Annotated in this window: 52 protein-coding genes and 2 pseudogenes (1 of these 54 cut by a window edge); 35 read left to right on the forward strand and 19 right to left on the reverse strand. The window is 64.2% G+C overall.

Annotated elements, in window-relative coordinates; translation table 11 throughout:
• A pseudogene (locus Q8O96_RS26965) lies at window positions 1-414 on the reverse strand (hypothetical protein); the annotation flags it as partial.
• 271 nt (window positions 415-685) lie between these two features.
• Between Q8O96_RS26965 and Q8O96_RS26970 the strand changes: the two are divergent.
• Window positions 686-1,450 (forward strand): SDR family oxidoreductase, encoded by a 765-nt coding sequence (locus Q8O96_RS26970; protein ID WP_305949746.1) that lies wholly within the window; start codon window positions 686-688, stop codon window positions 1,448-1,450.
• A gap of 120 nt (window positions 1,451-1,570) precedes the next feature.
• Here Q8O96_RS26970 and Q8O96_RS26975 read toward each other — a convergent pair whose 3' ends face one another.
• The 6 genes from Q8O96_RS26975 to Q8O96_RS27000 form a co-directional block, all read right to left on the reverse strand.
• Complete coding sequence (locus Q8O96_RS26975) at window positions 1,571-2,344, reverse strand: enoyl-CoA hydratase (protein WP_102863560.1); 774 nt, start codon at window positions 2,342-2,344, stop codon at window positions 1,571-1,573.
• A gap of 20 nt (window positions 2,345-2,364) precedes the next feature.
• Window positions 2,365-3,492 (reverse strand): acyl-CoA dehydrogenase, encoded by a 1,128-nt coding sequence (locus Q8O96_RS26980; protein ID WP_102863559.1) that lies wholly within the window; start codon window positions 3,490-3,492, stop codon window positions 2,365-2,367.
• Window positions 3,493-3,504: 12 nt separating this feature from the next.
• Window positions 3,505-4,695: an acetyl-CoA C-acyltransferase gene (locus tag Q8O96_RS26985; protein WP_102879296.1), complete on the reverse strand. Its 1,191-nt coding sequence runs from the start codon at window positions 4,693-4,695 to the stop codon at window positions 3,505-3,507.
• Between the two features lie 12 nt (window positions 4,696-4,707).
• A complete protein-coding gene (locus tag Q8O96_RS26990) occupies window positions 4,708-5,469 on the reverse strand; it encodes an SDR family NAD(P)-dependent oxidoreductase (RefSeq protein WP_102863557.1) in 762 nt (253 codons plus the stop codon).
• Between the two features lie 14 nt (window positions 5,470-5,483).
• Window positions 5,484-7,148, reverse strand: coding sequence for an AMP-binding protein (locus tag Q8O96_RS26995; RefSeq protein WP_102879294.1), 1,665 nt, complete (start codon window positions 7,146-7,148; stop codon window positions 5,484-5,486).
• Window positions 7,149-7,461: 313 nt separating this feature from the next.
• Window positions 7,462-8,484 (reverse strand): AraC family transcriptional regulator, encoded by a 1,023-nt coding sequence (locus tag Q8O96_RS27000; RefSeq protein ID WP_102863555.1) that lies wholly within the window; start codon window positions 8,482-8,484, stop codon window positions 7,462-7,464.
• 389 nt (window positions 8,485-8,873) lie between these two features.
• Between Q8O96_RS27000 and Q8O96_RS27005 the strand changes: the two genes are divergently transcribed.
• From Q8O96_RS27005 to Q8O96_RS27035, 7 genes are all read left to right on the forward strand, one after another.
• Complete coding sequence (locus Q8O96_RS27005; protein WP_305949831.1) at window positions 8,874-10,145, forward strand: sugar ABC transporter substrate-binding protein; 1,272 nt, start codon at window positions 8,874-8,876, stop codon at window positions 10,143-10,145.
• Window positions 10,146-10,302: 157 nt separating this feature from the next.
• Window positions 10,303-11,229, forward strand: coding sequence for a carbohydrate ABC transporter permease (locus tag Q8O96_RS27010; RefSeq protein ID WP_305949747.1), 927 nt, complete (start codon window positions 10,303-10,305; stop codon window positions 11,227-11,229).
• A gap of 10 nt (window positions 11,230-11,239) precedes the next feature.
• Window positions 11,240-12,070, forward strand: coding sequence for a carbohydrate ABC transporter permease (locus Q8O96_RS27015; protein WP_305949748.1), 831 nt, complete (start codon window positions 11,240-11,242; stop codon window positions 12,068-12,070).
• 24 nt (window positions 12,071-12,094) lie between these two features.
• Window positions 12,095-13,198 (forward strand): ABC transporter ATP-binding protein, encoded by a 1,104-nt coding sequence (locus Q8O96_RS27020; protein WP_305949749.1) that lies wholly within the window; start codon window positions 12,095-12,097, stop codon window positions 13,196-13,198.
• A gap of 31 nt (window positions 13,199-13,229) precedes the next feature.
• Window positions 13,230-14,723 carry a mannitol dehydrogenase family protein gene (locus Q8O96_RS27025; protein WP_305949750.1) on the forward strand — a complete coding sequence of 498 codons (1,494 nt, stop codon included), beginning with the start codon at window positions 13,230-13,232 and terminating at the stop codon, window positions 14,721-14,723.
• Window positions 14,720-16,213: a xylulokinase gene (xylB, locus tag Q8O96_RS27030; protein WP_115580080.1), complete on the forward strand. Its 1,494-nt coding sequence runs from the start codon at window positions 14,720-14,722 to the stop codon at window positions 16,211-16,213. The genes Q8O96_RS27025 and xylB overlap by 4 nt, the downstream gene beginning before the upstream one ends.
• Window positions 16,214-16,226: 13 nt before the next feature.
• The gene (locus tag Q8O96_RS27035) at window positions 16,227-17,171 is read left to right on the forward strand and encodes a carbohydrate kinase (RefSeq protein WP_305949832.1); all 945 of its coding nucleotides are present in this window, start codon (window positions 16,227-16,229) and stop codon (window positions 17,169-17,171) included.
• Between the two features lie 117 nt (window positions 17,172-17,288).
• Here the strand turns inward: Q8O96_RS27035 and Q8O96_RS27040 are convergent, their stop codons facing one another.
• Complete coding sequence (locus Q8O96_RS27040; protein WP_305949751.1) at window positions 17,289-18,590, reverse strand: OprD family porin; 1,302 nt, start codon at window positions 18,588-18,590, stop codon at window positions 17,289-17,291.
• 647 nt (window positions 18,591-19,237) lie between these two features.
• On the opposite strand from Q8O96_RS27040, the gene Q8O96_RS27045 reads away from it, so the two are divergent.
• From Q8O96_RS27045 to Q8O96_RS27125, 17 genes are all read left to right on the forward strand, one after another.
• Window positions 19,238-20,590 carry a UDP-glucose/GDP-mannose dehydrogenase family protein gene (locus Q8O96_RS27045; RefSeq protein WP_180988575.1) on the forward strand — a complete coding sequence of 451 codons (1,353 nt, stop codon included), beginning with the start codon at window positions 19,238-19,240 and terminating at the stop codon, window positions 20,588-20,590.
• Window positions 20,587-21,606 carry an NAD-dependent epimerase gene (locus Q8O96_RS27050; RefSeq protein ID WP_305949752.1) on the forward strand — a complete coding sequence of 340 codons (1,020 nt, stop codon included), beginning with the start codon at window positions 20,587-20,589 and terminating at the stop codon, window positions 21,604-21,606. The genes Q8O96_RS27045 and Q8O96_RS27050 overlap by 4 nt, the downstream gene beginning before the upstream one ends.
• 57 nt (window positions 21,607-21,663) lie before the next feature.
• A complete protein-coding gene (locus tag Q8O96_RS27055; protein WP_102863545.1) occupies window positions 21,664-22,416 on the forward strand; it encodes a sugar transferase in 753 nt (250 codons plus the stop codon).
• Between the two features lies 1 nt (window position 22,417).
• Window positions 22,418-23,062: a CpsD/CapB family tyrosine-protein kinase gene (locus Q8O96_RS27060; protein WP_102863544.1), complete on the forward strand. Its 645-nt coding sequence runs from the start codon at window positions 22,418-22,420 to the stop codon at window positions 23,060-23,062.
• 22 nt (window positions 23,063-23,084) lie between these two features.
• Entirely contained in the window at window positions 23,085-24,104 is a 1,020-nt protein-coding gene (locus tag Q8O96_RS27065) for a polysaccharide biosynthesis/export family protein (RefSeq protein ID WP_305949753.1), read from the forward strand.
• 11 nt (window positions 24,105-24,115) lie between these two features.
• Window positions 24,116-25,708 (forward strand): lipopolysaccharide biosynthesis protein, encoded by a 1,593-nt coding sequence (locus Q8O96_RS27070; protein WP_115580082.1) that lies wholly within the window; start codon window positions 24,116-24,118, stop codon window positions 25,706-25,708.
• Complete coding sequence (locus tag Q8O96_RS27075; protein WP_115580083.1) at window positions 25,693-26,820, forward strand: glycosyltransferase family 4 protein; 1,128 nt, start codon at window positions 25,693-25,695, stop codon at window positions 26,818-26,820. Before Q8O96_RS27070 ends, Q8O96_RS27075 begins: the two co-directional genes overlap by 16 nt.
• The gene (locus Q8O96_RS27080) at window positions 26,817-28,178 is read left to right on the forward strand and encodes an O-antigen ligase (protein ID WP_305949754.1); all 1,362 of its coding nucleotides are present in this window, start codon (window positions 26,817-26,819) and stop codon (window positions 28,176-28,178) included. Before Q8O96_RS27075 ends, Q8O96_RS27080 begins: the two co-directional genes overlap by 4 nt.
• Before the next feature lie 27 nt (window positions 28,179-28,205).
• Window positions 28,206-29,171, forward strand: coding sequence for a glycosyltransferase family 2 protein (locus Q8O96_RS27085; protein ID WP_115580085.1), 966 nt, complete (start codon window positions 28,206-28,208; stop codon window positions 29,169-29,171).
• A complete protein-coding gene (locus Q8O96_RS27090) occupies window positions 29,164-30,300 on the forward strand; it encodes a glycosyltransferase (RefSeq protein WP_102863538.1) in 1,137 nt (378 codons plus the stop codon). Before Q8O96_RS27085 ends, Q8O96_RS27090 begins: the two co-directional genes overlap by 8 nt.
• 1 nt (window position 30,301) lies before the next feature.
• Entirely contained in the window at window positions 30,302-31,300 is a 999-nt protein-coding gene (locus Q8O96_RS27095) for a polysaccharide deacetylase family protein (RefSeq protein WP_305949755.1), read from the forward strand.
• Window positions 31,297-32,604, forward strand: a complete 1,308-nt coding sequence (locus Q8O96_RS27100; RefSeq protein WP_115580087.1) for a lipopolysaccharide biosynthesis protein — start codon at window positions 31,297-31,299, stop codon at window positions 32,602-32,604. The genes Q8O96_RS27095 and Q8O96_RS27100 overlap by 4 nt, the downstream gene beginning before the upstream one ends.
• The gene (locus tag Q8O96_RS27105) at window positions 32,604-34,529 is read left to right on the forward strand and encodes a hypothetical protein (protein ID WP_305949756.1); all 1,926 of its coding nucleotides are present in this window, start codon (window positions 32,604-32,606) and stop codon (window positions 34,527-34,529) included. Before Q8O96_RS27100 ends, Q8O96_RS27105 begins: the two co-directional genes overlap by 1 nt.
• Entirely contained in the window at window positions 34,526-35,230 is a 705-nt protein-coding gene (locus Q8O96_RS27110) for a GNAT family N-acetyltransferase (RefSeq protein WP_102863534.1), read from the forward strand. Before Q8O96_RS27105 ends, Q8O96_RS27110 begins: the two co-directional genes overlap by 4 nt.
• Window positions 35,227-36,351: a GNAT family N-acetyltransferase gene (locus tag Q8O96_RS27115; protein ID WP_115580088.1), complete on the forward strand. Its 1,125-nt coding sequence runs from the start codon at window positions 35,227-35,229 to the stop codon at window positions 36,349-36,351. The genes Q8O96_RS27110 and Q8O96_RS27115 overlap by 4 nt, the downstream gene beginning before the upstream one ends.
• Complete coding sequence (locus Q8O96_RS27120; RefSeq protein WP_305949757.1) at window positions 36,348-37,127, forward strand: ChbG/HpnK family deacetylase; 780 nt, start codon at window positions 36,348-36,350, stop codon at window positions 37,125-37,127. Before Q8O96_RS27115 ends, Q8O96_RS27120 begins: the two co-directional genes overlap by 4 nt.
• Window positions 37,128-37,342: 215 nt before the next feature.
• Window positions 37,343-37,606 (forward strand): DUF2790 domain-containing protein, encoded by a 264-nt coding sequence (locus tag Q8O96_RS27125; RefSeq protein ID WP_305949758.1) that lies wholly within the window; start codon window positions 37,343-37,345, stop codon window positions 37,604-37,606.
• Window positions 37,607-37,663: 57 nt separating this feature from the next.
• Here the strand turns inward: Q8O96_RS27125 and Q8O96_RS27130 are convergent, their stop codons facing one another.
• Window positions 37,664-37,930: a DUF1652 domain-containing protein gene (locus Q8O96_RS27130; protein ID WP_102863530.1), complete on the reverse strand. Its 267-nt coding sequence runs from the start codon at window positions 37,928-37,930 to the stop codon at window positions 37,664-37,666.
• Between the two features lie 339 nt (window positions 37,931-38,269).
• On the opposite strand from Q8O96_RS27130, the gene Q8O96_RS27135 reads away from it, so the two are divergent.
• Complete coding sequence (locus Q8O96_RS27135) at window positions 38,270-38,575, forward strand: NIPSNAP family protein (protein ID WP_305949759.1); 306 nt, start codon at window positions 38,270-38,272, stop codon at window positions 38,573-38,575.
• Between the two features lie 107 nt (window positions 38,576-38,682).
• Here the strand turns inward: Q8O96_RS27135 and ilvA are convergent.
• A pseudogene (gene ilvA / locus Q8O96_RS27140) lies at window positions 38,683-39,705 on the reverse strand (threonine ammonia-lyase, biosynthetic); the annotation flags it as partial.
• Window positions 39,706-40,006: 301 nt separating this feature from the next.
• Between ilvA and Q8O96_RS27145 the strand changes: the two are divergent.
• The gene (locus tag Q8O96_RS27145) at window positions 40,007-40,207 is read left to right on the forward strand and encodes a ParD-like family protein (RefSeq protein WP_102863527.1); all 201 of its coding nucleotides are present in this window, start codon (window positions 40,007-40,009) and stop codon (window positions 40,205-40,207) included.
• Entirely contained in the window at window positions 40,204-40,968 is a 765-nt protein-coding gene (gene map, locus Q8O96_RS27150; protein ID WP_102863526.1) for a type I methionyl aminopeptidase, read from the forward strand. The genes Q8O96_RS27145 and map overlap by 4 nt, the downstream gene beginning before the upstream one ends.
• A gap of 3 nt (window positions 40,969-40,971) precedes the next feature.
• Here the strand turns inward: map and Q8O96_RS27155 are convergent, their stop codons facing one another.
• Both Q8O96_RS27155 and Q8O96_RS27160 read right to left on the reverse strand, forming a co-directional pair.
• Window positions 40,972-41,913 carry a magnesium transporter CorA family protein gene (locus Q8O96_RS27155; protein WP_102863525.1) on the reverse strand — a complete coding sequence of 314 codons (942 nt, stop codon included), beginning with the start codon at window positions 41,911-41,913 and terminating at the stop codon, window positions 40,972-40,974.
• A 7-nt stretch (window positions 41,914-41,920) separates the two neighbouring features.
• A complete protein-coding gene (locus Q8O96_RS27160) occupies window positions 41,921-43,507 on the reverse strand; it encodes a RimK family protein (protein WP_102863524.1) in 1,587 nt (528 codons plus the stop codon).
• 93 nt (window positions 43,508-43,600) lie between these two features.
• Between Q8O96_RS27160 and rimI the strand changes: the two genes are divergently transcribed.
• A complete protein-coding gene (gene rimI, locus Q8O96_RS27165; protein ID WP_102863523.1) occupies window positions 43,601-44,704 on the forward strand; it encodes a ribosomal protein S18-alanine N-acetyltransferase in 1,104 nt (367 codons plus the stop codon).
• A 98-nt stretch (window positions 44,705-44,802) separates the two neighbouring features.
• Here rimI and Q8O96_RS27170 read toward each other — a convergent pair whose 3' ends face one another.
• The 3 genes from Q8O96_RS27170 to lpxO form a co-directional block, all read right to left on the reverse strand.
• The gene (locus tag Q8O96_RS27170) at window positions 44,803-45,954 is read right to left on the reverse strand and encodes a PQQ-dependent sugar dehydrogenase (protein WP_102863522.1); all 1,152 of its coding nucleotides are present in this window, start codon (window positions 45,952-45,954) and stop codon (window positions 44,803-44,805) included.
• Window positions 45,955-46,032: 78 nt separating this feature from the next.
• The gene (locus tag Q8O96_RS27175) at window positions 46,033-46,407 is read right to left on the reverse strand and encodes a hypothetical protein (protein WP_305949760.1); all 375 of its coding nucleotides are present in this window, start codon (window positions 46,405-46,407) and stop codon (window positions 46,033-46,035) included.
• A gap of 162 nt (window positions 46,408-46,569) precedes the next feature.
• Complete coding sequence (lpxO, locus tag Q8O96_RS27180) at window positions 46,570-47,469, reverse strand: lipid A hydroxylase LpxO (protein WP_102863520.1); 900 nt, start codon at window positions 47,467-47,469, stop codon at window positions 46,570-46,572.
• Between lpxO and Q8O96_RS27185 the strand changes: the two genes are divergently transcribed.
• The 4 genes from Q8O96_RS27185 (at window position 47,432) to Q8O96_RS27200 (ending at window position 51,890) form a co-directional block, all read left to right on the forward strand.
• Window positions 47,432-47,833, forward strand: coding sequence for a hypothetical protein (locus Q8O96_RS27185; RefSeq protein WP_162884042.1), 402 nt, complete (start codon window positions 47,432-47,434; stop codon window positions 47,831-47,833). The genes lpxO and Q8O96_RS27185 overlap by 38 nt on opposite strands.
• On the forward strand, window positions 47,830-48,564 hold the full coding sequence (locus Q8O96_RS27190; protein ID WP_305949761.1) for an alpha/beta fold hydrolase: 735 nt from the start codon (window positions 47,830-47,832) through the stop codon (window positions 48,562-48,564). Before Q8O96_RS27185 ends, Q8O96_RS27190 begins: the two co-directional genes overlap by 4 nt.
• A gap of 249 nt (window positions 48,565-48,813) precedes the next feature.
• Window positions 48,814-50,400 (forward strand): ABC-F family ATPase, encoded by a 1,587-nt coding sequence (locus Q8O96_RS27195; protein WP_102863518.1) that lies wholly within the window; start codon window positions 48,814-48,816, stop codon window positions 50,398-50,400.
• A gap of 302 nt (window positions 50,401-50,702) precedes the next feature.
• The gene (locus Q8O96_RS27200) at window positions 50,703-51,890 is read left to right on the forward strand and encodes an MFS transporter (RefSeq protein ID WP_060839364.1); all 1,188 of its coding nucleotides are present in this window, start codon (window positions 50,703-50,705) and stop codon (window positions 51,888-51,890) included.
• 1 nt (window position 51,891) lies between these two features.
• On the opposite strand, the gene Q8O96_RS27205 is transcribed toward Q8O96_RS27200, so the two are convergent.
• Both Q8O96_RS27205 and Q8O96_RS27210 read right to left on the reverse strand, forming a co-directional pair.
• Window positions 51,892-52,929 carry a dienelactone hydrolase gene (locus Q8O96_RS27205; RefSeq protein WP_102863517.1) on the reverse strand — a complete coding sequence of 346 codons (1,038 nt, stop codon included), beginning with the start codon at window positions 52,927-52,929 and terminating at the stop codon, window positions 51,892-51,894.
• A 264-nt stretch (window positions 52,930-53,193) separates the two neighbouring features.
• Window positions 53,194-53,805 (reverse strand): FMN-dependent NADH-azoreductase, encoded by a 612-nt coding sequence (locus Q8O96_RS27210; protein WP_102863516.1) that lies wholly within the window; start codon window positions 53,803-53,805, stop codon window positions 53,194-53,196.
• 130 nt (window positions 53,806-53,935) lie between these two features.
• Between Q8O96_RS27210 and Q8O96_RS27215 the strand changes: the two genes are divergently transcribed.
• Both Q8O96_RS27215 and Q8O96_RS27220 read left to right on the forward strand, forming a co-directional pair.
• A complete protein-coding gene (locus Q8O96_RS27215) occupies window positions 53,936-54,844 on the forward strand; it encodes a LysR substrate-binding domain-containing protein (protein ID WP_102863515.1) in 909 nt (302 codons plus the stop codon).
• An 11-nt stretch (window positions 54,845-54,855) separates the two neighbouring features.
• Window positions 54,856-55,200, forward strand: coding sequence for an MmcQ/YjbR family DNA-binding protein (locus Q8O96_RS27220; protein WP_305949833.1), 345 nt, complete (start codon window positions 54,856-54,858; stop codon window positions 55,198-55,200).
• On the opposite strand, the gene Q8O96_RS27225 is transcribed toward Q8O96_RS27220, so the two are convergent.
• Together Q8O96_RS27225 and Q8O96_RS27230 are read right to left on the reverse strand one after the other, a co-directional pair.
• Complete coding sequence (locus Q8O96_RS27225; RefSeq protein ID WP_115580092.1) at window positions 55,197-55,619, reverse strand: DUF1294 domain-containing protein; 423 nt, start codon at window positions 55,617-55,619, stop codon at window positions 55,197-55,199. The genes Q8O96_RS27220 and Q8O96_RS27225 overlap by 4 nt on opposite strands.
• On the reverse strand, window positions 55,616-56,299 hold the 3' portion of the coding sequence (locus Q8O96_RS27230) for an undecaprenyl-diphosphate phosphatase (protein WP_102863512.1). 147 nt of this gene lie beyond the right edge of the window; only the last 684 of its 831 coding nucleotides appear in the window; its start codon lies off the right edge, out of view; the stop codon is at window positions 55,616-55,618. Before Q8O96_RS27230 ends, Q8O96_RS27225 begins: the two co-directional genes overlap by 4 nt.

Genomic DNA, 56,299 nt, shown 5'->3' on the forward strand with positions numbered 1-56,299 from the left:
AGCGTCCTTGATAATGTGCCGCTCTTCCTCGCGAAAGCCCCAGTAGAACGGTATGACCACGCTGCGGGTGTCGGCGCCGTTGGCCGCCGCGGCGAACTTGCGCCGGTAGTACACCGCGTCGGGGTTGCGGGCCTTGCCGTCATCGTCCTCGGGCAGGCTGTAGCTGGCCGGACGCAGAAAGCCCGGGTTGCTCGCGCCATTGGGCAAGGTCGGCGACATGTCCAGGCGCTCGTTGAGCCCCTCGCACAGGCCGCGCTCGATGCGCTCGTAGCAACCGGCCAGATCGTTGACGCCGTGCACCACGATGGTCACGCAGGGCTTGGGCGGCGGCGCGATCAGGTGTACGTCGCCACCGCCCGGCATAGTGATTGCCTGGCCGGTGCAAATGGTCCTCATCCGAACGGCGTCATTCATTGTGCAGGTCCTCCTTGATGGCACTGATGCGGCGCAAAACAAAGCCGGCGCCGCACCATAACAAAGGACCAGGACGATAAATCTAGGAGTTCTCTGAAAGGCACTCGGACTCGGGGCGCCTGATTGTCACAGGTGCCGCCGAGGCAAAAAACATCGATTTGCCGGCGATCAGCGCGGTGCGTTGAAAAAGATATTCAACGCAAGATCCGGAGTTCCGCGCCGTTCGCCGCGGCCTAGGGTTGGCCCAACGCTCAGGCAAAGGAGGTCAATCATGAAACAACTGCAAGACAAAGTCGCGATTGTCACGGGGGCCACGTCGGGAATCGGTCAGGCTGCCGCCCTGCTGTTCGCCCAAGAGGGCGCGCGCCTGATAGTGACCGGCCGTCGGGGCGACGCCCTGGATGCGTTGGTGGCCCAGATCCAGCAAGCCGGTGGCGAGGCACTTGGGGTTGCCGGTGACATTCGCAGCGAGGCACTGGCCGAGCGCCTTGTGGCGCTGGCGCTGGAGCGTTTCGGTGGCTTGGATATCGCGTTCAACAACGCCGGAATGACCGGTGAAACCCGGTCCGTCTCCGAGCTGACCCTGGACCAGTGGCAGGCCGTGCTCGACTGCAACTTGACCAGTGCCTTTCTTGGGGCCAAGTACCAGTTGCCGGCTCTGCGCAGCCGGGGCGCAGGGTCGATCATTTTCACTTCCAGCTTTGTCGGGCACCACGTCGGTTTTCCCGGCATGGCGGCGTATGCCGCGAGCAAGGCCGCGCTGATCGGCTTGACCCAGGTCATCGCGGCTGAAGAAGGCCCCCATGGCATTCGCGCCAACGCGCTACTGCCCGGAGGCACCGACACACCCATGGGCCGAGCAGCCACCGACACGCCTGAGAAACGCGCTTTTGTCGAAAACCTGCATGCCCTCAAGCGCCTCGCCCGTCCCGAGGAAATTGCCCGCGCGGCGCTGTTCCTCGCGTCGGACGCCGCCAGTTTCGTCAGCGGGACGGCGATGCTGGTTGAGGGGGGAGTCTCCATCAACCGCAGCTAGGGTCTGTTCCCGTTTGGTGACGAGCCACGTTGCTGGGCCAAACGGGAACAGACCCTAGGCGCTGCGGTTGAGGCTGCAGGGACGCTGGATGGACGCCGCGTCCTGCCAGGGGCGGTGCGGTTACTGATCCTTGAACTGCGGATCACGCTTGGCGATGAAGGCGGCCATGCCCTCTTTCTGGTCCTGGGTGGCGAACGCCGCGTGGAACACCCGGCGTTCGAAGCGCACACCTTCGGACAGGCTGACTTCGAAGGCGCGGTTCACGCTTTCCTTGATCATCATGCTCACCGGGATCGATTTTGCGGCAATCAGGGCGGCGACTTTCAGGGCTTCTTCCACCAGGTCGTCCGCTGGGACGATGCGCGCGACGATGCCGCAACGCTCGGCTTCCACGGCGTCGATAAAGCGTCCGGTCAGGCACATTTCCATGGCCTTGGCCTTGCCCACGGCGCGGGTCAGGCGCTGGGTGCCGCCCATGCCCGGCAGCACGCCGAGGTTGATTTCCGGCTGGCCGAACTTGGCGTTGTCACCGGCCAGGATGAAGTCGCACATCAAGGCCAGTTCGCAGCCGCCACCCAGGGCGAAGCCGTTGACCGCGGCGATGATCGGCTTGCGCCGGTTGGCCACGCGGTCGCTGTCGCTGAACAGGTCGTCGAGGTAGATCTGCGGGTAGGTGAGTTCGGCCATTTCCTTGATGTCGGCACCGGCGGCGAAGGCTTTCTTCGAGCCGGTGATGACGATGCAGCCGATCTGCGGGTCGGCTTCCAGGCGGTCCAGGGCCTGGTTCACCTCACCGACGATCTGCGCGTTGAGGGCGTTCAGCGCCTGGGGACGGTTGAGGGTGATCAGACCGACACGGTCCTTGATGTCCAACAAAATGGTTTCGTAGCTCATGAATCAGCTCCTGCTATAAGTCAGAGATTGCGCGAAATGACCATGCGCTGGATGTCGCTGGTGCCTTCGTAGATCTGGCAGATGCGCACGTCGCGGTAGATGCGCTCCAGCGGGAAGTCGCTCAAGTAGCCATAACCGCCCAGGGTTTGCAACGCCGCCGAACAGACCTTCTCGGCCATTTCCGAGGCGAACAGCTTGGCCATCGAGGCTTCCACCAGGGCCGGCTTGCCGCTGTCGCGCAGGGCGGCAGCGTAGTGCACCATTTGGCGCGCCACGGCGATCTGGGTGGCCATGTCCGCCAGGCGGAACGCCACGGCCTGGTGCTCGATGATCGGCTTGCCGAAGGTCTCGCGCTCACGGGCGTAGTCACGCGCCGCTTCGAACGCCGCCCGGGCCATGCCCACCGACTGCGAGGCAATGCCCACGCGCCCGCCTTCAAGGTTGGCCAGGGCGATCTTGTAGCCCTCGCCCTCCTCCCCCAGGCGGTTGGCCAGCGGCACCTTCACATCCTCGAAAAGGATCTGGCAGGTGTCGCTGGCGTGCTGGCCGAGCTTGTCCTCGATGCGCGCGACCTTATAGCCCGGCGCATCGGTGGGCACGATAAAGGCGCTGATGCCGCGCTTGCCGGCCGCCGGGTCGGTGACCGCGAACACGATCACCACCCCGGCGTTCTGCCCCGAGGTGATGAACTGCTTGCAGCCGTTGAGCACATAGTGATCGCCATCGCGACGAGCCCGAGTCTTCAGGCTGCTGGCATCGGAGCCGGCCTGGGGCTCGGTGAGGGCGAAGGCGCCGAGCATGGCGCCGCTGGCCAGGGGCTTGAGGAAACGCTCTTTCTGCTCGTCATTGCCGAACTTGAGGATCGGCACGCAGCCCACCGAGTTGTGCACGCTCATGATGGTGGAGCAGGCACCGTCACCGGCGGCGATTTCTTCCAGGGCCATGGCATAGGCCAGGTAGCCGGTGTCGCAGCCACCCCACTGTTCAGGCACCAGCATGCCGAAGAAGCCCAGCTCGGCCATTTCGGCGATGGCTTCCTTGGGAAAACGGTGCTCGCGATCCCACTCGGCGGCGAAAGGCTTGAGGCGTTCCTGGGCAAATTGCCGGGCGGCGTCGCTGATCTGCAGTTGTTCGTCATTGGGCAACATCGGGATTCCTCGTTACAGGCATTCAACGGCCATGGCCGTGGCTTCACCACCGCCGATGCAGATCGCGGCCACGCCACGCTTGAGGCCCTTCTGGCGCAGGGCCGACAGCAGGGTCACCAGAATCCGCGCGCCGGAAGCGCCGATGGGGTGGCCCAGGGCGCAGGCGCCGCCGTGGACGTTGACCTTGGCGTGGGGGATTTCCAGCTTGCTCATGGTCACCAGGCTGACCACAGCGAAGGCTTCGTTGATCTCGAACAGGTCCACGTCCTGCAAGGACCAGCCGGTCTTTTTCATCAATCGCTCGATGGCACCCACCGGCGCCACCGGGAACAACCCCGGGGTGTCGGCAAAGGCCGAGTGGCCATGGATCACCGCCAAGGGCTTGAGGCCGCGTTGCTCGGCTGCGGAACGACGCATCAGCACCAGGGCCGCGGCACCGTCGGAGATCGAACTGGAGTTGGCCGCGGTCACCGTGCCACCGTCGCGGAACGCCGGCTTCAGGGTGGCGATCTTGTCCAGCTTGGCCTTGGGCGGCTGCTCGTCATCGCTGATCAGCTTCGACTCTTTACCGATCATCACCTGCAGAGGAACGATCTCGTCCTTGAACAGACCGTCCTTGATCGCCTGCTGGGCGCGGGTCAGGGAAGCCACGGCAAACTCATCCTGGGCCTGACGGGTGAAACCGTTGGCCTCGGCGCAGTCTTCGGCGAAGGTGCCCATCAGGCGGCCCTTGTCGTAGGCGTCTTCCAGGCCATCGAGGAACATGTGGTCCAGGACCTTGCCGTGGCCCATGCGGTAGCCGCTGCGGGCACGGTCCAGCAGGTATGGGGCGTTGGACATGCTTTCCATGCCACCGGCGATCACCACCTCGGCGCTGCCGGCCAGCAGCATGTCGTGGGCCAGGATGGTGGCCTCCATGCCGGAACCGCACATCTTGTTCAGGGTGGTGCAACGGGTGCCCTTGTCCAGGCCCGCGCCCAGGGCGGCCTGGCGCGCCGGGGCCTGGCCGAGGCCGGCAGACAGCACGCAGCCGAACAGCACTTCTTCTACTGCGTCAGCCGCAATGCCGGCGCGCTGCACCGCGGCGCGGATGGCCTCGCTCCCCAGTTGCGGGGCGCTGAGGCCTTTGAGTTCACCCTGGAAACCGCCCATGGGGGTGCGGACGGCGCTGACAATGACAATCGGATCGTGGGCAATGGACATGAGAATTCCTCCTTACTTGGCGGCCATGCGCAAGGCACCGTCGAGACGGATCACCTCACCGTTGAGCATGCTGTTTTCAATGATATGCCGCACCAGCGCGGCGTACTCGGCGGGTTTGCCCAGGCGCGGCGGAAACGGCACGCCCGCGGCCAGACCGGCCCGTACTTCCTCGCTCATGCCGGCCATCATCGGGGTTTCGAAGATCCCCGGGGCGATGGTCATCACCCGGATGCCGAAGCGTGCCAGCTCACGGGCCACCGGCAGGGTCAGGCTGGCAATGGCACCCTTGGACGCCGCATAGGCGGCCTGGCCGATCTGCCCGTCGAAGGCGGCGATGGAGGCGGTGTTGATGATCACCCCGCGCTCGCCCTCGGCGTCGGCAGTGCTTTCGGCGATGGCCGCCGCGGCCAGGCGCAACAGGTTGAAACTGCCGATCAGGTTGACGTTGATCACCTGGCTGAAGCTGGCCAGAGCGTGGGGGCCATTCTTGCCGAGGATTTTCTCGCCCCGCACGATACCGGCGCAGTTGACCAGCCCGTTGAGCTTGCCAAAGGCCTTGACCGTGGCCTGCACCGCCGCTTCGGCCGCCGCTTCCTGGCTGATGTCCGCCACCACGCTCTGGCAGCCCAGTTGCTGGGCCTTGGCCGCCACGGCCTCGGCGTTGAGGTCCACCAGCATCACTTTTGCGCCGGCGGCGACGAGCATTTCAGCGCTGGCGGCACCGAGGCCGGACGCACCGCCACTGACGAGAAACACCTGGTTTGCAATGTCCATCATTCAAATCCTGTTCATGCGGTAGCTGTTGACGCCGCGGCCTCTTGAGCCTTGGCGATTTCCTGGTTGCGCAAGATAAAGCGCTGCAATTTGCCGCTGGGGGTTTTCGGCAAGTCGCTGACAAATTCGATTTCGCGGGGGTAGGAATGGGCCGCCAGGCGCTTGCGCACGTGCTGGCGCAACTCCTCGGCCAACTCCGGGGTGGCGCGGTACTGCTCGCTGAGCACCACAAAGGCTTTCACCAGCTCGGTGCGTTCGGGATCGGGCTTGCCTACCACCGCCGCTTCCACCACCGCCGGGTGTTCGATCAGGGCGCTTTCCACATCGAAAGGGCCCACCCGATAGCCGGAGGTGGTGATCACATCATCGCTGCGGCCGACAAAGCTAATGCTGCCGTCCTGGTTCAGCTCGACGGTGTCACCGCTGAGGTAGTAATCGCCGACAAAGGCCTTGGTCGGCACCCCGGCGTAACCGGCGAACCAGCACATCGGCGACTGTCTGCGGTCGATGGCCAGGATCCCCGGCTGACCGACACCCAGCTCCCGGTACTCTTCGTCCAGCACCACGATGCGGTGGCCCGGCGAGGCAAAGCCGGCGGCGCCGACATGCACCGGGTGGTCCAGGCCGTGGTGGTTGCACAGCACCATGCCCAGCTCGGTCTGGCCGTAGTGGTCGTGGATCACCACGTCCAGCTGCTCGGCGAACCAACGGATCACTTCCGGGTTCAGCGGCTCGCCGGCGCTGCTGACGATGCGCAGGCGGCCCTTGATCGACCGGGCGAACTGGTCGCCGCCGGCGATCAGCAGGCGGTAGGCCGTGGGCGAACCGGTGAGGTTGGTGATGCCGTACTTGTTGATCACCCGGCAGGTGCTTTCCAGGGTGAAGGGGCCGTCGTAGAAAGTGATCGGGTGGCCCAGGCCCAGGGGCCCGGTGACGCCGAAATAGATGCCATAGGCCCAGCCCGGGTCGGCGACGTTCCAGAAGGCGTCTTCCGGGCGCAGGTCCACGGCGTCGCGGGTGTAGGCCTGGAACGCGACAATGGCCTTGAGCGGCACTTCCAGGGCCTTGGACGGGCCGGTGGTGCCGGAAGTGAACATCAGCAGGAAGGGGTCTTCACCACTGAGCAGCACCGGTTCGCACTGGGCCGGGTACTGTTCCAGCTCGGCCCAGAAACTGAAATCGCCGCGCACGATGCCCTGGCCCTTGGCGCCTCCCACTGTGACGACAGTGGGGCAATCGGCGACCTCCAGGAGCTTGGGTCGGTTGACCCCGTCGGTGACCACCACCTTGGCCTGGGAACTGTTCAAGCGATGCTCGATGGCCTTGGGGCCAAAGGCAGTGAACAGCGGCTGGTACACCGCGCCGATACGCCAGGTGGCAAGCACCGTGATCAAGAGTTCGACATTGCGCGGCAACAGTCCGGCGACCTTGTCGCCCTTGCCGACCCCCTGGGCCAGGAGGAAATTGGCCAGGCGAGCGGCCTTGTCCTGCAGTTCAGTGAAGGTGTAGGTGGCGCTGCTGCCGTCCCGGCCTTCCCAGAACAGCGCGATACGACCGGGCAATGCATGCCGGTCACAGCATTCGACACAGGCATTGAGCGCCGACAGCGAGCCTGCAAGGGCGGCGTCGACGGTGTGCTGATAGTTGAACTCTTTGATAGCGGACAGGTAGTTGCGCATTGCCAGAATCCCTCGCTGTTCTTATTAGGATGGGAACCTCATGAAAACCGGGGAAATACTGGCGCCAGAGCCCTTGTGGAACAATGGTCAAAGCTATCAAGTTGCGTGACCGGTTTGGCCAAGCGCCCGCGCTGCCCCTGCGAGATGGCCGGATCTGTCGGAGCGGCGCATGGCTTGCGGGCCTCTTCGCCGGCAAGCCGGCTCCTACAGGGAACTGCACGGTGTATCTGACTGCTGTAGGAGCTGGCTTGCCAGCGAAGGCATCGGCCGGGGCGGCGCAGGGCTTGCGGCTCCTTTGTCGGCAAGCCGGTTCCTATGAGAGGTCCGGGTCGTTGAGGATCAGGCTGCGATAGTGCCCGGGGTTGGAACCGGACCATTTGCGAAACGCCTTGTAGAACGAGCTGGTGTCGGCAAACCCCAGGCGCCCGGCTATCTCGGCGAAACTCAGTTGCGGCTCTGCCAGCCAGACAATCGCCAGTTCCTTGCGCACGCTGTCCTTGAGGGCCTGGTAGCTCTGGCCCTCTTCCGCCAGGCGCCGGCGCAGGGTCGAGGCGGACATGCACAGGCTCTGGGCCAGGCTTTCACTCTCCGGCCACTGCTCCCCCGGCAATTGCCGCAGTTGCTGCTTGATGCGGCTGGCCAGGCTTTCGGGATCGCGGTATTTCACCAGGATATTGGCCGGGGCATGGGCCAGAAAGCGCTTGAGTTCCGCCTCGCTGCGCTTGATGGGCAGGTCCAGGCAGTCGGCGGCGATGATCATCCGCGTGCGCGGCCGGTCAAAGCGCAGGTTGTCGGAGAACATCACCCGGTAGTCGTCGCAGAAATCCGGCTGCGGGCAACGCAGTTCGATGGCCAGGATCGGAATCCGCCGACCCGCCAGCCAGCAGGCCACGCCGTGGACGATCATCCAGTAAGTGAAGTAGGTAAAGGCCCGCCGCGGCTCGTGTTCATCCTCCAACAGGACGATTTCCGCCAGGCTCTGCTGGTGCACCAGTTGCGCCGGCAGGCGCTCGAACATCAGCGACAGAAAGCCCAGCACCGAATCCAGCCCCATGGCCAGGGTCGGCTGGGCCATGGCCGAGCGACAGAGAAAGGCCAGGCTGCCGGACTTCAGCTTGCGCGGGTCCATACCGAAGAACTCGTCATCCAGACGCCGAGCCAGCAGGCGCCAGAGCCGCGCATAGGCACTGGCCGGGACCCGTGCCCGGCCCTGCTGCAAGCCCGCCGGATCGATGCCGACCTTGTGCAGCACTTCATCGGTGGCCGCGCCCGGAGCGCAGCTTTGCAGCAGCGCCTCACGCACCAGTTGCATGGAGATGGTGTCTTTTTCGGACATCGTGGCCAAGGGTTTCCTGGATCGGGGTTTAGGACGGCCATCTTAGGCAGTGATCGGAAAAATGCCAGTGGGCTTTGGGCTAAGAGTCGCCTCCCGCCCCCCCTTGAAACCGATACGGATTCGCGGGCTCCGTAGCGGCTTGAACCCGGGGCAAGCCCTGCAAATCGAGACCCGAGCCCTGGCAGCGCCAGCAAAGCAGTGCAAAAAAGTATCAACTCCAGTGTCATGGATGATTTGTCAGCGCCGCGTTTGAGGGCTGTAATCAGCCCACATTCTTCCTCTCTGGCGGAAGACATAACAACAATAACCGTCCTTCTGTCGTCAGCACTGGCGCAGAAGAGGAGTGACCGATGAAACCTTGCACCCAAGCCCTGCTCCTCAGCACCTGCATGACCCTCAGCAGCGTCACCTTCGGCGCCCAGACCCTGACCATCGCCACCGTCAACAACAGCGACATGATCCGCATGCAACGGCTGTCGAAAACCTTCGAGAGCCAGCACCCGGACATCCAGCTGAACTGGGTGGTGCTGGAAGAAAACGTCCTGCGCCAGCGCCTGACCACCGACATCGCCACCCAGGGCGGCCAGTTCGACGTGCTCACCATCGGCATGTACGAAGCCGCACTCTGGGGCGCCAAGGGCTGGCTGCAAGCGATGCAGGACCTGCCCGCCGCCTATGACCTGGACGATGTCTTCCCTTCGGTCCGTGAAGGGCTGTCGGTCAAGGGCACCCTCTACGCCCTGCCGTTCTATGCCGAAAGCTCCATGACCTACTACCGCACCGACCTGTTCCAGGCGGCCGGCCTGAGCATGCCGGAGCGGCCGACCTGGGAACAGATCGGCGCATTCGCCGCCAGGCTCAACAAGCCCGAACAGGAGCAATACGGCCTGTGCCTGCGGGGCAAGGCCGGCTGGGGCGAGAACATGGCCCTGATCACCACCCTGGCCAACAGCTACGGCGCACGCTGGTTCGATGAACAATGGCAGCCCGAGTTCAGCGGGCCAGAATGGAAGAACGCCCTGAGCTTCTATGTCGACAACATGAAGAAGTCCGGCCCGCCCGGGGCCTCCAGCAACGGTTTCAATGAAAACCTGGCGCTGTTCAACAGCGGCAAGTGCGCGATCTGGGTCGACGCCAGCGTCGCCGGCTCCTTTGTCATCGACCAGAGCCAGAGCAAGGTCGCCCAGCAGGTGGGCTTCACCTACGCGCCGCACCAGGTCACTGACAAGGGCAGCGCCTGGCTGTACTCCTGGTCCCTGGCGATCCCCGCCAGCTCCAAGGCCAAGGACGCCGCGAAGACCTTCACCACCTGGGCCACCTCCAAGGAATACGCAGCCCTGGTGGCCGAGAAGGACGGCATCGCCAACGTGCCGCCGGGCACCCGCGCCTCCACCTACAGCCAGGCCTACATGAGCGCCGCGCCGTTCGCCCGGATCACCCTGGAATCGCTGAAGGCGGTGGACCCGAGCAAACCGACCCTCAAGCCGGTGCCATACATCGGCATCCAGCTGGTGACCATTCCCGAGTTCCAGGCCATTGGTACCCAGGTCGGCAAGCTATTTTCCGCGGCGCTGATCGGCCAGACCACCGTGGACCAGGCCCTGGCAGCCGCGCAGCAGAGCACCGAACGGGAAATGAAGCGCGCCGGCTACCCGAAATAACCCGGCACGCCTTGTAGGAGCCGGCTGGCCGGCGAAGAGGCCCTTGAGTCTTGCGCAGTGTTCAAGGACGCCTTCGCTGGCAAGCCAGCTCCTACGCGCAACCCGGCCACGCCAGCGCAGTGTCGCGCCCCCTCATACCCAACTGGTTGTGATCCTCATGAATACCTCGACTGCCAAGCTCCATCTGCCAGCGCAGGCGGCCCCCCGCAAGCGTCGCCTGGCCAACCCCGGCTGGTTCCTGGTCAGCCCCTCGGTGGCGTTGTTGCTGCTGTGGATGATCGTGCCCCTGGGCATGACCCTGTACTTCTCGCTGATCCGCTACAACCTGCTGTACCCCGGTGAAAACCCGTTCGTGGGCCTGGAGAACTTCAGCTACTTCCTCAGCGACTCGGGCTTTGTGCCCGGGGCCACCAACACCCTGTTGCTGGTGGGCAGCGTGCTGCTGATCAGCGTGGTGCTCGGAGTGCTGATCAGTGCCCTGCTGGAGGCCAGCGAATTCCTCGGCCGGGGCATTGTCCGGGTCCTGCTGATCTCGCCGTTCTTCATCATGCCCACGGTGGGCGCGCTGATCTGGAAGAACCTGATTTTCCACCCGGTCTCGGGGATTCTGGCGGCGCTGTGGAAGCTGTTCGGCGCCCAGCCAGTGGACTGGCTGGCCCACTACCCGCTGCTGTCGATCATCATCATCGTCTCCTGGCAGTGGCTGCCGTTCGCCATCCTGATCCTGATGACCGCCATGCAGTCCCTGGACCAGGAACAGAAAGAGGCCGCGCGCCTGGACGGTGCCGGCCCCATCGCGATCTTCTGGCACCTGACCCTGCCCCACCTGGCGCGCCCCATCGCCGTGGTGGTGATGATCGAGACCATCTTCCTGCTCTCGGTGTTCGCCGAAATCTTCACCACCACCAACGGCGGCCCGGGCTACGCCTCGACCAACCTGGCCTACCTGATCTACAACCAGGCGCTGGTGCAGTTCGACGTGGGCATGGCTTCCGCCGGCGGCTTGATCGCCGTGGTCATCGCCAACATCGCCGCGATCATCCTGGTACGGATGATCGGCAAGAACCTGACTGACCAGAGCTGAGGTGCCCGCCATGACCCTGCAACAATCCCGACGCCTGCAAAGCCTGCTACTGGGCACCCTGGCCTGGGCCATCGCGATCCTGATCTTCTTCCCGATCTTCTGGATGGTGCTGACCAGCTTCAAGAGCGAAATCGACGCCTTCGCCACGCCGCCGCAGTTCATCTTCACGCCGACGCTTGAGAACTACCTGCACATCAACGAGCGCAGCAACTACCTGGCCTTTGCCTGGAACTCGGTGCTGATCTCCTTCAGCGCCACCGCCCTGTGCCTGCTGATCGCGGTGCCGGCGGCCTACTCCATGGCCTTCTACGAGACCCGCAACACCAAGCGCACCCTGCTGTGGATGCTCTCCACCAAGATGCTGCCGCCGGTGGGGGTGCTGATGCCCATCTACCTGCTGGCCAAGAGTTTCGGCCTGCTGGACACGCGCATCGCGCTGATCGTGATCTACACCCTGATCAACCTGCCGATCGTGGTGTGGATGGTTTACACCTACTTCAAGGACATCCCCCGGGACATCCTCGAAGCCGCGCGCCTGGACGGCGCGACCCTGGCCCAGGAAATGCTCCGGGTGCTGATGCCCATCGCCAAGGGCGGCCTGGCCTCCACCGCGCTGCTGTCGCTGATCCTGTGCTGGAACGAAGCCTTCTGGTCGCTGAACCTGACCTCCTCCAATGCCGCCCCGCTGACCGCGCTGATCGCCTCCTACTCCAGCCCCGAAGGGCTGTTCTGGGCCAAGCTCTCGGCGGTCTCGACCCTGGCCTGCGCGCCGATCCTGATCTTCGGCTGGATCAGCCAGAAGCAACTGGTGCGCGGCCTGTCCTTTGGCGCAGTGAAGTAACCCTCGAATTGTTGGAGACACCCCATGGCTCACCTGAAAATCAGCAACCTGCAAAAAGGCTTCGAAGGCTTCGAGATCATCAAGGGCATCGACCTTGAAGTGAACGACAAGGAATTCGTGGTCTTCGTCGGCCCCTCCGGCTGCGGCAAGTCCACCCTGCTGCGGCTGATCGCCGGGCTGGAGGAAGTCAGCAGCGGCAGCATCGAGCTGGACGGGCGCGACATCACCCAAGTCAGCCCGGCCAAGCGCGACCTGGCCATGGTGTTCCAGACCTACGCCCTGTACCCGCACATGAGCGTGCGCAAGAACATGTCCTTCGCCCTGGACCTGGCCGGGGTCGACAAGGCCCAGGTGCAACAGAAGGTCGACGAGGCGGCGCGCATTCTCGAACTGGGGCCGATGCTCGAACGCAAGCCCAAGCAACTGTCCGGCGGCCAGCGCCAGCGCGTGGCCATCGGCCGGGCCATCGTGCGCACCCCGAAGATCTTCCTGTTCGACGAACCCCTGTCCAACCTCGATGCCGCGCTGCGGGTGCAGATGCGCCTGGAGCTGGCACGCCTGCACCAGGAGCTGCAGGCCACCATGATCTACGTGACCCACGATCAGGTCGAAGCCATGACCCTGGCGGACAAGGTGGTGGTGCTCAACGGCGGCCGGGTGGAACAGGTGGGTTCGCCCCTGGAGCTGTATCACAACCCGGCCAACCTGTTTGTCGCAGGCTTTCTCGGCACACCGAAGATGGGCTTTCTCAAGGGCAGCGTCAGCCAGGTGGACGGCCAGGGGTGCGAGGTGCAACTGCAGGCCGGAGCGCGCCTGCGCCTGAGCCAAAGCCATCCGCAGCTCAAGGTCGGCAGTCCGGTGACCCTGGGCATTCGCCCCGAACACCTGGAGCTGGGCGAGCCCGGCCCCGGCAGCCTGCCAGTCACCAGCGACGTGGCCGAACGCCTGGGCAGCGACACCTTCTGCCATGTGCGCAGCACCTGCGGCGAGGCCCTGACCCTGCGCATCCGCGGTGATCTGGCCAGCCGCTGCGGCGAGCAACTGCACCTGCGCCTGGACCCCGAGCACTGCCACCTGTTCGATGCCCAAGGCGTCGCTGTTCCCCGTTCCCTGCGCGCCGCCGCCTGATGGCCGCCGCCCGATTACCGAGAGCCCTTGCATGAAACTCAATCGCTTCAACCTCAGCCAGCTCCCGCCCCAGGTGCAGGTGCCGGCCTACAGTGCCGCCGACACCCGCCAGGGCATCGTGCACATCGGCGTCGGCGGTTTTCACCGGGCGCACCAGGCCTATTACACCGACGCCCTGATGAACCGGGGCCTGGGCCTGGACTGGAGCATCTGCGGGGTCGGCCTGCGCGCCGAGGACCGCCGCGCCCGGGACGACCTGGCGGGCCAGGACTGCCTCTACACCCTGTTCGAACTGGGGGACGGCAACGACCACGAAGTGCGGGTGATCGGTTCCATCAGCCAGATGCTGCTGGCCGAAGACGACCCCCAGGCGCTGATCGACAAGCTGGCCAGCCCAGCGATCCGCATCGTCTCCCTGACCATCACCGAGGGCGGTTACTGCATCGATGACAGCAGCGGCGAGTTCATGCTCCACCTGCCGCAGATCCAGCACGACCTGGCCCACCCCCAGCAGCCACGCACGGTGTTCGGCTTCCTCTGTGCCGCCCTGGCCAAGCGTCGCGCCGCGGGCATTGCCGCCTTCACCCTGATGTCCTGCGATAACCTGCCCCACAACGGCGCCGTGACCCGCAAGGCACTGCTGGCGTTTGCCGCCCGGCGCGACGCCGACCTGCACGACTGGATCGCCAGCCAGGTGAGCTTCCCCAATGCCATGGTGGACCGCATCACCCCCATGACCAGCACCGCCCACCGCCTGCAACTGCACGACCAGCACGGTATCGACGATGCCTGGCCGGTGGTGTGCGAGCCCTTTGTGCAATGGGTCCTGGAAGACCAGTTCGTCAACGGCCGCCCGGCCTGGGAACAGGTGGGCGTGCAGTTCACCGACGATGTCACGCCCTACGAAGAGATGAAGATCAAACTGCTCAACGGCAGCCACCTGGCCCTGACCTACCTGGGTTTTCTCAAGGGCTACCGCTTCGTCCACGAAACCATGAACGACCCGCTGTTCGTCGCCTACATGCGCGCCTACATGGACCTGGACGTGACCCCGCAACTGGCGCCAGTGCCGGGCATCGACCTGGCGGCCTACAAGGACACGCTGGTCCAGCGCTTTTCCAACCAGGCCATCGCCGACCAGCTGGAGCGGGTGTGCAGCGACGGCTCGTCGAAATTTCCCAAGTTCACCGTGCCCACCCTCAACCGCCTGATCGCCGATGGCCGCGATACCGAGCGGGCGGCCCTGGTGGTGGCCGCCTGGGCCCTGTACCTGCGGGGCGTGGACGAAAACGGCGTGCGCTACACGATTGCCGATCCTCGGGCTGAGTTCTGCCAGGCCCTGGTGGCGGACGACACCCTGCTGACCCAGCGCCTGCTGGGAGTGGAGGAAATCTTCGGCCCGGCGATCCCCAGGTCCGCCGAGTTCGTCGACGCCTTTGAGCGCTGCTTCAACAGCCTGCGCGAGCATGGCGTCAGCCGGACCCTGGAACGCCTGCTGGCCAAACCAGCGCGGAGCGCAGGATGAGCACAGCCGCGCTGTACCTGGGTCTCGATTGTGGCACCCAGGGCACCAAGGCCCTGATCCTCGACAGCCACAGCGGCGCCGTCCTGGGCCTGGGCGCCGCCCCCCACAGCCTGATCAGCGGCGCCAACGGCCGACGCGAGCAAGACCCCGGGCAATGGCTGCAAGCCTGCATCAGCGCCACCCACCAGGCGTTGCAGGCGGCCGGGGTCGATGGCCGGGACATTCTTGGCCTTGCGGTCTCCGGCCAGCAGCACGGCCTGGTGCTGCTGGATGACCAAGGCCAGGTGCTGCGTCCGGCAAAACTGTGGTGCGACACCGAAACCGTGGCCGAGAACCAGCGCCTGCTGGATCACCTGGGGGGCGAGCAAGGGTCTCTTGAGCGCCTGGGTATCGCCCTCGCGCCGGGGTACACCCTGTCGAAGCTGCTGTGGACCCGGGAACAGCACCCCGCCCTGTTCCAGCGCATCGCCCATATCCTGCTGCCCCACGATTACCTCAACTTCTGGCTGACCGGGCGCTGCTGCAGCGAGTACGGCGACGCCTCCGGCACCGGTTACTTCAATGTCCGCCGGCGTGACTGGGACCGGGCCCTGTTGGCCCACATCGACCCCGAGGGCCGCCTGGAGCGTGCCTTGCCGGAACTGATCCAGGCCCAGCAGCCGGTGGGGCCGATACTGCCGCAGATGGCCGGGCTCCTGGGCATCAACCCCCAGGCCCTGGTGGCCAGCGGCGGTGGCGACAACATGCTCGGGGCCATCGGCACCGGCAATATCGAGCCGGGCATCATCACCCTGAGCCTGGGCTCTTCCGGCACCCTGTATGCCTATGCCGAGCAGCCACTGGTCAGCCACGCGTCGGTGGCGTCCTTCTGCTCGTCCAGCGGTGGCTGGCTGCCGCTGATCTGCACCATGAACCTGACCAACGCCACCACCCTGGTGCGCCAACTGCTGGAGCTGGACCTGGACAGCTTCAACCGCTTGGCGGGCCAGGCGCCGATCGGCGCCGAGGGCTTGTGCCTGCTGCCGTTCTTCAATGGCGAGCGGGTCCCCGCCCTACCCCAGGCCCGTGGCAGCCTGCTGGGCATGACCCTGGACAACCTGACCCAGGCCAACCTGTGCCGCGCGGTGCTGGAGGGCACCACCTTCGGCCTGCGCTACGGCCTCGACCTGTTGCGGGCCAATGGCTTGCAAAGCCAGAGCATCCGCCTGATCGGCGGCGGCTCGAAAAGTCCGCTATGGCGGCAGATGGTCGCCGATATCATGCACACCCCGGTGATCTGCACCCGCGAAGCCGAAGCCGCCGCCCTGGGTGCGGCGATCCAGGCGGCCTGGTGCCATGGACGGCAGACGGACCCGGCCTTTAGCCTGGCGCAACTCTGTAAACGCTGCGTGAGCCTCGACCTCGACAGCCAGACCTGGCCCCAGGCCGAACAGGTGAAGGCCTACGAGCCGGCGTATGCGCGCTATCAACAGCATCTGGCAACCCTTTGAAGAGCGAATGACTATGTATCTGGTGTGTGGCGAAGCGCTGTTTGATTGTTTCAGCGTCGATGACGCAAGTACCCAAGCCAATAAAGTGCAGTTCCAGGCCATTGCCGGGGGCTCGCCCTTCAATGTGGCGCTGGGCCTGCGCCGAATGGGCATTGACGTGGCCCTGCTGGCCGGGCTGTCGCGGGATTACCTGGGCCAACGCCTGCGACGGGTACTGCAGGACGAAGGGGTCAACACCCGGTACCTGCAGGAGTTCGACGCCCCCACCACCCTGGCCATGGTGGCGGTCGGCGCCGACGGCTCGCCCCACTACAGCTTCCGTGGCGAAGGCTGTGCCGATCGCCAGCTTCTGCAGGAACACCTGCCGGAGCTGGACCCGAGCGTGCGCGGCTTGCATATCGGCTCGTTTTCCCTGGTGGTGCAGCCGATTGCCGACACCCTGCTGGCCCTGGTGCACCGTGAGCGGGGGCGACGCCTGATCAGTCTCGATCCCAATGTGCGACTCAACCCGCAGCCGGATATCCAGCTGTGGCGCCAGCGTATCGGTGAACTGGTGCAGCATGCTGACCTGATCAAGGTCAGCGACGAGGACCTGGCCCAGTTGTATCCCGGACAGGCGCCCGAGGAACTGATCCAGGGCTGGCTGCAAGAGCATGCGCAGTTGGTGTTCCTGACCCGTGGCAGCCAGGGCGCCACAGTATTCAGTGCACGGTATGGCAACTGGTCGGTGGCCTCGCCCCAGGTGCAGGTGGCCGACACCGTGGGCGCCGGTGACACCTTCCAGGCGGCGTTGATCGCCTGGCTCACCGAACAGGGCCTGGACTCGCCTCAGGGCCTGGGGCAACTGACCCCTGCCCAGATCGACAGCCTGCTGCGATTTGCCGTCCAGGCCGCGGCGCTCACCTGCACCCGCACCGGCCCGGACCTGCCCTACCGCCATCAACTGCAACCGCTGTAGGAGCCGGCTTGCCGGCGAAGAGGCCCGTCAGCCTTGCGCCGATTCGGGCGACGCCTTCGCCGGCAAGCCAGCTCCTGCAACTTTCAGCGCCACCGTGGTGCTTTTCCTGGGCCTCGGTCAGAGCAACGAGAAGTTATAGCTGACGATCAGGCGGGTCTCGTCCATGTCACGGGCGATCTTCTGGTAGTTGCTGCGGTAAGTGGCGTTACGCAGGCGCAGGCTCACGTCCTTGAAGGTGCCGCTCTGCACCACGTATTTGAGCTCGCTGTCGCGTTCCCACTCGCGACCTTCACGCAGGCTGCCCGGCACCTTGATGTGGTCACCGCTGACGTAACGGGTCAGGAAGCTCAAGCCATTGAGGCCCAGCGCCTTGAAGTCGTAGTCGTAGCGCAGTTGCCAGGAACGTTCCTGGATCGCGGCGAAGTCGTTGACCTGCACGTAGTTCACCAGGTACGGGTTGCTGCCATCCAGGTAGGGCATCGAATTGTCGCCGTACATGCGCTGCCAGCCGGCGCTCAGGGTGTGACCGCTGAGGCTGTAGCCGAGCAAGGTGCTCAGGGCGCGGTTGTCGATGCCACCGGCGCGCTCGGCGCCGGTGTCGGCACTCTTGAGCAGGCGCAGGTCGCCCTTGAGCACGCCAGGGCCCAGCGGCTGGTTGGCCAACAGACCGACAAAATGCTGGCGGTAGATGTCTTCCAGCTCGGCGTAGTGGTACTGGCCGGTCAGGCGCTCATTGAACTGGTAGTCCACGCCATAGCTGTCGAAGTGGTCCGCGGTGGTGTTGCAGGCATAGCGCTTGTTCTTGCAGTGCACGCGAATGTCCTGGGCATCGGTGGAGTCCCGGGCGGTGTAACGGTTCAGGCGCGCAGCCGTCAGGGTCAGGCCCTTGGCCTCCTTGGACGTGAGCACGGCACCGTTGAACATCGTCGGCAGCAGGCGCCCGTCGTTGTACTTGAGCAATGGCAGGTCCGGCAGTTGCGCACCGTATTTGAATACGGTCTGGGACATTCGCACTTTGGCGGTCAAGCCCAGCTTGGCGTACTGGTCCGCAGAACCCCGTGGATTGTGTCCGCTGGACGGCAAGAGACCACTGTTGCTGCGGTCAGGGCTGGAATCCAGCTTGATACCCAACATGCCCAAGGCATCCAGGCCAACACCCACGGTGCCTTCGGTGTAGCCCGATTGCAGGTTGAGGATCAAACCCTGGGCCGATTCTTCACGCTTGGAAGCCCCCTGATCAGTGCGGGTGTGACCGTCGCGAAAGTCCCGATTGAAGTAGACCGTACGTGACTCCAGCTTGGCGCTGCTGTCCTCGAAAAAACCACCGGCCTGGGCCAGCGGGGCAAATCCTGCGCACAGGACGACAGCTCCGAGGCCCAGGAGCGGGCACGGATTGAGTAACGCAAAAGGGGGACGCATGAACGGGCTCCAGCAGAAAATCAGTGACGCGAGGTAAAGAAAGACCCAGGTGAAATCCATCCCGCGAATCAAAATCCGCAGGTTGAATTGATTGAATCAATGAAGGCCGGCAATAATGGCAGATGGCCCGCCCCGCCCCCAACCCGACTTTAGTCTGACTCCTCCAGTCGCTACGACTGCACTCACTGCCCATGTCGTCGAACAGCCATAACCAGCAGAAAAGCTGTCAATTTTGATAACTTTCAGCACGATAAGACCGGCCAAAAAACCTGACTAAATAATCAGAAAACCACCCGACCAAGACAGTGCAGTAGTCAATAGTGGCGAAAAAGCATCATATTTTTTACGTTTTTACCTACCGTTCGTCGGTTTTATTATTCTTTCTGAACAACTGATCAAGTATTTGACGCTTTCCATTATGACCATCATTAATCAATCTAACTTATTGTTTTAAAAGGATTTGTCATCAAAATCAGATTCGCTGAAAACGCCGGCGTCATTTATGCATCACTGCAAAACGTCAATTAAACGTCTCGGCCTTATGGTAGTGTCAAAAAAAGAGCGTGATAGCGGCCATGTGCCACACGCCTTTTCAGAAGGTGAGGCATGCCCTCACCCCAACACTCATCATGGACGAGGTCGTTCCCTTGGAAGTCAGCGTTTTTGGTACTGGCTATGTCGGTCTGGTGCAAGCAGTTGCCCTCGCCGATGTCGGGCATAACGTGGTCTGTGTCGATATCGACAGCCATAAGATTGCCCAGCTGCAACGTTCCATTCCTCCGATTCACGAGCCGGGTCTGGCGACCCTGATCGAAGAGAATCAAAAGGCCGGCCGACTGCACTTCACCACCCAGGCCAGCGATGCAGTGGGCCATGGCCAGGTGATTTTCATCGCAGTCGGCACGCCCTCCAACGAAGACGGCTCGGCGGACCTGGACCATGTCCTGGCGGTGGCCCGCAACATTGCCAGTCTGATGCACAGCGACAAGACTCTGGTGATCAAATCCACCGTACCGGTGGGTACTGCTGACCTGGTGATCGAGACGGTCGCCGAACAACTGGCGGACCTGGGCAAGTCCCAACTGCGGGTGCACGTGGTCTCCAATCCGGAGTTCCTCAAGGAGGGCTCGGCGGTGGCCGACTGCATGCGTCCGGACCGGATCGTCGTCGGCTGTTCCCACGAACGGCCCCGCCAGCAGTTGAGCGAGCTGTATGCACCGTTCAACCACAACCATGACCGCCTGATGTTCATGGATAACCGCAGCGCCGAGCTGGTCAAGTACGCCGCCAACGCGATGCTCGCCACCCGCATCAGCTTCATGAACGAAATGGCCAACCTGGCGGAACGCCTGGGGGTGGACATCAACGCCGTGCGCAAGGGCATCGGCGCCGATCCGCGCATCGGCTACCACTTCATTTACCCCGGCGCCGGTTTCGGCGGCTCCTGCTTCCCCAAGGACCTGCGGGCGCTGATCCACACCGCGGAAAGCCACGGGCTGGAGCCGCACATGCTCAAGACCGTGCGTGACGTCAATGAACAGCAGCGCCATGTGCTGTTTCGCAAGCTCAAGGCGCACTTGGGGGACAACCTCAAGGGCAAGGTCATTGCGTTGTGGGGGCTGGCCTTCAAGCCCAACACCGATGACATGCGCGAAGCCACCAGCCGCTACCTGATGGAAGCGCTGTGGCAGGCCGGGGCCAAGGTCCATGCCTACGACCCTGAAGCCATGACCGAATGCCGACGGCTGTACGGCTACCGCGACGACCTGCAGCTGTGCGCAACCCGTGACGACACCCTGCAAGGCGCAGACGCCCTGGTGATCTGCACCGAGTGGAAAGCCTTTCGCGTGGTGGACTTCAAGCTGCTGCACGACACCCTCAACGATCGCCTGATCGTCGACGGCCGCAACCTGTACAACCCGCAACAGGCAGCGGACGCCGGCCTGCATTACCTGAGCATCGGCCTGCCCTACCGCGTACCGGAGGCGCTGCGCGCATGAATATCCTGATCACCGGGGCCGCCGGTTTCATCGGCGCCCATACCGCACTGCGCTTGCTCAAGGATGGGCATCAGGTCACCGGACTGGATAATTTCAACGACTACTACGACCCCAAGCTCAAACGCGACCGGGTGCGCTGGGTCGAACAGCAAGTGGGACACTTCCCCCTGCAACGCCTGGACCTGGCGGACAGCGAGGGCCTGGAGCGGCTGTTCGCCGAAGTCCGGCCCCAAGTAGTGATCAACCTCGCCGCCCAGGCCGGGGTGCGCTACTCCCTGGAAAACCCCAAGGCCTACCTGGACAGCAACCTCTCGGGCTTCCTCAACCTGCTGGAAATGTGCCGGCGCTACCCGGTGGAGCACCTGATCTACGCCTCATCGAGCTCGGTGTACGGGGCCAACCAGCAGACGCCGTACAAGGTCAGCGACAACGTCGACCACCCGTTGTCGCTGTACGCGGCGAGCAAGAAAGCCAACGAGCTGATGGCCCACAGTTACAGCCACCTGTTCGGGGTGCCGGCCACCGGCCTGCGCTTCTTCACCGTCTACGGTCCCTGGGGCCGGCCGGACATGTCGCCGATCCTGTTCGCCGACGCCATCAGCCAGGGCCGGCCGTTGAAGCTGTTCAACTACGGCCTGCACCAGCGCGACTTCACCTATGTCGACGACATCGTCGAGTCCCTGGTACGCCTGCTGGGCAAGCCGCCGGCGCGCGACCCGCTGTGGGACCGCGAACAACCGGACCCGTCCACCAGCATGGCGCCCTGGCGTCTGTTCAATATCGGCGGCCAGCGCCCGGTGGAACTCAAGGAGTACGTGGCAACCCTGGAAAAGCTCCTCGGACGCCAGGCCCAGGTGGAGTACCTGCCCCTGCAGCCCGGTGACGTGCTCAACACCTGCGCCGACGTCAGTGCCCTGGAAAACCTCACCGGCTTCGGCCCCCAGGTGACCCTGGAAGAGGGCCTGAAGCACTTCGTCCAGTGGTACCTGAGCTACTACCCGGGCGGCGCGTCCTGAGCCCACACCCCTGGGCGTTTTTACCCAACCTTTGCTATGGAAGTATTCCCGGTGGATATGGAAAGACCCTTCTCATTGCCTGCAACCGAGGTGCCGGCGCCTGCTCGCATCGACCGGCGCAACGATCCGTTCCGGCGCAAGGTCCAGGCCGCCATCGAGCTGCAGCAGCATGGCTGGATCAGCGGCCGCGACGGCGGCCGGCCCTGGACCCTGTCACGCAGCAAACGCCTGACCTCGGCGCTGCTGGCGGCGACGCTGCTGGTGCTGCTGTCGCCCGTGCTATTGACGGTCGCGCTGTTGATCAAGCTCACCAGCCCCGGGCCGGTGTTCTTCGTCCAGTTGCGCACCGGTTTTCGTGGCCGGCGCTTCGGCATGTACAAATTCCGCACCATGGTGGTCAACGCCGAAGCCTTGAAGGACTCGGTGCGCCACCTGAACAAGCACGGCCCGGATTCGGTGGACTTCAAGATCGATCGCGACCCGCGGATCACCGGCATCGGCGGTTTCCTGCGGCGCACCAGCCTCGACGAATTGCCGAACCTGATCAACGTGGTGCTCGGCCAGATGCGCATCGTCGGCCCGCGCCCGACCTCGTTCCACGCCCAGACCTACAAGGAACACCACCTCGGGCGCCTGAGCATCTACCCCGGGATCACCGGCCTGTGGCAAGTGTCCGGACGCAGCGACGTGGACTTCGACGGTCGGGTCACCCTCGACATGACCTACATCTTCCAGCAGAGCCCCTGGCTCGACCTGAAGATCCTGATCAAAACCCCTTTCAAGGTCCTCAATGGCCATGGAGCAAGTTGAAATGGCGGCAGCAACCCTAGCCAGTCTGAAGATCCAGCGTCCCAGCGAAAGCAACCTGGCGGTGACCGTGCTCGACCGGGAACTGCGGGTGATCCTGCTGACGGCGGCCAACCGCAACAGCGGCATCACCAGCAGCAGCCTGAGCATGGCCAGCGAACTGGCGCGCACCAGCCGCGGCCGGGTCCTGCTGGTGGACACCAGCCTTTCGGACAACAGCCTGACCCGGCGCCTGGACCTGGGCGAACGCCCCGGCTTTCTCGACCTGGCCCTGGCCGATACCCCGCCGCTCCTGGCGCAGTGCATCGAAAGCAGCGATGAACTGGGCTTCGATTTCCTGCCCCTGGGCCGCCGCCAGCAATACGCCGAGCGCCTGACCCCGGAACTGCTGCAGGAACTGTTGCAGGCCCTGGCCGCGGACTATCGCTTCGTGATCATCGACGGCGACCCGGTGTACAGCAGCGGCGACATCCTCACCCTGAGCACCCAGGTGGACGGCGTGGTGCTGGTGGTGCGCAGCGAGGAAACCCGCTGGGAAGTGGCCCAGGCCGCGGCGCAGCGCCTGATCCAGGCCGAGGCGAAGCTGATCGGCAGCGTGTTCAACGCTCGCAAGTACTACATGCCCAAGTGGGTTTATGACCGTCTCTGACCGGCACAAGGACCGTGTAACCATGAACAAGCCAAGACTCTCCCTGCTGGGCCTGTCGCTGCTGGCGGCCCTGGGCGGCTGCGTCAACCGCGAGCCGCAGCAGATGCCGGTGCAGATCCTCAGCGCCCCGGCCGACCAGGCCCAGCTCACCGAGGTCATGCCCATCGAACAGGTGCTGCGCCCGCAGGACGTGCTGGACGTGATCTTCCACATCGGCACCACCAGCCAGCAGCCGTATCGGGTGCAGCCCGGCGACCAGGTGGACGTGAGCTTTCTCACCGCACCGGAGCTGGGCGGCAGCAAGCTGGTACTGCCCGACGGCAGCATCGACATGCCCTACGTGGGCAATATCCAGGTCGCCGGGCTGTCCGCCGAACAGGCGCGCCAGGCCCTGGAAACGCAGTACGCCAAGGTGCTGAAGAAGCCGCAGATCACCTTCTCGATCTCCCACGCCATGGCCCAGCTGGACAACCTGCGCACCAGCCTGACCAACCCGGCCACCGGCCTGAGCCGGGAGATCGTGGTCGGCTCCGACGGCCGCGCCAGCTTCCCGCTGCTGGGCAGCCTGTCGTTGCAGGGCAAGAGCCTCAGCGAGCTGCAGACCCTGATCAACCAGCGCTACGCCAAGGAAGTGGGCCAGGTCAGCGTCGACGTGCTGCTCAAGACCACCGCGGCCAACGAAGTGTTCGTCATGGGCGAAGTCGGCCAGCCCGGGGCCTATCCGGTGCGCCGGCCGATTTCGGTGCTCGAAGCCCTGACCCTGGCCAAGGGCGCCGGCCCCACCGCGCGCCTGGATTCGGTGGTGATCATGCGGCGCAAGGGCAATCAGGTCGAAGCCCGGGTGTATGACGCCGATGCGGCGCTGGACGGCAAGGCCCTGCAGTTCGCCTACCTGCAACCGGACGACATGCTCTACGTGCCCAAGACCCGCCTGGCCAAGGCCGGCGCCCTGAGCAAGCAGCTGGCGGACGTGATCATGTTCCAGGGTGTCGGGTTCAGCTTCGGCTACCGCGTCGACAACAAAGAAACGAACAACAACTGAGTTCCCTCTTGATGACCAAGATCGAAAACTACCTGCACGAGTTTCTGCTCGTGTTCTTTGTCAATCGACGCCTGATCAAGCGGGTGTTCCTCGGTTTCGCCCTGATTGCGCTGGTGCTGCCGCTGGTGCTCAAGCAGAGCTTCGAGATCACCGCCGAAGTCATTGTGCAGTCCAAGAAACTGTCGCAGACCGACGCCAACACCGTGCTCACCCCGGACAGCGACAAGTTCATCCCGCCGTCCCTGGCGGACATGGAGACCGAGAGCAATATCCTGCGTTCACCAACCCTGATCCGTACCACGATCGAGCAGCTGCGCGGCGAAGGCCAGTTCGGCGGCAGCGAAGGCCTGTTGACCCGCCTGATCTTCAAGCCCATCCGCAATGGCCTGATCGATCCGCTGCGCAACCATGTGATCAACCCGGTACGCGGTTTCTTCGGCCTGGCCGTGGACCCGGTGCGTGACACCAGCCTGGATGCCTTCACCGATCAGGCGGTCAAGGACCTGAAGATCGGCACCCTGCCCGGCTCCAACGTGATCTCCATCGTCTACGCCAGCCCCAATGCCGCCGAAGGCACGCGCTTCGTCGAGCGCCTGCTGGCCAACTACCTGAAGAACCGCCAGGACCTGCAATCCAACGAACTGCCCGAAGCCTTCTACGAGCAGAAGAAGGCCCAGTACCAGTCGCGCCTGGATGACCTGGAAGGCAAGCGCCAGGCGCTGCTGGAAGCGGCCCACGCCTCCGACCCCAAGGAGGAGATCACCTTCCGCCTCAATGCCATCAACACCGAGGAACAGTCCCTCAACGGCTACCGCGACCAGGCCCTGGAGAACCAGCGCCGCCTGGACTACCTGCAGAAGAACCTGGCGGCGGCACGCAAGGCCGGCATCACCGACTACACCTTCCCCTTCGCCTTCGCCAACACCGTGGACAACGTTGCCTACGAAGACCGCGAGATCAAGCAACTGGGCGAACAACTGACCAATCTGGTCAGCCAGTACGGCACCACCGCCGACACCTACCGCGCCGACAGCGTACCGATGCAGCAGCAGCGCGAGCAGATCGTGCGGGCCCGGGCGCAGTTCCTCAAAGTGGTGGAAAACCGTGTTCGCGAGCGCAGCAGCGACCTGCAGATCACCCAATCGGTGATCGCACAGAAAACCGCGCGCATCAACGACTACAAGGCCCGGGTCCGCGACCTGCAGGAAGTGCTGAGCAAGCTGCGCCAACTGGACACTGAAATCGACGCCTTGCACAAAGCCTTCTTCACCTACACCCAGCGCTACGAAGAGAGCCGCGGCGAGCGCCTGATCAGTGGCGAGCTGTCCAACGCCCGGGTGCTCAGCCAGCCTTACGAACCCAGCGAAGCGGCCTTTCCCAAGCCCATGCTGATCATTCCCCTGGGCTTGCTCACCGGCCTGCTGCTGGCGATTGCCCTGGGTTATGTCTACGAGTTCTTCGATCACCGCTTCAAGCATCCGGCCCAGGTCAGCGATCACCTCGGCTTGCCGGTACTGATGGTGCTCAACGCGGTTGAAGAGCAACAGGTCAATCCCTATCCACGCTGGACCTGGCGCTGGGCCTGGTATTGGGCCAAACAGTGAACGACCTGAGCCTGGCCGCACAGCCTATCGTGCACCTGATCCACAGCGGCGGCTTCTATGGCGCCGAACGCATGCTGCTGGATCATTGCCGGATCACTCCGGGACAGCATCGGGTGGTGTTCATCAATGCCCCGCAGAGCTTGCTGCAGCGGTTCAGCGAGGCCGGTGTGGCCAGCCATAACTGCCACTGTCTGAAGGCGCTGCTGGCCCATCTGCGGCAGCAGCCCGGCCTGCTCAACGCCCACAACTTCAAGGCCCAGGTGTTCGCCTGGGTCTGTGCCCGGCGCCTGCAACTGCCCCTGGTGCTGACCCAGCACGGCTTCACGCCGCGCAGCCTGAAACAGAAGCTCTACACCTGGATCAGCCTGCGCCTGTGCCGCAGCCCTCAGGTGCGCCGGGTGGCCTGTGTGGCCCAAAGCATTGCCCAGTTGCACCGCCAGGCCGGCGTGGCCGAGGGCAAGCTGCGGGTCATTCCCAACGGCCTGCCCGAGCCCAAGCGGGTGCTGCCGGTGAACCAGGATGGGCCGCCGCTGCGGGAGGCCGAAATACGCCGCGACGAGATGGAGCCGATGGTGGGCTTCGTCGGACGCCTGAGCGCGGAAAAGGGCCCGGACCTGTTTCTCGACGCACTGATCAGCCTGTGCCGGCAGCGCCCCACGCTTAAGGCGGTGTTGCTCGGTGACGGCGAACAGAACCAGGCCCTGCGCCAGCGCATCGACGCCGCCGGGCTGTCGCTGCGCATTCTGTTGCCCGGTTACCAGCAGGACATGCAGCCCTGGCTCAAGCGCCTGAATGTGCTGGTGCTCAGTTCGCGCACCGAAGGCACGCCGATGATCCTGCTGGAAGCCATGCAGGCCGGCACCCCGGTGGTGGCCTTTGCCGTGGGCGGCATTCCCGATGTCCTGCAACACCGGCAGAACGGCTTGCTGGCCAAGCCCCTGGACAGCGTCGATCTGGAGCGGCGCATCGGCCAATTGCTGGATGACCCGGCCCTGGCCGAGGAACTGGCCCAGGCCGCCCGCGTCACCCAGCGCAAGCACTATCACCTGCCCACCCTGGCCCGCAGCTGGGATGAGCTGTATCGCCTGGCCAGGGAGAGCACCCCGGTATGATCGCCGCCCCGTTTCTCGGCCTCCTCTTGGGCCTGGCCAGCCTGCTGCTGCTCGCCAGCCCCTGGCCGTTTCTGGCGCCGCTGGTGGTGGTCGGGCTGGTGGGCCTGGCCCTGCTCTACCGCCGCCCGGGTTGGGGCCTGCTGGGCATCTGCGCCCTGGTGCCCTTCGAGGGCCTGTTCAAGGACAGCGCGTTCTCCGGGGCCAAGCTGCTGGGGGCCTCGCTGATCCTGATCATGCTGTTCAAGCTGCTGTTGCGGCACATCCCCGATACCCGCCTGCGCAGCAACCTGTGGCGGGCCCTGGGGCCGTTCCTGCTGTGCCTGCTGCTGAGCCTGATGTACAGCGAGAACCTGCTGGTGTCCCTGGACAGCCTGCGGGAGCTGGCCGTGGGCCTGGTGCTGTTCTTCGTCACCTTGCTGATCGCCCGGGAAACCCACCTGCTGATGCTCTGTCGCCTGCTGGCGGTCAGCGTGGCCATCACCTGTGTGATCGCGCTGATCTCCGCCAAGTACCAGGTCGGCGGCCGGGCCATCGGCCTGCTGCAGGACGCCAACTACTTCGCCCTGCTGATCGCCATGGCGGTGCCGCCGGCGATCCTCCTCGCCCTGCGCTCGCCCCACTGGCCGGGGCGACTGTTCTGGGTCGGCATCAGCCTGACCCTGATGGCCGGGATGACCAAGACCGACTCGCGCTCCGGCCTGTTGGTGGTGCTGTTCACCATCGCCATTGGCCTGTGGCACTACCGCGACCGGCTCAAGGGCCTGCGGCCCAAGCACCTGGGGTTCGCCATGTTCGCCGTGGCGATCGTCGTGCCCCTGGGCATCGCCGTGCTGCCAGCCGAATACGTGGCGCGAATTCAGTCCCTGAGCATGCTCAAGTCCGGCGCGCATTCGGCGGACACCTCCCTGGGCCGACGGACTTCCTACCTGGTGGTGGGCGGCCAGATGATCCGCAAGAACCCGCTGCTGGGCTCGGGCCTGGGCACCTTCCCGATTCATTACGCGCAGACCGGCTTCGCCAGCAGCTTCTCGGAAAACATGAACGAGCCCGACCTGTTCCGCCGGGCCCACAACACCTACCTGGAACTGTTCAGCGAACTGGGCATTCCCGGCGGCTTGAGCTTCGTGGTGCTGATGCTCATGGGCCTGCGCAACTTCGAGCGGGCGCGCCAGGGCTTCCTCGCCCGGGGCCAGCGTGAACAGGCGGACATCGCCACCCACCTGGGCCTGAGCCTGTTGGCCATGGCGCTGTTCCTGCTGTTTCTCAGCGCGCCGAACCACAAGTACCTGTGGATCTTCCTGGCCCTGTCCAGCGTGCTGCGGCTCGAAGCCGAAGAAGATCCGGCGCCCACCTCATAAATGCAAACCTGGCCAAGGGAGGCAAAGATGCAAAGGATCAGCGTGATCGTGCCCATGTACAACGAGGCACGTCACATCACCCGGACCCTGGACAGCGTGATCCTCGCCGCCCGGGTCGCAGCCATCGACTACGAGTTGATCGTGGTGGACAACGGCTCCACCGACCAGGGGCCGCAACGGGCCCGTGAGCTGGGCGCGCGGGTGCTGCTGTGCCCGGGCCTGGGCATCGGCGCCTTGCGCAATCGCGGCGCCGCCGTGGCCACTGGCGATTGCCTGGCGTTTCTCGACGCCGACATCGAGGTGCCCGGCAACTGGCTGCAACTCTGGCAGCAGGCCCTGGCGGACAACCGCGCCGAGGTCTTTGCCCTGGACTGCGCCGCCCCGGACTGCGCGCCCTGGTTCGCCCGGGCCTGGCAGCGCCGCAGCCTGGCTGGCAGTCAGCCGGCGCGCCTGCTGCATTGGATGCCGACCCCCAACCTGTGCCTGAAACGGGTCTGGTTCGAGCGGGTCGGCGGCTTCGACGAACACTTGCGCACCGGCGAAGACAAGGACTTTGGTCTGCGGCTGCACGCGGCCGGCGCCCGCCAGTTGAGCCTGTCTGAGCCCCAGGTGCTGCATTGGGGCTTTGAAGGCAGTTGGGGCGAGTGGGCCGGCAAGGAGCGCTGGCGCCAGGGCAGCCACCTGCAGTTGCTCAAGGGGGGCGGCCTCAACCTGCGTCTGTTGCGCTTTCCCCTGCTGTGCCTGAGCTGTGCCTTGCTGAGCCTGCTGGCGCTGTTCGGCCTGCTGCTGGGCCAGCCGGGCGCCGCCGCGCTATGCCTGCTGCTGGGTTCCCTGGCGCCTCTGGTCCTGGCCCTGCGCCAGGGGCTGCGCCAGCGCGATCTGCTGTTTGTCCTGCAACTCTGGCTGCTGCATTGGGTGCGCTTGCACCTGGGCGCCGTGGCCCTGGTGCAGGGTCTGTTCAACCGTTCTGTCGTGAGACCTGACCGTGGCTAACACTATTTTCTGGCTGTGCCTGTTACTGCCCTTCTATGCCTGGATCGGTTATCCGCTGCTACTGGCCCTGCTCAGCCTGTTCGTGCGGCCGCGCCCGCTGCAGGCGGGTGAGCCGCTGTCGGTCAGCGTGATCATCGCCGCCCACAACGAAGGCCCGCACATCGAGCACAAGCTGCGCACCTTGCTGCAGCAGGACTACCCAGCCACGGACCTGCAGATCATCCTCGCCAGCGACGGTTCCAGCGACGATACCGTGGCCACCGCCCTGGCGGTGCGCGACTCGCGGGTGCTGGTCCTGGACCTGCCCCGGGTGGGCAAGGCCGGGGCCCTGAACGCCGCAGTGGAACTGGCGCGCAACGACATCCTGGTGTTCACCGACGCCGACAACCAATGGTCCGGCGACACCCTGGGCAAGCTCCTGGCGCCCCTGGCCGACCCACAGGTTGGCGCCTGCGGCGGGCACATGATCATCCCCGACCCGGGGCACAACCTGAGCCTGGGCGACAGCCTGTACCGGCACTACGAAGCCTGGTTGCGCCAGGCCGAGAACCGCACCGGCTGCATGGTGTCCGCCGACGGCGCGCTGCTGGCCCTGCGCCGCGAGCTGTTCCAGCGCATTCCCGCCGAGGTCAACGATGACTTCTTCATCAGCACCTGCGCCCCGGTGGCCGGCAAGCGCATCGTCTATGTGGAGGAGGCCCAGGTCCTGGACCAGGGCGTGGACGAAGCCGGCAAGCAATATCGCCGGCGCCTGCGGGTCACGGTCGGCGGCCTGCAGAGCCTGGCTCAGCGCCGCGAGCTGATGAACCCCTTGCGCCACGGTGCCTACGCCATTGCCCTGATCAGCCACAAGCTGATCCGCCGCCTGGCCCCGGTGCTGTTGCTGCCATTGCTGTTGAGCAATCTGTGGCTGTGGAACGCCGGCGCCTTCTACAGCCTGGGCCTGGCGGCCCAACTGCTGGGTTACGCGGCCGGCGTGATGGGGCTGCTGGACAGTCGCGGGCGCCTGCCCAAGGTATTTCGTCTCGCCGGCTTCGTGCTGGTGACCCTGGCCGGCATGAGCATGGGCCTCTGGCAGTTTCTCCGCGGGCGGCGCTACGCCCTGTGGAACCCACAACAGAATCGCTGACATGGCCATCAAACAATCCTTCAAGCGCCTGCTGGGCAGCGCCTATCTGCACAGCTTCGGCCGTATCCGTCTGAGCGACGCCGGCGCGGTGCTGATGCTGCACCGGGTAGTGGCCGATTCCGCGCAAGCCAGCCTGCCCCATCGGGCGCCGCTGTGCGTCGGCCAGGGGCATTTCGAACACTTGCTGCGCTGGCTGCGTCGGCACTTCGACTGTGTGCCCCTGCAGCACCTGCTGGAGTTGCCTGCGGGCGACCGGCCCCGGGTGGCCCTGACCTTCGATGATGGCTGGCGGGACAATGCCGAGGTCGCCTATCCCCTGCTGGAGCGCTACGAGATGCCGGCGAGCATCTTCCTGTCCACGGACTACATCGGCAAGCGCCAGGGTTTCTGGTGGGAGTCCATTGGTGAAACCCTGTGGCAACAGGCCGACAGCGCCGCCGCTCAACCGCTGTTGACACAGTTGCGGGCCCTGGCACTGGCACCACCACCGGAGCTATTGCAACCCGGCGCCAGCCGCGCTCGCAGCAGCATCCTCGGGGGCTATCTGCAACAGCTCAAAGGCCTGCCGCCCCAGACCCTGCAAGCCCTGGCCGACAGTTGCCCCGACGACAGCGCGCCCCACAGCCTGGACTGGGCCCAGGTCCAGCGCCTGGAACGCTCGGCACTGGTGCGCTTTGGTCCCCATGGTGCCAGCCACGGCATTCTCACCCGGCTTGACGGCGCCGCGATGCGGGCCGATCTGCAGCGCTCCCACCACGCCTTGCAGGAGCACTGCCAGGCGCCGCTGGGGGTCTATTGCTACCCCAATGGCGATCACAATCCCGAGGTGCGCGCAGCGGTGGCCGAACTGGGTTATCGCTATGCCCTGGGTACCCGCCCGGGGCTGATCGAGGCCGATGGCAATCCGCTGCTGGCCCTGCCCCGCATCGATGTCAGCCACGCCAGCGCCGGACGCCCCGGGCTGCTGGCCTGGCGCCTGCTCCAGGGAGCCCGGGCATGAAGCGCGGCAGCTACCTCTGGCACCTGGCCCTGAGCATGGGCACCCGACTGGCGATGATCGGCCTGCGGCTGCTGCGCAACGTGTTGCTGGCGCGCCTTCTGGGCCCGGCGGATCGCGGCCTGTTCGCCCTGCTCAGCACCCTGCCGGACCTGATCGCGGCCCTGACCAGCGGCGGCCTCAATACCGCCGTCGGCTATGAAGCCGCCCGCCAACGCCCCATGGGACTGTTGCTGACTCAGGTGCTGGTCTACGGCTGCCTGCTGGCCAGCCTGCTGACTCTGGCCGGGCTGGCCCTGATGAACACTTGGGGCAGCCACTGGGAACTGAGCCTGCAACTGGGCGACCTGGCCTGGCTGTTGCTGCTGGCGGTGCCGATCACCGTGCTCAAGAGCGGTCTCTTGACCCTGCACAACGCCGACGGTCGGGTCGAGGCCTTCAATGCCCTGCGCCTGCTGGAATCCCTGGTGCCGCTGCTGCTGTTCGTCGGGCTGTGGTGGGTCTGGCGCGACCAGCCGCTGTCGGCGGCCCTGGTCAGTTGGCTGGGCGGCACCGTGCTGGTGGTGGTGGTCGGCTGGTGCTGGCTGCGCCGCTGGCATGACCTGCGCTTGCGCTGGCAGGCCGGTGAGCAGGGCAAGCTGCTGCGCTACAGCGCCCAGAGCCACCCGGGGGTGTTGTCGCAACAGTTGATGCTGCGCTCGGACTACCTGTTCATCGGCGCCCTGCTGGACCCCGTCGCCCTGGGCTGGTACGCCATGGCCAGCGCCGCCGCCGAACTGCTGCTGATCATTCCCGAGGCGGTGACCACGCCGCTGATGAAACGCCTGCTGCAGCAAGGTTCCGGTATCGAAGAGCTGACGGCCCTGGCCCTGCGCCTGACGGCCACGGTAATGCTTGGCGCCTGCCTGGGCATGGCGCTGATCGGCCAGTGGCTGATCGTCACCCTGTTCGGCGCCGCCTACGCCCCAGCCTACGACGCGCTGCTGGCCCTGCTGCCGGGGCTGTTCGGCCTGTGCTACGCCAGCATCCTGCGCCTGGACCTGCTGGGCAAACAGCGCCCCGGCAGCCTGTCGCTGCTGCTGGCCGGTGGCGCGCTGCTGAACCTGATCCTCAACGCGGTATTGATTGCGCCACTGGGCATCGTCGGCGCCGGCCTGGCCTCGTCGATGGCCTACCTGGCGGTGAGCCTGGTGATGCTCGGCCTGTACTGCCACCTCAGCGGCGTGGCCTGGTACCGCACCCTGATCCTGCTACCTGGAGACATTGTCTACGTGCGCCATCTACTGCGCCCTAAGGAAACGGCCTGATGAAACCCTGTTCCCTGCTCGCCCTGATGCTGATCGCGGCGGCCTCATCCCTGCACGCGGAGCCCATGCAATGGGGGGATATCCGCGACGGCAGCCTGTATCTGCAAGCCGACCGCGCCGACACCCTGCAACTGCGCTGGAGCCCGGCCTGGCAAAGCGACGCCAACCAGGAACAGCTGTACCTGCTGCAACCGGACGGCCAGTTGCTGCAACAGCTGGACATCCGCGCCGACCAACCTTACGGCCAGCGGGAGATCCAGCTGCCCGCCGCCCGCGGCGACTATCGCCTGCAAGTGCCGGGCTACAGCTTTCGCAACTTCAAGGTCGGCCACGACCGTTCGACCCTGGCCCAGTTCGAGCCGGCCAAGGTGCATTTCAGTGCCGATGTGCCCAGCGGCGTCGAGCTGTACTTTCGCGTGGCCGCTGGCGAGCAGGCGCTGCTGGCGGGCAAGTACTACGGCGGGGTCAGCGTGCTTCAGGCCACGCGCCTGAGCGACGGCCAGCAGGTACGCCTGCCGTTGGTGGAGCACCCGCAATATGGGCAATTCGACCAGAGCGCCTTGCCGGTGGCCCAGCAGGACGAAGTCTGGCGCCTGTCCCTGGGCGGCTCCGGCAAGGTGGCGTTCTGGCTCGACGGCACTGCCAACCTGTTCGCCCAGGACCTGCGTCAGCTGCACCCGCTGCAATGGACCCCGGCGCGGGTCGAGCTGCGCCTCAAACCCCAGGTGCGCGGTCCCAGCCCGCACCTGGGGATCGCCCTGCCCTATGCCGAGCCGCCGTCGTCGACCTTCGAACTGCTGCGCGCCCTGGGCCCGCAGGCTGCCAACTTCTACAGCTTCGTCGATGTGATCCAGCAAGAACCCCAGCGGGAAATCACCTTTCGCCGGCTGTACCGCGAAGACTTCAAGATCGAGCGCGACATCACCTTGCTGGCCGGCACCGGCCGCCGGGCCGTGCTGGACGCCGACAGCGCCACCCTGGCCGGGCTCGACGCCTGGCTGGCGGACAGCGTGCGCCTGGGCAACCAGGGCCTGCATTACCTGGCCTTTGCCGACGAACCCAACCTCAACTTCCCCAGCTACGCAGCGTTTGCCGCCTATTTTGCGCAGATGCTGGAACACACCAAGGCCAACTCCGACGCGCGCGCCGCCGGAGTGCGCATTGCCATGCCGGTGAGTTCACGACTGCTGGACGGTCCCTTTCGCATTGGCGCCGGGCAACGCCGGGGCATCGACTGGGCCCGGCAATTGCTGGCCGAACACGGTGCCGACATCGATGCCCTGGCCTGGCACGAATGGATGGTCCGCGACCTGCTGGCCACCCGTCGCTATCGCACCAGCGTGCGCGCCGCCGCCGATCTGGTGGGGCTCGATGAGCAGGGCCGGCCACGCAAGGCGCTGTTGCTGAGCCAGACCAACATCTCCAGTGGCCCGGACCTGAGCCCTTATCAGCAGGACACCCACTACGCCGCCCTGTGGTGGACCTCGGTGGTGATCAACGCCTCCCAGGACGGCCTGCTGGACATGCTCAACTGGTTCCAGGCCGCCGACGAACCCGACTACCCCAAGGGCATGCTGTCGCAGCAGGATGCCCAGCGCTTCAGCCTGAAGCCGGTGGCCATGGCCCAGCAGTTCATCCGGCAGCATTGGCTGGGCCAGGTCCAGGCCCTGGACAACCCCTCCTTTGAGGTGGATGCCCTGGCCCTGCGCGACGGTCAGCGCCACAGCCTGCTGGGGGTGGCCAAGACGCCGCGCACGCAAAACATCGAACTGGGCGACGCCACCATCTGCCAAGCGAGCCCCACCCTCGAACTGCTGGGCGCCGATGGCCGCAGCCGTCACACCGAGCTGCACTGCAGCGATGGCCGGGCCAGCTTCCAAGTGCCCGGTGAAACCCTGTTTGCCTTGACCTGGACAACCCTATGAGTCGCTTGACCGGCCTGTTGGCCAAAATCCGCCGCAAGGGCCTGCGGGGCAGCCTGCGGGTCTTTTCTGAACGCTTCTTCTATTACCACTGGGAGCTGCTGACCCTGGAGCGCTCCCTGGCCTTGCCGGTGCCCTGCCCCATCAACCCCAGCCGCTGGCCCCAGGTGCCCATTACCCGGGAGTTGCTGCCGGCCTTCGACAAGTACTTCAAGGCCCAGTTGCCGGCCATTCGCGGCCTGCTGGACAAGGGCAACCGGGGCAGCGCGCACCTGGATCCGGACGGCAACGTGATGATGATGGTCTGGGTCAGCGAGCGCGATTACTACGACGATCAGCTGTACCGCTGCTGGATGCGCATGCCGCCGGGCTGCCTGTATCAGTTCGCCGGTGAATGCGCGCCGCCGTTTCGCGGCTCGGGGGTGGTGATCCTGGCGCAGAAGATGCTCTGGGACGAGTACCGCGAGCGGGGCTTCAAAGCCACCCGGGCCCTGGTCAATGTGCGCAACGAGCCGGCGCTGAAGATGCACATGCGCCTGGGTTTCCAGGAAGTCGGCGAATCCCTGCACGTCTACTGCCTGCTGCGCTGCCTGCATTTCCACCGGCGTCGCCCTTATCACCAGACGCGCCTGCATCACCTGCGCCGGGGTCGCTTGGCCGAGTCACCGGCCCCAGCCACTGAAATAGACAAGGAGCGAACGTGAACCTGCGTTGGCAATGGTGCACCAGCCTGAGTGCCCAGGATTTCCCCGTAAAGGCCTATGAACAGCTGCGACAAACCGTCGAGCAGGCCACGCCGTTCAATCGTTTGAGCTGGTTGCGAGGCGCCGAACAGGCACTGCAGGATCAGCAGCTGCAGATTCTGCTGGGCTGGCAGGACCAGCGCCTGCTGCTGTGCCTGCCGCTGATCCGCGGCCGCGAATCCAGGGCCGGGCTGACCCTGCAGGTGGTCCGCCACCTGGGCCATCCGTTGAGCGACCGCCTGGCGCTGCTGGTGGCCGCTCCAGCACAAGACGCCATGCCCGCGGCCCTGCGGGAAATCCGCCGGCAACTGCCCCATGACCTGCTGCAATTCCATGAACTGGTGGATGCCGCCCCCCTGCTGGCGCCCTGGCGCCGGGCAAGCGGGTACAGCGAACAGTCCCTGAGCTGCCGCGCGCCAGAACACCTGATCGTCCCCAGCGACCAGGAGGAAGCCAGCGGCACCCTGCGTTACGAGCTGCGCCGGGCCAAAAAGCGCTGTGCGGAGATTGACGCCCGGGTGATCCGCGTGACGCCCCAGGCCGACGGTATCGATGCAGTACTGGAGATGCTCCGCGAGGTGGAACAGGCCAGCTGGAAAGGCGCCGACGGCCTGGGGATCTTCTCCGGAGCACAGCGCCAACAGTGGATGCACACGGCGTTGCATGGCCTGGCGGCCGAGGGTTGCGTGCGGGTGGTGATGCTGGAACACCAGGGCCGCTGCATCAGCTATCGCCTGGGCCTGCTGGAGCGCGGTCGCCTGTATGACTACAACATCGCCTTCCTCGCCGACTACGCCAACCTGGGCAGTGGCCGCCTGCTGCTGGACGAATGGATTCGCTGGGGCCTGGAGGAAGGCTGGCAGTGGGTGGACGCCTCCCGGGTCAGCCTAAGCCGCTCCAGCCATCAGTTGCATGAACGCATGAGCGGCCTGGTGGAGCACCAGCGCTGGAGCTTCTACTCCTGGCGTCCCCGGGGCCTGCTGGCCGGTGTCGCCGAGCGCCTCTGGCAACAGCTCAAACCTCATCTCAAGGCCTGGCGCGAGCGCCGCCAGACCACCACCGCACAAGGGGCTCGCCCATGAAACACACCCTGACCGTCACCCGAGCGCAGCGGGTCATCGTCAACGCCGACGACTTCGGCCTCGACCCGGACTACAACCAACTGACCCTGCGTGCCTTCCAGCGCGGGGTGATCAGCTCCGCCACCCTGATGGCCAACATGCCGGCCTTCGAGGATGCCTGTCGCCTCAGCCACGAGCACGCCCTGCTGGGACGCATAGGCCTGCATTTCAACCTGACCTACGGCGCGCCCCTGAGCCAGGGCATCCGCAGCCAGGCTCTGTTCTGCAATGCCCAGGGGCAGTTCGACCTGAACCTGCCGCGCTCCGTCCTGCGCCTGCCGCCGGCAGCTGCCGAGGCCGTGTGGCAGGAACTGGCGGCGCAATGGCAGCGCTGTGTCGACCAGGGGCTGCGGCCCAGTCATATCGACTCCCACCAGCACGTGCACAATCTGTGGCCGGTGGCGGCCATCGTTGCCCGCTTCGCCGCCCGCCAAGGGGTGCCGGTGCGCCTGGCGCGCAATGTCGGCGGCAATATCGGCCCCCTCAAGCGCCTGTTCAAAAGTGCGTTGAACCGGCGTATTGGCTGGCTTGCGGGACGCTGGGTGAACACGGTGTGTACGCCGAAGGATCTGCTGGACGGCTTCATCCCCGCGGGGGTGGTCGAAGTGGTGACCCACCCGACGCAGTTGGCCGACGGCGATTTTGGCGACGATTACCTGCCCCCGGAACAATCCCTGGAGCAACTGTTGAACCGCGCCTTGCCCAGTCATCAGCGGATTGCCTACAGCGAACTGTGAAACCGGACCGGGCGTGACCCGGGAGCAGTCGCTCGCTGGATCGTATATGGGACGGGAACTAAATATTTCAAAATCTATCAATTACCTCTTAATGATAGATTAATCCTAAATCAGCACTCTGTTCCGGAGCGCACTGGCCCGCAACGCTTTTAGGGCTTCGTGCAGCGAGTTCAGTCCCCAGACTGAACCGTCATTGCCTGTAATGGAGAACCAGTATGAACACACCCAAGCGCTTTGCCCTGGCCGCCCTGGCCCTGTGCGGATTCAGCGGCCTGGCCCAGGCCTCGGATGTCAATGTCGAGGTGATGCCCTATGAGTACGGCATGCGCCTGGACGTCGCCAAGGTCATCTCCATGACCGAGCCGCCGACCAGCCGCTGTGAGGTCGTGACCGCCAATATGCGCTACATCAACAAGGCTGGAGAACTGGCGGAAATCTCCTACCAGAAGCACGCCCACGCCTGCATGTACGAAAACTGATGCGCCGTGCCCTGGCCAGAGCGGCACGCGCTGGTGAGCGTTGTCAGGGGACCGCGCTCAATGGGCCCTGCGCTTGAGGCCAGACAGCCCGCCCGGGGCATTGGCCAGGTCGTAGCGCAATTCGGCGATCAGTTCGTTGATTTCCCGGCAGCCATTGAGCTGCGCAGCGTCGATACCGCTGACCACCAGCTCGACCCGGTCGGTTTCATGGTCGCCATAGACCTTGACCGTCATCGACAGGTCCGGGCTCAGGGTGCATTGGCAGCGTTTGGGCAGAAAGCTGCTCTCAATGATGTTGCGCAGTTCCAGGGCAGATAAAAACATGCTGACGCTCTCCTTTTATTCAACACGACCAATGATTGGGCGAATGCCTGCTGGCCGCGACGTCCATGTTCGCTAGCGATTCTGGCTCAGGTCCGTTTTGTCCTGACAGACGAAGCCAGACTACAGAGTAAGCGGCTTTGGCGACCTTGCTAAATTCGATTTCGCTCTCAGTACCAGGGGTTTTGACTTTAACGCCGGGAATGGCAGGCGGTTGCGCTGTTGGTTTGCCGCCCCGCAGAATGCCCGGGTCGTTGTGCCAGCCTTGCTCAACAGCGTGGCCCGCTCGAAGAGTCACACCTGATACAACGCTGATCCTTGCCCTCGCCCGGAGTTCCCTCCTTGATTACCTGCCATGTCAAATACGTGATCGATCCCTACCAACTGGCCGAGTTCGAAGCCTATTCCAAAGCCTGGATCGCTGTGGTCAGGCGTTTGGGCGGCACCCATCATGGCTATTTCCTGCCCTCGGAAGGGGCCAGTAACATTGCCTATTGCCTGTTCAGCTTCCCGTCCCTGGCCGATTACGAAGCCTACCGCCAGAGCGCTCTGAGCGATCCGGACAGCGTGGCCCTGGTGGCGTCGGTGATGAAGAAAAAACTCATCCTCAGTTACGAGCGCAGCTTCCTGCGTCCACTGCTCTCATAGGAAACGGCCGGGCGGCCTTCCGCTTGCCGGCGCACAGGCCGCAACGACGGGGGCCGCTCTAACGGGCGTCTGCGCTGGCAAGCCAGCGGCTAGGCCGGAATGCTGCTCAAGGCGGCGCGTTCGACGACGTGGCGCAGGCTGTCGAAATTGATGTTGGCGCCGGAGTCGATGGCCACCAGGGTCTGGCCGCTGCTGCCGCTGCGGGCTACGTATTCCTTGATCCCGGCCACCGCCAGGGCGCCCGACGGCTCGGTGATGGAGCGGGTGTCGTCGTAGATGTCCTTGATTGCGGCGCACAACTGGTCGTTGCTGACGCTGATCACCTGATCCACATGATGGCGGCAGATCTGGAAGCCATGCTCGCCGATCTGCGCCACTGCAACGCCGTCGGCAAAGGTCCCGACCCGGGGCAATACCACCCGTTCCCCCGCGGCGAGCGCCTGTTGCAGGCAATTGGAATGCTCGGATTCGACACCCACGATACGGATCTCCGGCCGCAGGTATTTGACGTAGGCGGCGATCCCGGCGATCAACCCACCACCGCCCACCGGGACGAAGATCGCGTCCAGCGCCCCCTGTTGCTGGCGCAGGATCTCCATGGCCACGGTGCCTTGGCCGGCAATCACATGGGGGTCATCGAAAGGCGAAACAAAGGTGCCCCCAGTGCGCTGGGCCAGGCTCAGGGCGTGGGCCAGGGCAAAGGGAAAGCTTTCGCCATGCAGGATCGCCTCGGCGCCACGACTGCTGACGCCCAATACCTTGAGCTCAGGAGTGCTGTCGGGCATGACGATGCTGGCCTTGATCCCCAGCTCCCGCGCCGCCAGGGCCACCCCCTGGGCATGATTGCCAGCGGACGCGGTGACCACCCCGCGCTGCCGTTGCTCGGCGGTGAGCTGGGCCAGACGGTTATAGGCGCCGCGGATCTTGAAGGAAAAGGTCGGCTGCAGGTCTTCGCGCTTGAGCAGGATCTGGTTGCCCAGCCGCTGCGACAAGGCGGGCGCCGCCTGCAGCGGCGTGCAGATCGCCAGGTCGTAGACCGGCGCGGCGAGGATCATCTTCACATAGCGTTCCAGCAGGGCCATGTCGGCGCTGGGCTGGGGCGTGCTGGCAAGACGGCTGGGGCAATGCATGATGGATCTCCTGGCTGTGTTCGGAGCCCGGGAGACAGAGAGAAAAAACCCGCCTCCAGGGCGGGTTGGGTGCAGTCGTCAGCAAGCCCGCCAATCAGGAATGGCGGTAATAATGCTTGGCTGGGAACGATGGGCAGAAAAATTCATGGACCGGAAACTAACCGCGCCAGCCCCTGGCGGTCAACGCATTTCTGCGAGGCTCACGCACAGCAACACATCTCCTCCACCTGCTCCCCGCTTGCGACTGACTATACGAAACATATACGATTCATATATTCCCTCAAGAGAGCCCCCTATCAACATGGGTATCGTCAAAATCTCCGATGAACTGCACCAGCAGATCCGCGTCGCCAGCGCCGCCATGGACCGCTCGATCAACGCCCAGGCCGAATTCTGGATCAAGATCGGTCTCTTGGCCGAGCTCAACCCACACCTGGCCTACAACGACCTGATCAACAAACTGCTGCTGAACAAACCTGACCTGCTCAGGGGGCGCCCATGACCCAGGCCCTGATCAAGACCCCGGAACAACTGGCGCTGATGCGCGAATCCGGGCGTCTGCTGGCCCAGGTGTTCGACTTTCTCGACGGTTTTGTCGCCGCCGGCCTGTCCACCCTGGAGCTGGACAGCGCGGTGGAACATTTCATCCGCCACGAGCTCAAGGCACGCCCGGCGAGCAAGGGTCAGTACAACTACCCTTACTGCATCAACACCTCGATCAACGAAGTGGTGTGCCACGGCATGCCTCACCCCAAGGCGGTGCTCAAGGACGGGGATATCGTCAACATCGACATCACCCTGGAGAAGCACGGCTACATCGCCGATGCCAGCAAGATGTACCTGATCGGCCAGGTCGGCCCCAAGGCTCAACGCCTGGTCGACACCACCTTCGAGGCCATGTGGGCGGCGATCAAGGTGGTGCGTCCGGGCGCTCGCCTCGGCGATATCGGTCATGCCATCCAGTCTCATGCCGAAGCCAGGGGTTACAGCGTGGTCCGCGAATACTGCGGCCACGGCATTGGCCGGCAGATGCACGAAGAACCGCAGATCCTGCACTTCGGCCGCCCGGGCACCGGCCTGGAACTGCGTGAAGGCATGGTCTTCACCATCGAACCCATGCTCAACCAGGGCAGTGCCCGGGTCCGCGGGCTCAAGGACGGCTGGACCGTGGTCACCCGCGACCATGGCCTTTCCGCCCAGTGGGAACACACGGTGGCGGTGACCCGCGATGGCTTTGAGGTGCTGACCCTGCAAGCGCCATAAGGCTCACACGACCTTGTCGCCATGGCCGGTGAGCCGGCGCAGCCCCAGGGACATGGCCCCAGCGGCCAGCAACATGGCCAGCAGCAACAACGAGTAGGCGATCCACCACGGCGTGCCTGCGGTCATCATGCTGAATTCGGACATGCCGCCGATGCTGGCAATCAGGTTCAGCGGCAGGAACACCACGTTGATCAGGGTCAGCTTGCGCAGCAACTGGTTGGTGCTGTTGTTCATCAGGTTGCCCCGGGCATCCATCAGCCCGGCGAACACCGTGGAGTAGATCTCCGCCTGCTTGTAACACTGGTTGTTCTCGATGATCAGGTCGTCGATCAGGCCGATGGCCTGGCTGCCGAACTGCTCCTTCTCGGCGTGATTGCGCAGGCGGGTCAATAGCGCGCCGTTGCTGTGCAAGGCATTGAGGTAATAGATCAGGCTCTCGCTGAGATTGAACATCTGCATCAGGTGGCGGTTTTCCATCGAGCTGTTGAACTTGTGCTGCAGCTCCCGGGCCACCAGCTTGATCACCTTGAGGTGGCCCAGGTAGTGATGGATGTTGTTGAACAGCAGGTCCAGCAGCACATCCAGCGGGCTGTGCAGGTTGTGCCGCGCACCCAGCCCTTGGAGCGGCGTATCGTCGGGAGCGATCACCAGCAACCGGTCCGCAGAAAACAGCAGGCCGCAGGACGACACCTCGAAGGACAGGCTGCCGCCGCCGGAATAGTTTTCCGGGCGCTTCCAGATCAGGAACAGGTAATCGGGATGAAACTCGATGCGCGACACCTCGTCCGGGTCCAGCGCCGAGGCCAGGGCGTGCTCATCGAGCTTGAAGGCACTGTGCAGCAAATCACGCTCTGCCAGGTCCGGGTTGCTGAACAGCATGACCTGGGCATCCAGTTCCGGGACGGCTTGCAGGCCGCCATGGGCCAGTCGATAGCTGTGGATCATCGCCGCCTCACCAGGCCTGGCCGCGACGCTTGAGCTCCAGGCGGCGCACGAACTCCTCCAGTACCAGGGAATACAGGTCGTCCTGCAGGTAGGCGTCCTCGATACCAGCGTCGAGATTGGGGTTGTCGTTGACCTCGATCACCACCACCTTGTCGCCGGACTGCTTGAGATCGACCCCGTACAGACCGTCGCCGATCAGGTTGGCGGTCTTCACTGCCAGCTCCACCACGGCCCGCGGCGCCTCGTGTACCGCCAGGGTGCGGCACTCGCCGTTGATGTCCTGACCCTTGGCCTTGTGGTTGTAGATCTGCCAGTGGCCCTTGGACATGAAGTACTGGCAGGCAAAGATCGGCTTGCGGTTGAGCACGCCAATGCGCCAGTCGTACTCGGTGTAGAAGAACTCCTGGGCCAGCAGCAGCACCGAGTGCTCGAACAGTTCGGCGGTGGCCGCCAGCAAGGCCTGCTGGCTTTCGACCTTGATCACGCCTCGCGAGAAACAGCCATCGGGAATCTTCAGCACCAGGGGAAAGCCCAGGCGTTCGCCGACCCGTTCGAAGTCTTCCGGTCGCTCCTTGTAGAGGATCTCGGTGGCGGGCATCCCCAAGTGATGGCCCTTGAGCAGGTCAGTGAGATAGACCTTGTTGGTGCAGCGCAGGATCGAGGTGGGGTCATCCATCACCACCAGCCCTTCACTCTCGGCCTTCTTGGCAAAACGATAGGTGTGGTTGTCGACGCTGGTGGTTTCGCGAATCAGCAACGCATCGTATTCGGCAAGACGGGAGTAATCCTTCTTCTCGATCAACTCCACATCGATGCCCAGCCCCTTGCCAACCCGGATGAAGCTTTCCAGCGCCCGGGCATTGGAAGGTGGCAGGACTTCTTGGGGATCGTGAAGTATCGCCAGGTCATAACGGGCCAACTGCCTTGAGCGTGGAATACGCCAGACCTTGCGACTGAAACTGTCCAGGGAGTTGGCGAATTGATCTTCCTGATCCTCTCGCAACTTATGCAAGGCCCCGGACTTCACGCCTTCGATACGCCATGTGTTAGTTCTTTTGAAATCAACTAACAAGATCGGACACGGAAACAGCTCGAACAACTGACGAGCCAGTTCCTGCAAGGGCTCGATATGGGTCCGGCCAAAATACAGCGTCAGGGTAAAACCTTCGGTATCACTGTAGAGGTGATTGCTCAGGGCTTTTTCCAGGGCCTTGTCCAGGTCGTCCAGGGCCAATCCATAGAGGGCCTTGCGGGTCAGTTCACTGATGGTCCGTACCGATGGAATCACCCGGTGGCCGCGGGCTTCAGCCAGCAGCGAGCAGTAGTAGCCGTGTCCCAGATACTTGTAGCTGCGGCACAGGTTGATCACCTGAACCCGTTTTCCCGGAGCACGTTCGCGGCTCTGCTCGAGGTACTCCTGGGCCGTGAGAATATCTTCACTGGGAAAGTAGGAAGCCCAGTCTTCCTTGCGTTCGACAATGATAATCACCTGACTTGAAGCTTTATCCCCGGGGGAAAAATAACTTGCCGAAGTGATTGTCGCCGGCAAACTTTGCTCGGATACTTCTCGCCAATGACCTTGTACCGCTGACATAAAGTTCGCTCTCGCTTAAGAACCTGACCCTTTCTATTAAGCACGAACTTTTTTCGAAGTCTCGTTTCGTTACGCAACTTTTACGGCGGTTATATGGATCTTGTCTTTCGCACTGCAACCCCCGACGATCTGCCGGCGCTGGTGGCCCTGGAACAGCAATGTTTCACCAGCGACCGGCTGACTCCACGCAGCTTCCAATGGATGATCAGCCGCGCCCACGGGCAACTGCTGGTGGCCGAGCATCAGGCGCGATTGCTGGGCTATGCCGTGGTGCTGTTTCATCGCGGCACCTCGCTGGCGCGGCTGTATTCCATTGCCATTGCCGAAGACGCCCGGGGTCTGGGCCTGGGTCGGCGCCTGCTGCAACGGATCGAGGCCTGTGCCCTGGAACACGACTGCGCCTATCTGCGCCTGGAAGTGCGCACCGACAACCCGGCCGCGATTGCCCTGTATGAACGCCATGGCTACCGGCGTTTTGCCCGCATCCACGACTACTACGAAGACCACGCCGACGCTTTGCGCCTGGAGAAACGCATTCTCCAGCACCGTGAGACCCGCAGCATCCGCGTGCCCTACTACCAGCAGACCACCGACTTCACCTGCGGTCCGGCCTGTTTGCTGATGGCCATGGCCGCCCTGCAGCCATCGCGGCCCCTGGAGCGCCGAGAGGAACTGCAGATCTGGCGTGAAGCCACCACCGTATTCATGACCGCCGGCCATGGCGGCTGCAGCCCCCAGGGCCTGGCGCTGTCCGCCTGGCGTCGCGGCTTTGGCGTGCGCCTGCAGGTCAACAGCGCCGGGCCGTTGTTTCTCAGCGGCGTGCGCGACGAGCATAAAAAAGACGTCATGCGCCTGGTCCACGACGAGTTCTGCAAGGAGCTGGATGCCAGCGATGTGCAACAGGTACTGGGTGGCCCTCTGGATCTGCCGAGGTTATTGAGTGCGGGTGGCCAGCCCCTGGTGCTGATCAGCAGCTATCGCCTGACCCGCTCCAAGGCGCCCCATTGGGTGATAGTCACCGATTGCGACGAGGACTTTGTCTACCTGCATGACCCGGATGTCGACCATAGCCAGCATCGCCAGCCGATGGACTGCCAGCACCTGCCGGTCAGCCACAGCGAGTTCGACAAAATGTGCAGCTTCGGCAGCAGCAAACTGCGGGCCGCCGTCATCCTCTCCACGCCCGCCCAAGCGTAGGAGCCGACTTGCCGGCGCAGCGGCCCTGCCCGCGCCGCCCCCTTGGCTGGCGAGCCCGCTACAGCAGCGAGCTGGCTCGGGGATGGGGATGGCGCGGATTATTCCAGGCCAACCTTGTACAGGCCGCCCTGATCCTCGTCGGTGAGGATGTAGAGATAACCGTCCGGGCCCTGGCGCACGTCTCGGATACGCGCATTGAGCTCGCCCAGCAGGCGCTCTTCATGGGTGACACGGTCACCGTCAAATTGCAGGCGGATCAGTTCGCGGCTGGCCAGGGCGCCGATGAACAGGTTGTGCTGCCAGGGTTTGAAGCGATCACCGTCATAGAACGCCATGCCGCTGATGCCGGGAGACTTCTCCCAGACATGATGAGGGCCCACGGTGCCTGGTGCTGTCTGGCCGCCGGCCTCGGGAATCGGCTGGCCGGAGTAGTTGACCCCGTGAGTCGCCAGGGGCCAGCCGTAGTTCTTGGCCCGTTCGATGAGGTTGATCTCGTCACCGCCCTTGGGTCCGTGCTCGTTCTCCCACAAGGTGCCGCTCCAGGGGTTGAGCGTCGCGCCCTGTGGATTGCGGTGGCCGTAGCTCCAGATCTCCGGACGCACCCCGGGCTGGCCGACAAAGGGGTTGTCGTCCGGCACCCGGCCATCGGCGTACAGGCGCACGATCTTGCCCTGGAGTTTGTCCAGGTCCTGGGCGGTGGCCCGGTTGTTGTTCTCGCCCAGGGTGATGAACAGGTAGCCATCGCGGTCGAACACCAGGCGAGAACCGAAGTGGTTGCCGGTGGACAGCTTCGGCTCCTGGCGGAAGATCACCTTGAAGTCCTTGAGCCCGCTGAGGTCGTCGGCCAATCGGCCCCGGCCGACCGCAGTGCCGGCTGTGCCGTTCTCACCACCGCCTTCGGCGTAGGACAGATACACCAGGCGGTCCTGCTTGAAGTCCGGCGACAGCACCACGTCCAGCAAGCCGCCCTGGCCATTGGCCCAGACCTTGGGCACCCCGTTCAAGGGGGCCGAAAGCTTGCCGTCCGGGCTCACCAGCCGCAGGCTGCCGGGACGCTCGGTGACCAGCATGCCTTGGCGATCCGGCAGGAAGGCCAGGGCCCAGGGGTGGTTCAAACCTTGCACCAGCGGCGTCAGGCTCAGAGTGCCCTGCTCGCTGGGAAACGACTGTTCGCCCGCCGCCGAGACCGGCAACGCGCTGCCCAGCAGGACGCTGGCGCACAAGGTGGCGAAAAGGGTTTTACGCAACATGCTCGCTTCCTTCTGTGGATCAAGAAATTCCCTCGCGCCCCCAGGCAGGCGGCGCCGACAACGCAGCACACCGGCATCTTAGCGCCGGTTGTTCGGATCGTTGGCTCGGGGGCTTTGCACTCGGGGATCGGGGTTGGGTCGCTGCACGCCGCCCCGGGGATAACCGTTGCCGATACCGCCGTTCTCCAGGGTGGGCCGCCGCACGCTGGGGGCGGTGCCAGGGCCGCGCACAGGCGGACTGATGGGCTGGGTGCCCTGCATGCTGTTGGGATTGGCCCGGCGAATGGGGTTGCTGTAGAGATCGTTGTTGCCACTGTTGGGCAGGTTCTGCGCCAGCAGCAGAGTGCTGGGCAAGTGCGGGGATGGGAGCGGTTCAGGAGCGGCGGCCCAAACGGCGCCACTGGCCCAACTCAGCGCGATGAATGCGGCAAACCTGCGGGCCAGACTGTTCATGACAAGCCTCCTGAAGAGCGACAAGGTATCGAATTCGATTCCACGCTACGCCCAGGGTTCGGCTTTGTTAATTAAATATTCCTGCAGAACATGTAACACCCGGTATCCGCGGCCCGCCATTGGCGGCGCCGCGTTACCGATGTGCAGAAGGCGGATGGCCCATCAGATATAGATGAACAGCAACAGCAGTGCGGCGAAGATCGCCCACTTTTCCAGGTAGTAACGGGTGCGGTTGCGCTTCTTCAGTTCCTTGCCCCGCAGGCGGATCTTGTACAGCTTGTTGAAGGCACGGTTCAGGCCACCGGTCTTGTCCCCGGCATCGTTGGGCGAACCGGCAGCGGACATCACCGTGCGGCTGAACCAGCCGTTGAACGCCGCAGCCCAGCGATACTTCATCGGCCGCTCCACGTCGCAGAACAGAATGATGCGGTTCTGATCGGTGGTGTTTTCCGCGTAGTGGATGTAGGTCTCGTCGAACATCACCGCTTCGCCATCGCGCCAGTGATAGCGCTCGCCATCGACCTCGATGTAGCAGCCTTCGTTGTTCGGCGTGGACAGCCCCAGATGGTAGCGATAGGAACCGGCATAAGGATCGCGGTGACGCACCAGCTTGGAGCCCGGTGGCAGCTCGGCAAACATCGCTGCCTTGATCGAGCCGATGCTCTGCACCAGCTCGGTGGTGCGCGGGCACAGCTTCATCGCCGAAGGGTGGCTGTCGCCGTACCACTTCAGATAGAAGCGTTTCCAGCCGGTCTTGAAGAACGAGTTGAAACCCACATCGTTGTACTGATCCGAGCGCTTGATCTCACCGGCCTGCAACAGGTTCTGGCCCTCGGCACGAATCTCCTCCCAGTGTTCCTGCAGCTTGTTCATCTCGGGAAAGTCGGCCGGGTCCAGGTAGGGCCGGTTGGGAAACTTGGAGAACAGATAAAGGAAGCAGTTGATGGGGGCCAGGAAGGTGGAGTGATCACTCAGTTGGCGACCCAGCTTGTGGCGCACGCGCCCCCGCAGGTGTACGTACGCAATGGATAAAACGTATACAGCGGCAATGATGAGTTTCACGGAAATTGTCACACTTCAGAAGAGAGCATGCTGCGCCCCTGAAAGCCCGAAGGGCCAAAGGCAAATGGCAGCGTCTGAGTTGAAAAAAGCGCAATCGGCGAACATCTTCGTCGTCGATCCGACCCTCGGCGTCCGGCCGTCGGGTCGCATTTTAGCCACAGTTTGTAACCAATGGTTAACTCAAATTTGTGAAAAGCTGCGCGACTTCTGTCGAAATTTGCCTGTATTGCGCCAGGTTTTGCTTCAGCTCAATAAAATGCCCTCCAGCCCTCTGGCCAGCACAAACGAGCTGTGTTGGCCGGACTCCCGAGGTATCCTGCCGGGCGCTTTTTTTCTTTGTACCCGGCAAGGATCGCTGAATTGATCGACCCCACACCGCTCCCGACCCTGGTCCTGCTGCCTGGAATGGATGGCACCGGCAGCCTGTTCGCCCCCCTGCTCCACGCCCTGCCCCCGAACCTAGCGGTGCAGGTGCTACGTTATCCCACCGATCAGGTGCTGGACTACCCCGCCCTGGTAGAGCAGGTATGGCAACAACTGCCGCTGGACCGTCCTTTCGTGTTGCTGGGCGAGTCGTTTTCCGGGCCGGTGGCCGTCAGCATCGCCGCCCGACGACCCAGCGCCATGCTGGGGCTGGTGCTGTGCTGCAGTTTTGTGCGCAATCCGCGTGCGGCACTGGCGCCGCTGTCACCGTTGCTCAAGCTGCTGCCCTTGCGACACCTGCCGTTCTGGCCGATGGATGCCTTGTTGCTCGGCGGTTTTTCCACCGCCTCCCTGCGCAGCGGCCTGGCGGCAGCCATCGCCCAGGTGACGCCCCAAGTACTGCGGGCCCGGTTGCAGTCAGTGATTGCAGTGGATGCAAGCCAGGCCCTGGTGGCCACGGAGGTACCGCTGCTGTACCTCCAGGCCCGCCACGACCGGCTGGTGCCGGCCTCGGCATCCATCCTGATCCGGCAACTGCGCAACGACGCCCGGCTGGTGGACATCGACGGCCCTCACTGCCTGCTTCAGGCCGCCCCCACTGAGGCCGCCGCACACTTGCAGCGGTTCATGCACGCGTTGGCTCAGGCCCGGGTTGCACTTAACGGCAGTTGAACATCGGCCATTGCGGCGAAAATCCCTACCCGAGCGTCATACAACTGCTCGGTTACATATGCGACAATGCGCACAAATTCCAACATGCACCCCGCACTCTTCGCTCAGCAACCCGGCCCCGTCGCCGGAATGTTGCGCTCGACGTACGCCCGCTGGCTCAGTTCCACACCCAGACCGGCCCGACCTGGAAGGCTCCAGATCGCGCTTCGTGGATTCAAGGCTGGCGCTAAATCATTGGTAGGTAAGTAATTGATCTCCACAGCTAACATCACCATGCAGTTCGGCGCCAAGCCACTGTTCGAGAACGTTTCGGTCAAGTTCAACGGTGGCAACCGTTACGGCCTGATCGGCGCCAACGGTTGCGGCAAGTCGACCTTCATGAAAATCCTCGGTGGCGACCTCGAGCCGTCCGGCGGCCAGGTCATGCTGGAGCCGAACGTGCGCCTGGGTAAACTGCGCCAGGACCAGTTCGCCTACGAAGAATTCACCGTGATCGACACCGTGATCATGGGTCACGAAGAGCTGTGGAAGGTCAAGGCCGAGCGCGACCGCATCTACTCGCTGCCGGAAATGACCGAAGAAGACGGCATGGCCGTGGCCGAGCTGGAAACCGAATTTGCCGAGATGGACGGCTACACCGCCGAATCCCGCGCCGGTGAGCTGCTGCTGGGCCTGGGCATTCCCCTGGAACAGCATTTCGGCCCGATGACCGAAGTCGCTCCAGGCTGGAAACTGCGGGTGCTGCTGGCCCAGGCGCTGTTCTCCGATCCGGAAGTGCTGCTGCTGGACGAACCGACCAACCACCTGGACATCAACACCATCCGCTGGCTGGAAAACATTCTCACGGCGCGTAACAGCACCATGATCATCATTTCCCACGACCGGCACTTCCTCAACAGCGTCTGCACCCACATGGCCGACCTGGACTACGGCGAGCTGCGCCTGTTCCCGGGCAACTACGACGAGTACATGATCGCCGCGACCCAGTCCCGCGAGCAGCTGCTGTCGGACAACGCCAAGAAGAAAGCCCAGATCGCCGAACTGCAGACCTTCGTCAGCCGCTTCTCGGCCAACGCCTCGAAAGCCAAGCAGGCCACTTCCCGGGCCAAGCAGATCGACAAGATCCAGCTGGCCGAAGTCAAGCCGTCGAGCCGGGTCAGCCCGTTCATCCGCTTCGAACAGACCAAGAAGCTGCACCGCCAGGCGGTGACCCTGGAGCGCATGTCCAAGGGTTTCGATGGCAAGACCCTGTTCCAGAACTTCAGCTTCACCGTCGAAGCCGGCGAGCGCGTGGCGATCATCGGCCCCAACGGTATCGGCAAGACCACCCTGCTGCGCACCCTGGTGGGCGAGCTGACCCCGGACGCCGGTACCGTCAAGTGGACTGAAAGCGCGGAAATCGGCTACTACGCCCAGGACCACGCCCATGACTTCGAAGACGACGTCAGCCTGTTCGACTGGATGGGCCAGTGGACCCAGGGCGAGCAGATGATCCGTGGCACCCTGGGCCGCATGCTGTTCTCCAACGACGAGATCCTCAAGTCGGTGAAGGTGATTTCCGGTGGTGAGCAAGGCCGCATGCTGTTCGGCAAGCTGATCCTGCAAAAGCCCAACGTGCTGGTGATGGACGAACCGACCAACCACTTGGACATGGAATCCATCGAGGCCTTGAACCTGGCCCTGGAAAACTACCCGGGCACCCTGATCTTCGTCAGCCACGACCGTGAGTTCGTCTCGTCCCTGGCCACCCGCATCATCGAGTTGAGCCCAAGCGGCGTGACCGACTTCAGCGGCACCTACGACGACTACCTGCGCAGCCAGGGCGTGATGTTCTAAAGCGGCAGCGAGCGTCAAGCGACCAGAAAAGAGCCCCGTCCAGTGTGACGGGGCTTTTTCATTTGGGCCTCGCTGGCCGGTGCAGAAACCTTCGAACCTTGTGCACTATCGATCAGCGTGTTCGCCGGTAAGCCCGCGCTTGCAGGGCTCGCAGCGCCGCTGGGCTTATCGGCGAAGCAGCCTTCAGGCCTTGCACATCAGCGGTCTGCGAGGCGTTGGGGAAAGATAGTTAGCCTGCTTCCTTTTATGATCGCGGCACGCGATGATGCGGCTCTCTAACCGCCGCCCGCGAACGAGCCTTCATGCCCGAGCCACAGACCTCCGCTCAAAGCTCCATGGCGATCACCCTGCAGATCGTCTCCATCGTCTTCTATACCTTTATCGCCTTCCTCTGCATCGGCCTGCCAATCGCCGTGCTGCCGGGCTACGTCCACGAACAGCTGGGCTTCAGCGCGGTGATTGCCGGGCTGACCATCGGCGCGCAATACCTGGCCACCCTGCTCAGCCGGCCCATGGCCGGGCGCATGTCGGACACCGTGGGCACCAAGCGCTCGATCATCTACGGCTTGCTGGGGATTCTCCTCAGCGGGCTTTTGACCCTGATTTCAGTGTGGCTGGAACACTGGCCACTGCTGAGCCTTGCCGTGCTGTTGGGCGCACGCCTGCTGCTGGGCGTGGCCCAGGGCTTGATCGGGGTCGGCACCATCAGCTGGTGCATGGGCCAGGTGGGCGCGGAACACACGGCCCGCTCGATTTCCTGGAACGGCATTGCCTCCTACGGCGCCATTGCCATCGGCGCGCCGTTGGGAGTGGTGATGGTTGAGCAATACGGTTTCACCAGCCTGGGCATCGCCCTGTCGGTTCTGGCGGTGCTGGCCCTGCTGCTGATTCGCAACAAACCCTCGGTGCCGGTGATTCGCGGCGAGCGCCTGCCGTTCTGGGCGGTCTTCGGGCGCATTGCCCCCTTCGGCGCCAGCCTCAGCCTGGCCTCCATCGGCTATGGCACCCTGACCACCTTCATTACCTTGTTCTACCTGAGCCGCGGCTGGACCGGCGCCGCCTATTGCCTGACGGTGTTCGGGGTGTGCTTCATCTGCTCGCGGTTGCTGTTCATCTCCAGCATCAGCCGCTTTGGCGGCTTTCGCTCGGCCATTGCCTGCATGTGCGTCGAGACCCTGGGGCTGACCCTGCTCTGGCTGGCGCCGTCCACGGCCTGGGCGCTGATTGGCGCCGGGCTCACCGGCTTCGGCTTGTCGCTGGTGTACCCGGCGCTGGGGGTGGAAGCCATCAAGCAAGTGCCCAACAGCAGCCGCGGTGCCGGTTTGAGTGCCTATGCGGTGTTTTTCGATCTGGCCCTGGCCATCGCCGGTCCCTTGATGGGCGCGGTGGCCCTGAACCTGGGGTATTCGTGGATTTTCTTCTGCGCCGCCCTGCTCTCGATCACCGGCCTGGGACTGACGCTGCTGCTCAAGCGCCGGGCCGGTGCCTGAGTTACTGGTCGGCAGTCTGCATCCCTGCCCGGCTCGGCCGGCCCAGGGTATGGGTGAAGAACCTGCCGGCCTCGGCAATCAGGTTGCGATGGATATCCTCGCGGTCGACGCCGTCGGCATCGGTGCACAGGGCCGGCATGGCCGCCAACTGCTCGGCGCTGCACGGCGCCATGAACACGAAGTGCCCGGCACCGGCCAGCAGCTTGAAGTCTGGGGCCACGGGCAGCTTGCGCGCCAGGGCCGCGGCATTCTTGTCCAGGGCCACCAGCTGGTCGCCATCGCCGCTGTAGAGCAGCACGGGCACATGCACCCCGGCCAGGGTCTGGCGACCGAATTTCAGGCTCAGGGGCGCCATCAGCATCAGTGCATGCACCCGCGGGTCGGCCACTGGCTGCAGATCCTCGCGGTCGACAATCAGTTCGCCCTGGGTATTGCAGGCATCGCGATCATCGGGACGTTCCTGGCAGTAACGCCGCAGGCGGTCCAGGTCAGGCGTGGCGCCGGACAGGATCAAGGCGGTCTCGCCGCCGGCGGAATAACCGATGACCCCGACCTGATCGGCATTGACGAAGGGCGACAGCATGGGGTCGCCAAGGGTGGCGGTTATGGCTTCGGAAATCTGGATCGGCCGTCCGTAGAGGTTGCTCAAGGTGCCCAGGCGGCTGTGGTCCTTGGAGTTGTCACCGGGATGAATCACCGCCACCACGACAAAACCCTTGCGTGCCAGGGACGTCGCCAGGTCATGCAGGGCCAGGGGTGTACCGGTATTGCCGTGGGACAGCATCAGCATCGGAAAGCGGCCGATGGCGACCTTGGCATCCCGGGATGCGGCGATCTGATACCCCTCGACCAAACTGGGGTGCTCGATGCCGGTGGACGGGTAAAAGGCAATGGCGCGCATCGGCTGCCGGTCCAGGGGATCGAGAAAACTCATTTCATGGAAGCCGACGCTCCAGTGCGGGTGGGGCGCAGGAGCGGCCTGCACTGAAATCGGGCTGCCGAGCAGGTACATCAGTAACACTGCACAAACACGCTTCATCACACGCCCACCTTTGCCGCCGGATCGAGAAAGCCCGTTACCCCTGCCATCCCTTGCTGCCAAGGCCTTGAAGCCAGATTGGCCCATCAATGCGAATGCACCGCCAGGGAGCACGACTCCCGGCCTCGAAAAACCTGCATAACCTGGGCCAGCAACACTGGAAACGCCCACAAAAAAAACTCCGCATTCTGATCACTTCAAGCAGTCATCAGAATACGGAGTCTAGTGGCGCTTGCCGTGCCGGAAAGCGTCTTTACACAAGCCTTACGCCGCGGCGAAAAGCTGCTCGCTGATCTGCGCCTGGGCGTCGCTCATGGCTTTGTTGCGCACGTCTTCACCGTACCCCAGGCCGTGAGCGCGAACGAATTCGATATCGGTGATACCGAGGAAGCCGAACAGCACCTTGAGGTAGTCCTCATGAGCCGCCCCAGTGGCCTGGCCGACGTGCAAGCCGCCGGAGGTGGAGACCACCAAGACCTTCTTGCCGCCGCACAGGCCTTGCGGACCGGCTTCGGTGTAGCGGAAGGTCTGGCCGGCCACGGCGATGCGGTCGATCCAGGCCTTGAGCTGGGTCGGGATGGTGAAGTTGTACATGGGCGCCGCGATCACCAACGCGTCGGCGGCCTGGAATTCGGCCAGGGCCTGGGCGCTGAGTTCGGCTTCGTGCTTTTGCGCCGCATCACGCAGCTCGGCGGCGGTGCCGGCGGCCACCAGGGTCGCAGCGGAGAAGTGGCTGATGGCATCGCCGGCCAGGTCGCGATAGGTCACTGCCAGGTCAGGCTGGGCGGTTTTCCAGGCCTGGACCACGGCGTGGCTCAGTTGGCGGGACGCCGAGTTGTCACCCAGGATGCTGGAATCGATATGCAAGAGTTTCATGTGGGATCTCCAAGTGAGGACCGCCGCTGGGCGATCGGATGCTGGCAATCCTACAGATGAATTCAATAGCTGATTAGTCGGCATAAATGCGATTGTTCGTCCTACCAATAGGACAGTCGAGCCTTTCCCCATGCAAGACCTCAACGATCTCTATTACTTCGCCAAAGTGGTGGAAGCCGGTGGCTTCGCCGCCGCCGGGCGCCAATTGGGCATTCCCAAGTCGCGTCTGTCGCGGCGCATCGCCGAACTGGAGGAGCGCCTCAAGGCCCGGCTGCTGCAGCGCACGACCCGGCAGCTCAAGCTCACCGCCGTGGGCGAGCGCTACCTGCGCCATTGCCAGGCCATGTTGCTGGAAGCGGAGATGGCCGACGAAGCCGTGGCCAGCATGGCCAGCGAGCCCCGGGGACGCCTGCGAGTGTCGAGCCCGGTGGGCCTGGCCCATGAGTTGCTGACGCCACTGGTGAGCAGCTTTCTGGAGAAATACCCGCAGGTGCAGCTGGAGATGCTGTTGCTCAACCGCCGTGTCGACCTGGTGACCGAAGGCATAGATGTGGCCCTGCGAGTACGCGAGCAAGGCGACGAAGACCCTTTGTTGGTCACCCGGCGCCTGCGCCCGGCGCAGACGGCGATGGTCGCCTCCCCGGCCTTCCTGCGGGACAACCCGGTGACCCACCCGCAAGACCTGAGGCACCTGCCCATACTCGGCGCCCTGGAGGCCGACCGGCTGGTACACCTGCGGCTGCTGGATCAACAGGGCAACGCCTGCGACCTGGCCCTGGAAGCGCGCCTGGGCATCGATGACTTCATCGTCCGTCGCGCCTGCGCCCTCGCCGGCCTGGGCTGCACCGTGCTGCCGATGCTGTACTGCGAGGCCGAACTGGCCAGCGGTCAGCTGGTGCAACTGCTCCCCCAGTGGTCACTGCCCGGCGGCTGGCTGCAAGCGGTGTATCCTCACCGCCGGGGTGTGCTGCCGGCCGTGCGGGCCTGGATCGAACACCTGAGTGAATCCTTCGAACGTTGTGGAGAACGTGCCCTGTGAAAGCTGCAACCCTGAATGAAGAGCAAGTGGCGCAATTCTGCCTGGGCCTGCCAGGCGCGCGGGAAGACTACAAATGGGGCGGCGTGCGGGTGCTCTCGATTGCCGGCAACAAGATGTTTGCGTTGCAGAACCTGCGGGGCGAGTCCCTGGCCTTCAAGGTCGACCGGGAACTGTTTCTTGGCCATGTCGACCGTCCGGGCATTGCCCCGGCGCCCTACCTGGCCCGGGCTCACTGGATCATCATGCACAGCCCCTACCCGCTGGGGGCCGTTGAACTCAAGGCCCTGCTGCAAGCGTCCCATCAATTGGTGGTGAGCAAGCTGCCCAAGCGCACCCAGGTCGGCCTGCTGCTCTAGAACAGGCTCAGCAGGCCGCTTTCCAGGAACAACCGATCAATCCAATAGACCTGATGCAAGGCCACGATCAGCCAGAACAGCGTCTGATAGGACACCTTGCGGGTCTTGTGCCGCAACAGTTGCTGAGCCAGCAAGGCACCGGGCCAGCCACCGGCCAGCTCCAGAGCGTGCAGGACCTTCTCCGGCGTGCGCTGCCCCTGGGCCCTGGCCCGGCGCTTATCGTGCCAGTACAGCAGGAAGGTCAACAGGCTGACGGCGCCATAGGCAACCAGGGGGATGATCGAGATTGCTCGCCACCACAGGGATAACGAGCCGAACAACGGCAGTGCGCACAGCAGGCCCCCTACCAGCAACTTGAGCTTCAGATTGTGGATGTGCGCGCCACTGCCGGCGCGCGGTTCGCTGCGGCCCGTCGTCACGGCTTAACTGCCGTCCAGTCGACCCAACCGAACTGCCAGGTCGCCAGGATCAGCAGGCCGAAGGCAATGCGATACCAGGCAAACGCCGCATAGCTGTGGCTGGCAATGAACTTCAGCAAGCCCTTGACCGCGATCATGGCAAAGATGAAGGCCGTGACGAAGCCGATGGCGAACACCGGAAAATCAGCCGGCTGGAACAGGTCGCGGTACTTGTAGCCGGAGTACACCGCGGCCCCCACCATGGTGGGCATCGCCAGGAAGAACGAGAACTCGGTGGCGGTCTTGCGCGACAGGCCGAACAGCAGCCCGCCAATGATGGTCGAGCCGGAACGCGAGGTCCCCGGGATCATTGCCAGGCATTGGGCGCAACCGACCTTGAGCGCGTCCTTCCAGGTAATGTCGTCCACCGTCTCGGCATGTACCTGATGCTGCCGGCGCTCGGCCCACAACATGATGATGCCGCCAACCACCAGGGCCGAAGCCACGGTGATGGGGTTGAACAGGTAAGCGTGAATCAGGTCGGCGAAGATCACCCCCAGCACCACCGCTGGCAGGAAAGCGATCAGCAGGTTGACGGTGAAGCGCTGGGCCTTGGGTTGGGTGGGCAAGCCCAGCACCACATCGAAGATCTTGCGCCGAAATTCCCAGACAACCGCAAGAATCGCCCCCAGTTGAATGAT

Origin of the sequence: Pseudomonas sp. LPH60, assembly GCF_030718165.1 — a bacterium.
Lineage (GTDB): Bacteria > Pseudomonadota > Gammaproteobacteria > Pseudomonadales > Pseudomonadaceae > Aquipseudomonas > Aquipseudomonas danubii.

Bases quoted from the DNA above. Each gene is read 5' to 3' on its own strand.
- Q8O96_RS26970 (WP_305949746.1), top strand. From the start codon at position 686: ATGAAACAACTGCAAGACAAAGTCGCGATTGTCACGGGGGCCACGTCG.
- Q8O96_RS26975 (WP_102863560.1), bottom strand. From the start codon at position 2,344: ATGAGCTACGAAACCATTTTGTTGGACATCAAGGACCGTGTCGGTCTG.
- Q8O96_RS26980 (WP_102863559.1), bottom strand. From the start codon at position 3,492: ATGTTGCCCAATGACGAACAACTGCAGATCAGCGACGCCGCCCGGCAA.
- Q8O96_RS26985 (WP_102879296.1), bottom strand. From the start codon at position 4,695: ATGTCCATTGCCCACGATCCGATTGTCATTGTCAGCGCCGTCCGCACC.
- Q8O96_RS26990 (WP_102863557.1), bottom strand. From the start codon at position 5,469: ATGGACATTGCAAACCAGGTGTTTCTCGTCAGTGGCGGTGCGTCCGGC.
- Q8O96_RS26995 (WP_102879294.1), bottom strand. From the start codon at position 7,148: ATGCGCAACTACCTGTCCGCTATCAAAGAGTTCAACTATCAGCACACC.
- Q8O96_RS27000 (WP_102863555.1), bottom strand. From the start codon at position 8,484: ATGTCCGAAAAAGACACCATCTCCATGCAACTGGTGCGTGAGGCGCTG.
- Q8O96_RS27005 (WP_305949831.1), top strand. From the start codon at position 8,874: ATGACCCTCAGCAGCGTCACCTTCGGCGCCCAGACCCTGACCATCGCC.
- Q8O96_RS27010 (WP_305949747.1), top strand. From the start codon at position 10,303: ATGAATACCTCGACTGCCAAGCTCCATCTGCCAGCGCAGGCGGCCCCC.
- Q8O96_RS27015 (WP_305949748.1), top strand. From the start codon at position 11,240: ATGACCCTGCAACAATCCCGACGCCTGCAAAGCCTGCTACTGGGCACC.
- Q8O96_RS27020 (WP_305949749.1), top strand. From the start codon at position 12,095: ATGGCTCACCTGAAAATCAGCAACCTGCAAAAAGGCTTCGAAGGCTTC.
- Q8O96_RS27025 (WP_305949750.1), top strand. From the start codon at position 13,230: ATGAAACTCAATCGCTTCAACCTCAGCCAGCTCCCGCCCCAGGTGCAG.
- xylB (WP_115580080.1), top strand. From the start codon at position 14,720: ATGAGCACAGCCGCGCTGTACCTGGGTCTCGATTGTGGCACCCAGGGC.
- Q8O96_RS27035 (WP_305949832.1), top strand. From the start codon at position 16,227: ATGTATCTGGTGTGTGGCGAAGCGCTGTTTGATTGTTTCAGCGTCGAT.
- Q8O96_RS27040 (WP_305949751.1), bottom strand. From the start codon at position 18,590: ATGCGTCCCCCTTTTGCGTTACTCAATCCGTGCCCGCTCCTGGGCCTC.
- Q8O96_RS27050 (WP_305949752.1), top strand. From the start codon at position 20,587: ATGAATATCCTGATCACCGGGGCCGCCGGTTTCATCGGCGCCCATACC.
- Q8O96_RS27055 (WP_102863545.1), top strand. From the start codon at position 21,664: ATGGAAAGACCCTTCTCATTGCCTGCAACCGAGGTGCCGGCGCCTGCT.
- Q8O96_RS27060 (WP_102863544.1), top strand. From the start codon at position 22,418: ATGGCGGCAGCAACCCTAGCCAGTCTGAAGATCCAGCGTCCCAGCGAA.
- Q8O96_RS27065 (WP_305949753.1), top strand. From the start codon at position 23,085: ATGAACAAGCCAAGACTCTCCCTGCTGGGCCTGTCGCTGCTGGCGGCC.
- Q8O96_RS27070 (WP_115580082.1), top strand. From the start codon at position 24,116: ATGACCAAGATCGAAAACTACCTGCACGAGTTTCTGCTCGTGTTCTTT.
- Q8O96_RS27080 (WP_305949754.1), top strand. From the start codon at position 26,817: ATGATCGCCGCCCCGTTTCTCGGCCTCCTCTTGGGCCTGGCCAGCCTG.
- Q8O96_RS27085 (WP_115580085.1), top strand. From the start codon at position 28,206: ATGCAAAGGATCAGCGTGATCGTGCCCATGTACAACGAGGCACGTCAC.
- Q8O96_RS27095 (WP_305949755.1), top strand. From the start codon at position 30,302: ATGGCCATCAAACAATCCTTCAAGCGCCTGCTGGGCAGCGCCTATCTG.
- Q8O96_RS27100 (WP_115580087.1), top strand. From the start codon at position 31,297: ATGAAGCGCGGCAGCTACCTCTGGCACCTGGCCCTGAGCATGGGCACC.
- Q8O96_RS27105 (WP_305949756.1), top strand. From the start codon at position 32,604: ATGAAACCCTGTTCCCTGCTCGCCCTGATGCTGATCGCGGCGGCCTCA.
- Q8O96_RS27110 (WP_102863534.1), top strand. From the start codon at position 34,526: ATGAGTCGCTTGACCGGCCTGTTGGCCAAAATCCGCCGCAAGGGCCTG.
- Q8O96_RS27120 (WP_305949757.1), top strand. From the start codon at position 36,348: ATGAAACACACCCTGACCGTCACCCGAGCGCAGCGGGTCATCGTCAAC.
- Q8O96_RS27125 (WP_305949758.1), top strand. From the start codon at position 37,343: ATGAACACACCCAAGCGCTTTGCCCTGGCCGCCCTGGCCCTGTGCGGA.
- Q8O96_RS27130 (WP_102863530.1), bottom strand. From the start codon at position 37,930: ATGTTTTTATCTGCCCTGGAACTGCGCAACATCATTGAGAGCAGCTTT.
- Q8O96_RS27145 (WP_102863527.1), top strand. From the start codon at position 40,007: ATGGGTATCGTCAAAATCTCCGATGAACTGCACCAGCAGATCCGCGTC.
- map (WP_102863526.1), top strand. From the start codon at position 40,204: ATGACCCAGGCCCTGATCAAGACCCCGGAACAACTGGCGCTGATGCGC.
- Q8O96_RS27155 (WP_102863525.1), bottom strand. From the start codon at position 41,913: ATGATCCACAGCTATCGACTGGCCCATGGCGGCCTGCAAGCCGTCCCG.
- Q8O96_RS27160 (WP_102863524.1), bottom strand. From the start codon at position 43,507: ATGTCAGCGGTACAAGGTCATTGGCGAGAAGTATCCGAGCAAAGTTTG.
- rimI (WP_102863523.1), top strand. From the start codon at position 43,601: ATGGATCTTGTCTTTCGCACTGCAACCCCCGACGATCTGCCGGCGCTG.
- Q8O96_RS27170 (WP_102863522.1), bottom strand. From the start codon at position 45,954: ATGTTGCGTAAAACCCTTTTCGCCACCTTGTGCGCCAGCGTCCTGCTG.
- Q8O96_RS27175 (WP_305949760.1), bottom strand. From the start codon at position 46,407: ATGAACAGTCTGGCCCGCAGGTTTGCCGCATTCATCGCGCTGAGTTGG.
- Q8O96_RS27185 (WP_162884042.1), top strand. From the start codon at position 47,432: ATGGATAAAACGTATACAGCGGCAATGATGAGTTTCACGGAAATTGTC.
- Q8O96_RS27200 (WP_060839364.1), top strand. From the start codon at position 50,703: ATGCCCGAGCCACAGACCTCCGCTCAAAGCTCCATGGCGATCACCCTG.
- Q8O96_RS27205 (WP_102863517.1), bottom strand. From the start codon at position 52,929: ATGAAGCGTGTTTGTGCAGTGTTACTGATGTACCTGCTCGGCAGCCCG.
- Q8O96_RS27210 (WP_102863516.1), bottom strand. From the start codon at position 53,805: ATGAAACTCTTGCATATCGATTCCAGCATCCTGGGTGACAACTCGGCG.
- Q8O96_RS27215 (WP_102863515.1), top strand. From the start codon at position 53,936: ATGCAAGACCTCAACGATCTCTATTACTTCGCCAAAGTGGTGGAAGCC.